This is a genomic window from Halobellus sp. Atlit-38R (assembly GCF_003665925.1).
GTDB lineage: Archaea > Halobacteriota > Halobacteria > Halobacteriales > Haloferacaceae > Haloquadratum > Haloquadratum inordinatus.
On sequence record NZ_QXIJ01000005.1, the window covers coordinates 57,672 to 115,342 of the forward strand.

The following is a 57,671-nucleotide window of genomic DNA, read 5'->3' on the forward strand; positions in this document are numbered from 1 at the left end:
GGGGATCGGCGGGCTGTTGAAACCAGTAGACGTCGTTGTGTGCGTACCCCTGACCCGCAAGGAGGTCCGTCCGACCGTCGCCGTCGATGTCGTAGAGCGTCGCCCCCACATCGAGATGGAGATTCGACTCCGAGGTGATGTCGTGGCGCTCCCATCCTGGGTTCTCGTACCAGAACGCGTACGTCTCTGTGCGCGCGTACAACTCACCGAGTACCGGCAGTTTCCGGACGTTGATCTCTTTGTCAGCGATAGATATGGTCGGAACCGCGCCCATTCCGGTCACGACCACGTCCGGACGACCGTTTCCTGTGAGATCTGTTACTTCACACGACCCCAGGCGGCCGCACGGCGGGTCGGCGTCGATCGTCTGATGGTGGAAGCCCATACCAGAGACGCCCTTCGAAAGCACTTCGTTATATCCGCGATACTATCTGTGAACGGTGACGAGGGGGACTGAGCTGTGCCCGTCCCGTCGCTGTCGACAGTAAGCGGATAACTACTTTACCCGACGGCCCACGTTGTCCGTCATAGGAGTCTATGAAAGGCTAGTATGGCCAAACGTGAACCCCCTGGGGGGCCGACCGCCGCGTCGGCCGCCCGTTCGAGTGCTGACACAGCTGCGCTCGCAGACGAGAATGGTTCCGAGTTGTCGGTGCTGATGTACCCCGATTCGACCGATTCGAACCCATATCAGCGAGAGTTACGTGACGGCCTCCAGTCTCACGGCGTCGCCGTGGAAATGTCGGGCTACGGACAATACGTCTCGCTTCTCCCTGCGGTACGCGAACACGGACGCCCTGACGTCGTTCATCTTCACTGGCTGAGCAAGTCGTTCGTGACGGAGCAGTCCTGGCTCACTGCGCTGTTGGGCGTTCGGCTCCTCGTCGAACTCCTCGTGCTCCGGCTGTCGGGCGTCCGGGTAGTGTGGACAGTTCACAACCTGGGCGAACACGCCCGACGCTCGCCCCGCGTCGAACTACTCACGAAACGACTTGCCACTCGGCTCATCGATGGAATTATCGTCCACTGTGACGGCGCCCGCGGGACAGTGATGGAATTGTTCGACCTCTCGGCCGACGACCGGCCGGACGTCCGGGCGGTCCCACACGGCAATTACCTCGACAGTTACCCGAACGAGATAGACCGCGCGGACGCGCGAGCAGATCTCGGCTATGGACCCGAGGATACGGTCTTCCTGTACTTCGGCCTCATCCGGCCGTACAAGAACGTCCCGGAACTCGTCGACACGTTCCGCGAACTCGACGCCCCGGACGCCCGGCTGTTAGTGGTCGGCAATCCCTGGAGTGACGAGCTGGCTGCCACGGTCCGCGACCGCGTCGCGGCCGACGACCGGGCACGTGCGGTTCTGGAATTCGTCCCCGACGACGAGATCCAGCGGTATATGAACGCGGCGGACGCCGTGGTTCTCCCCTACGAAGAGGTGCTCACCTCCGGGGCGGCCATCCTCGCGATGTCGTTCGGAAACCCGGTCGTCGCACCGAACCGCGGTTGCGTCGGCGAGCGACTCGACCCGCGGTGGAACGTCCGCTACGATCCCGACGAAACTGATGGGCTGCGGGCGGCGCTCGCTGACGCTCTGGATGCCGATCTCCGAACGATGGGCGAGGGGAATTACGAGGCGAGCACGCGGCTCGATTGGTCCGATCTGTCGTTGCGTACCCGGCGGCTCTACAGTAGCATTTGCAACTGATAGGGATTATCGTACGTCCGCATAGATGTCTCGCCGGACAGTACGGCGAGAATCTCCGAACAGTTACGATAATCCCTATGAGTGCACACTCGATCGTACGACGGCGTGTGATCGGGTGCGTGATGACTTGCAAATCTACTGTACAAGTCGACGATGGACCATCAGGTGTCGCGGTAACCGGTGGGCCAGATCCGGTCCTCGTACTCGAACGACCGTAGGCGACTCATAACGCACGGTACGGAGAGTATAGTATTGACGCGGCCAGCGAAATCCCATCTCGTATGGTACTCAACGCCGCCGTCATCGGGACCGGCGAGGACCCCGAACAGCGGGATCGGACCGGGTACGCGATGGCGTATCGACACGCGCCTGGATACGAGCGACGCGACGACGTCGACCTCGTGGCCTGTGCGGACATCGTCCCAGAAAATGCCCTGGCGTTCGCCAATCGATTCGACGTTCCGAAAGCCAACGTCTACGAGGACTACGAGACGATGCTGGAAGAACTCGACATCGACGTCGTGAGCGTCTGTACGCCCCCCTCAGTACATGCCGACATCGTCGTCGGCTGCGCCGAGAGCGGGACGCCGGACGCCGTCCACTGTGAGAAGCCGATGGCGACGACCTGGGGCGACTGCCAGCGGATGGTCGAGGCCTGTGACCGAAACGACGTTCAGTTCACGATCAATCACCAGCGTCGGTTCGGGGGGCCGTTCCTGAAAGCGAAGGCACTGCTCGACCGCAGTGAGATCGGCGACCTCGAACGGTTGGAGTGGGGCGAAGCGAACCTCCTCGACGCCGGCGTTCACCTGTTCGACCTCTGTGGTTTCTACACCGACGGGACGCCCGTGAAGTGGGTCCTAGCCAACGTCGATTACCGCGAGGAGAACCTGTGGTTCGGGACGCACAACGAGAACCAGGGGCTCGCGCAGTGGCAGTACGAGGACGGCGTCACCGGACTCGCTATCACGGGCGAAGCCGACGGGCTCGGTGCCGACGTCGTCGGGTGCTACCTCCGTCTCGTGGGGAGTGACGGCGTCATCGAACTCGGCGTCGAAGACGGGCCCGACTTGCGGTACCGGACCGGCGACTCGGCGTGGAAAACCGTCGACACCTCCGAGACGATCTACGGGCCCAAGACCGGGCTTGCGAGGGCTGGCGTGCAGAAACTCTTCGAGCGGGTACCGGTCGTCGACGAGAGTCGACTCGACAAACCCAGCTTTCACGAGCGCTCGATCGACGAGGTGATCGAGTCGCTTCTCGAAGGTAGGGAGCCGTCGATCCGAGGTGCCGTCTCGCTCAGAGCGACGGAACTGGCCTTCGCGTCGTGGGAGTCGGCCCGTCGACAGGGACGCGTCGATCTCCCGCTGGACATCGACGACAATCCGCTCGAAGCGATGGTCGAAGCGGGCGTGTACGACGTTGGGGTCGAGGCCGAGTAGTCGTTTTTCCTGTTCCGATCGCCCACGGCGCACTCAGAGCGTCGACATCAGTTCTCGCACGTTCTTATCGATGTCCCAGCCGAACTGCTGGGTGAAGATGAGCGTCACGACTCCGTAGATTACCGCGCCGAGACCGACGAGCACGACGAACTCGGCGATCGGCGGTATCTCGAGCACGAGATTCACGTACCAGACGATCGCACCCATTATCGCGCTGGCGGCCAGCGGGTAGACCAACTCCGAGAGGAGCGCGGAGTAGCTCGTTCCAACCGACCGGGTGATGATGTAGAGGTCGATCGGCATCATCGGGAAGACGAAGATGCCGGTGGTGAGAAGCGCCGTTCCGGTGATCCCCAGCGTCGACGTCGCCGGATAAATGAGAAGGGCGAGCAACGCGACGCGGAGCACCGAGAGTTTCGTGATGTAGTCGGGGCGCCCGATCGCCTTCCAGAAGGCGCCGAACACCTTCCCAAGCGAGCGAAACAGGCCGAACAGCGTGAGTATCTGCATCGCCGTTATCATACCCGTCCAGTCGCTGCCGAGGAAGCCCCGAACGAAGGTCGGAGTGACGACCGCGATCCCGATCGCCATCGGGAACGTCACGAGCGAGACCAGTTGCACCGTCTTGAGGAAACTGCTCCGCAAGCGTTCGGGATTGTCCTGATACTCCGAGAAAGCCGGAAACATCACCGAGGAGACGACCTGCGAGATCTCTGTGGCGGGTGCGTTCGAGAATCGGTAGGCGTACTGGTACCACCCGAGCGCGACGGGGCCGAGCAGCCAGCCGACGAACGCGTCGTCGCCCTCACTGTAGATGAAGTACAGAATCGACGATCCAGTTATCCACTTCCCGTAGTTGATGAGTTCGCCGGCGACCTCGCGGTCGAACTGCGGTCGCGGTCGGTAGTCGTGGATCACATACGAGACGACGAGTCGAATGACGTCTGCGGTCAGAAACCCCGCGACGTAGGCCCACGCGGTCGGCCAGACGAGTGCGTACCCGACGGCGACGATAAATGATCCGATCGAGCCGGAGATTCGGTAGACGAACTGCTTGTGAAACTCCAGGTTCTTCTGGAAGTAGACGACGCCCGGGTTCCGCAGTCCCAGAATGAGTGGCGAGAACCCGATCGCCTGTAGTAAGGGCTCTGCACGCGGCGTATCGAATAGCGACGCGATCAGCGGCGCGCTGGCGAACAGCACGACCGTGATGAGGGCGCCGCGTCCGATCTCGAGCAGCCAGTTCGTGTTGAGGTAGCCGTCGACGTTCGACTCCTTCCGCTGGACGATCGCCGCGTTCAGACCGATGTTCGTGAACTTCCGTGACGCGCTCAACGCCAACAGTGCGATTCCAACCAACCCGATCTCGCGGGGCCCGATCAGCCGGGCCAACACGAGTAACATTGCGAGCTGGATGAGGCGGCCGATCACGTTCTGGCCGGTCACCCAGATGACGCTCTTGACGATGCGCTCTGTCGTTCCGCCTGTCGGAGTTAACCGCTGAACCGCTCGTTTGAGTCTATCTAGATCCATCGTGCGCTATCGAGAGTGCGCCCAGTGTACGAAAACGGACACACGATCCGGTATGTCTCTCTTTGGTTTAGTTATGTGAGTACTACACGCGTGACTGCGTGACCGTAAGAACAGTCTACTTCGGGCTGGTGACAGTCGGCGACGGCGACCCGCCGGTTCGACCCGCTCCGGGTTGTGACCGTGGCCGAAGACGCTCGTACAACTCCTGGAGTTCGCGGCTGATCCGCGACCACGTGTACTGCTCGCGTACGAGCTCACGGTTCGTCTCGCCCATCTCCCGCCGCAACTGGCCGTCAGTGCGAAGCGTATCCAGCGCGTCGACGAGCGCATCGACGTCGACCGGCGGGATCAGGATGCCGTTCTCGGAGCCGACAACCTCCGGGATCGCCCCGACCTCCGTCGACACGACGGCGTTGCCGCCGGCCATCCCTTCCAAGAGCGAGATCGGTAACCCTTCAGCGTACGTGGGCAGCACGTAGATCGATCCGTTGGTCAACAGCCCGTACTTCCGACTCTCCGAGACGTACCCGTAGTACTCCACGAATTCGTACTCGGTCGCGAGTGCCCGTATCTGCTCGGATTTCGGGCCGTCCCCAGCGACACTCACTCGAAACTCGGGTCCGTCGCGTGCGCTTAAGCGTCGGATCGCGTCGGCGAACTCGGCGACCCCCTTCCGCTCTATGAGGTTGGAGACGTAGACGATGTGTGGATCTTCTGCACGCCCGTCCTCGGAGAACGACGACACGTCGATGGGATTTGGCAGCACCATCGCCTCGTCCAAGTCGGTCTCCGCACAGAGCACCTGCTCCCAGTACGAGGAGAGGACGATCACTTCCGCGGACAGATTCAGCACCCACCCGACGTACCACGAGCGGAGCAGACCAGACGTGCGGAGGAACTCGTCGAAGTCGGAGCCGTGAATGTGGACCACGACCGGTCGCCTCCAGACCAGCGCGCCGAAGACGACGAACACCGATTCTCGGTAAAACGAGAGGTACGATGACGCGTGTACGTGGACGACATCGGGCCGCTCGTAGAACGGAAACTCCAGTACCCTCCTGACGGCCGAAAGCACCGCGAGGAGCAGCCAGCGGTACTTGGCGACGCCACCCTCCGAGAGGACCGCCTTCCCTGGCGGCGAACTCGTGCTGTGCGTCGTGACGTCGACCGAGTCAGCGATGTGCTGGGACTGCCCCCGGATGTACTGAGCGATGCCGCCGGTATCCCGACTGCAGGCCCCGACGACGAGGAGATTAGTTGACACTGCGTCACTCATCGTGCGCTTCTATCTTTTGAGGACGCATTGTTAGCAGGGTCGTACCGGCGGACGCGTCTGCTGATGCTGCCTGCTCGCGCCACTGTCGCGCCGCTTTCACGACCGGCCGCCCGAGACCGACAAACCGGATTTCGACATTGTCTCGCTTTGCACTTCCCGGTAGTATATACCCCCATCGCCGTGAGAAGGCGCAGTATTACAATCACCGATGCTACTGATAAGACGACAACAAAATGACAGACGAGACGAAAGAGCGGGTGCGCCGTGCGGGGGCACAGTTGGAGCGGTCGCGCGGGACCATCTCTCGCCGCGCGCTTCTCACGACGGTCGCCGGGAGTTCGCTGCTCGGGGCTGCCGGGTGTGTCGGCCGCAAAGAGTCGCCCCAGGTAGAGCGCGGCGCGGACCACGACGGTGCCGACGCGTCGGACTCGACTCTGACGCCGGAACCTTCCCGCGTGGAACTCGGCTCCGACTCTTTCGAGCGGCTGTCCGACCTCGAGGTCACGGATGGCGAACTGTACGCCAACAGCGAGCGGCACGTTACGGGCACACAGTGTGCCGAACTCCACACTGGAGCGGACGGAGCCTGGCTCCACGTTCCACTGGACGAACCGATGGACTTTCGCAACGCTCGCCCCGCGTGCTACGTCGCGATCGACGGCAGCGCTCCGGGGACGTATCCGTACATCGACCTTCAGGACCGCGAGGGCAACCGCCTCCGGACGCGCGCCGTCTCTCGCAGTCGCGGCGCGTTGGTTCGGCTCGATTTCGGGCTGTTGGATCCGCAGGTCGACGACGCCCCCGTCGATCTGGCGCACATTACCCGTGTCTCGTTTCGAATGGCACCGGGCGATGAGTCCGGAACCGAGAAGCTCTTTCTCGACTGTCCTGTCCGCGTCTCCGCCCCGGAGACTCCAAAGGTCGCGTTTATGTTCGACGACGGCAACGAAACCGACTACACGAAAGCGCTTCCGTATCTCGCACAGCACGACTACCCGGCGATCACGTACGTCAATCCCAGCACGATCGGAACCGAAGGTAAACTGACCGAATCACAGCTACGAGAACTACAGGCAGAGGGGTGGCTCGTCGGTTCGCACACGACGGACCACCTGAACCTCCGTGAGCTATCCGATCCGGCAGAGGTCGAAGCGCAGGTCCGGAGCGCGAAGCAGTGGCTCCTCGAACGGGGGTTCACCGAAGGCGCTCGACACTTCGCGTACCCCTACGGCGGCGTCGACGAACAGGCGCTCGAAATAGTCTCTACGGTCCACGACAGCGGACGGGTCGGCGGGTGGCAGCCCATCGCGCGCCCGTCGAACCCGCAGTTGATCCCCGGTGAGGGTGAGCCGACTCCGACAGAAGCCCGGCAGCTCTTAGATCAGACGATCGCGTACGGTGGCGTTCTCTCGCTGTTTTTCCACGGGCTCTCGACTGACGCGGGGCTCGACGAGTTCCAGGGCGTCGTCGACGAGGTTCACCGGCGAGAGCAGGCCGGTGAGATCGAGGTGGTCCGCGTGGACGAACTCGTTGCGGCGGCCGAGAACGGGTGACGTCGCCGCTGGAAGCCGCACCGCACGATCACACTGCAACCGCTCTGTTCGCCGACTAACCACGGTTCTCCAACGTAGCCCACTCGCCGAGTAACTATGCCTCGCCGACTACTCACGCCTCGCCGACTTACCACGCTACTCCTGTGCGACCGGTGTCACGGTCGCGTCTGCCTGCTTCCCGCCGATTGAGAGCGTCAGATATCGGTACGCGTTGTCCATTCTCGGCTGTGCCGGTGGTTCGCCGCGGTAGATGAGGTAGACGACTCGCGTCCGCTCGCCGGCGTACCCTGGCGGCGGGGCGATCTCGTGTTCGTACTCCCACGTCTCGCCGTCGGACAGTTGCTCCTGTGCGGTCAGATGCTGCTCGCGAGCCAGGACGGACGGGTCGTCGCCGGCGGTGAGCCGCTGTAACTGCACGACGACGGAGTATTCCACAGTCGCCTGCTCGTCGTTGCTCACGGCGAGTACCAACTGCTCTCGCTGTCCTGGCTCGATCGTCGCCGGATAGCCGCTCGCGACTAACTCTCCCGACGGTGCCCGCGTGAGTAGCGACGCTTCCGTCGATTCGGACTCAGCACTCGGCGCCGTTACGGCCAGCGCGAAACTGCCCACTGCGGCAGCGACCACGATGACCAACGCCGCTGAGAGTGCAACGCTTCTCGTCGACTGTGTACCAGTGTTCCGTCCCCCGTCGACGAACGCCGCCACCGAGGGTATTGGCGGCTGGTATCGGACCGATTGTGGGTACTGCCACCGTCGTCCGATACCGGCACCGAGGGTAACCAATGTGAGGACGGCGACGGCACCGAGAGCCGTCACAGCAGTGATTTCGACCCCGAGTGACGACAGCAGCAGCCCGAGGAGGGGCAAGAGCGTCACGCTCACGCCGAACGACAACCCGGCCCGCTCCCAGTGTCCGATACCGCTGGTCCCGTCGTGCTCACCGGTGCTGTTGGCCGCCGAGAGTTGCGTTGTGGGGCCCGACGGCTGTTCGGAACGCGTCGGAAACAGCAGCGTCGTGAGCGCGTACCCCGGGAGCAGAAACAGCGTCGGCAACGCGATGAGCAGCCGGATTCGATCAGGGACGGGCGCGACGACACCCACGCCCGCGACGACGAGCAGCGCGAGCGCTACGTAGACATCGACGAGCTGTCGGGTGCCGGATCGTCGCTCCGCGTTCATCGCCGTTCCCCCTTCGTGTTCTGATACCGTCGGACGTACGTTCGGGCCTGATCTCGGCTCCCGTGAGCGCCGAATATCGGCACGGAGCGACGTCCGACAGTATGCCTCCCATCGGATCGAAGTAGATCGACCATCGACTCGCGGGCTCTTGCCCGCGTACGTGTATTGTTATAGCTCTCCTACGGTAGTCTCCCCACGTCGCACGCGGCGTCGCCGTCAGATCCTCTTGTGTCGTTATCGCCGTGTTCGCCGCCTTCGACTCCCGAAATACGATGTATAACAAAGACGGTTCTGGCCGAGAAGTCGACGATGGTCCTCGCTGAAACGACCCCGCTGGTGAGCGTCGTCATTCCGACGTACGGTCGCCCCGACTACCTCCCCGAGGCCGTTCGATGCGTCGCCGAACAGACGCACGAACGCGTCGAACTGGTGGTCGTCGACGATCACTCCCCGGAGCCGATCGAACCCGCCGTGGCCGATGTCGACGTCGACGGGCTCGCGCGTGCGGAGGTCGTTCGCCACGAGGAAAACAGGGGTGCGAACGCCGCCCGATGTACCGGAATCTCCCGGTCTGTGGGCGAGTTCGTCGCGTTCCTCGACGACGACGACCTCTGGGATCCGAGATACCTCGAACGGGTCGCAGACAGGTTCGAAGAGGGCGGCTCCGACGTCGGTGTCGTACTCGTCGGGGCCCGCGTCGTCGACGACGACGGTGAGCGTATTGGATCAGTCACGCCGGCCGCCGACGGTCGCGTGACCGAAGCGATCCTCCGGGGGACGGTTCAGGCGGGGTCGTTTTCGCGGTTCGTCGTCCGGCGCTCGATAGTCGATGCGGCCGGGGTCCCCGACGACCGGCTCCCGAGTTTACAGGACAAAGAGTGGCACATCCGGTTGTCGACGCAGTGCCGCTACGCGTCAGTCCCCGAGCCGCTCGTCACTCGTCGGTACACGTCACACGATCAGATCACGGACGACTACGAAGCCAAGCGTGACGTTTCGGTTCCACTCCTCCTCCGGAAACACCGTGATCTCGCAGCGGAGTACGGGCGCGATACCGAACGGCGGTTCGTCGCGTCGCTCACCCGTACCCTGGGCTTCTCTGCGCTCCGAAACGGCTACTACAGATCCGCTCTCAAACACTTCCTCGCGGCGCTCGGACGCGACCCGACCGATGCGACGTCGTATCTGTACCTGCTCGTCGCACTGGGTGGGCCGATGACGTACAAGCCAGCGCAACACGTCCGGCGAGCCGTTCGTAATTCCCGGACGTAGCCGCTATTCGAGGTGTTGCTGTAGCCAGGACTCCACAGTGCTCACAGCCGCGAGCGGGCCGAGGTTGTTGGCTTCTCCAGCGTCGTGGGCTCGTCGCAGCGTCTGGATAGTGTCGGCGTCGAAAACCGGCCGTGTCGCGGCGTCGTCTAAGAGTCCGTCGACGAGGGCCCGTAGCCGATCGTTGCTCTCGTACCAGCGGCTCTGCATCCGTCGCCCCCCGTAGGCCGTCTTACCGAGAAGCCGTTTTGACCCCGTGTCGGCGACGAATCCCACGGTGTGCAGCCAGTGTGGATACGACGGCGGGAACTTCGTCCGCTCGTAGGGGATGTCCGAAAGGCCGTCGTCAAGCGCCCGCGTGAACTCGAACTTCCCCTTCGCCGCCCCTGCCGGAATCTTCCCGCCGGTGAAGGGGATCGCCCGCTCCCGGTACGAGAGCGGGAGGTCCGTCGCTGCCGTCAGGAACTCACCATCGACCAGCGGGACGCGACTTCCCACTTGGCTCCGGGCGATGCGGTTGCTCGCGAATTCCCCACGAGCGACGTAGTTACGGTAGTACGCAGTGAGCGCTGTCTCGGCTGGGTCGGTCGACGGCGCGTCCGCGACGACCGTGCGGTAGGTCGCCATCGGATCGACGTCGGGTGCGAGCACCGACTGTACCGTCGCCCGATCCGTCTGATGCTTCGCGTGGTAGAGCACCTCCTCGGGCATCTCGTGCTGTCCGAGGAGCGTCTGGCCGATCCCGGCACCCATCAGCGTCCCCTGGCCGCAGCCTTCGAGGATCAGATCCGTCGGCTCGTCGATGTTGAACACGGCCGTCAGGTTGAGAAACGTCCGCCACGTGAGCATCCCGCCCGTCAGCGAGACGGCCGTCTCGAACACGTCGACGAATCGATCCGGAGTGAGCGGGACGAGCTCGTTCTCGGCGCCGACCCGATCGGCTATCCGTTTCGCGATCTCGATGTTGCCGCCGCCGGCGGGGTTCGCGTCGTAGGTGTAGGTGACCAGTGAACTGAGGTTCCGTGAGAGTTCGCTCGCCATCGTCCGACTGTCGAGTCCGCCTGACAACCAGAGCCCGACGGACCCGTCCATCGTGGCCGACGTGTCCGCCATCGCACGCCGGTAGGCGTTCACGATCGGCGTGAACGGGTCCTTCTTCGGGCTGACGTCGACGTCCAACTGCCAGTACGCTTCGGTGGAGACGATCCCCTCCTGGGACTCGAGGACCGTCGCCGGCGGGAGTGTTGAGACCTCCTCGACGAGCGTCTTCTCGCCCCAGACTTGGCCCAGCATCACCATATCGCTCACGCCTTGGACGTCTACTGTCGGATCTTCAACGCCAGCGAGCGGGGATGCGGCGTTCGATCCGAACGCGAAGCCGTCTTCGACTGCGTAATAGCAGGGCCGCGCCCCGAGTTTGTCGGTCGCGACGAGTAATCGCTCTGCTCTGTCGTCGACGGCGGCCAGCAGGAACGGCCCGTCGAGTCGACGGAGCGTTTCGGCGGGCGCCTCGAACACGCGCGCGAACAGGCGTTCGTACCGGCCGTCGAACGCGTCCAGGTTCGTGATCGCACCGTGGATCACGCCAGCGCGTCGACCGTCCTGCCAGCAGTGCCAGCCGCCGGGGTCCTTCGTGCCGTGATGGACGATCGCGAGCCCGTAGTCTCCGGCTTCCACTCGGTCCGTCTCGTACCACGGCTCCTGGTGAACCGGTGCGAGAAGCGCTGAGAGCGACGGGCCATCCGGACCGACCCCGACGATTCCGGTCATCGATCCCCCTCTGCGGGTACACACTGCAAACTGTCCGGCACGATACCCATAGCTGTGTCTCTAAAGCCGACCGACGTGGATTGTTATATCCTGGCTACATTCTGTCTCCTCCCACAGCGGTCTCCGCTACCGTGGGTATAACAATATCCAGCAGACACCACAAGCGGGTATGTACGGACTGCACCAGGTCCGCCAGGTGATTCGGGAGCCGTCGCTCGCCGTCCGTGAGGCAAACCGGCTGTATCACACTCGTTTGGGACGGCGGCGAGGACCGCCTGGAGGCGTCGATATCTTCGAGGAAGACTGGGATAGTCTCGTCATTCTCGACGCGTGCCGCTACGACATTTTCGCTCAGCGTTCACTCCCGGGTCGCCTCGAATCGCGGATCTCGAAGGGCTCTCACACGAGCGAGTTTCTGGCTGCCAACTTCGCCGGGCGGGACCTTCGAGACACGGTCTATGTGACCGCGAGCCCGATGTATTACCGCAAGCGGGACGCGCTCCAGACGAGGTTTCACGACGTGGTGAACGTCTGGCGCGACGTCGGCTGGCACGAGGACTTTCGAACGGTGCTCCCGGAGACGATGGCCGACTACACCGTCCAGGCCGCCGAGACGTACCCGAACAAACGAATCGTCGCGCATTTTCTCCAGCCGCACTATCCATTCATCGGGTCGACAGGACGCAAACACTTCGACCTCGATAAACTGAATTTCGCCTGGAGTGACGTCAAGCGCGGCACGTTCGGTGTCTCTGACGACGTCCTCTGGGAGGCGTTTCGAGAAAACCTAGACGTCGCCCTTCCGCACGTCCGACGACTCCTCGGGGATCTCTCCGGTCGAACGGTCGTGACCGCGGACCACGGACAGATGATCGGCGAGCGAGCCTCACCCCTGCCGATCCGCGAGTACGGGCACCCGCCGGGCATCTACACGGACGAACTCGTGCGCGTACCCTGGCTCGTCTCCGACAACGGCGAGCGGAAGACGATCGTTGACGGTGGCGCTACCGCAGCCGACGCAGACGTTAGCGAAGAGGTCGTCCGGGACCGACTGGAGAGTCTCGGATACGTTCATACTGTCGGACAGCAGTTCGTGAATCATTCTGGCCCCCACGGGGTGCCGACACTTTTCACATAGCTCTGTCCGACAGTATCAGTAGCGGGCGCGCACCGCGACCGTCGGACTATCCGTCGTTGTCCGAGATGGAGACCGACGCGTCGCCGTTGATCGATAGGCTAGTGATCTCCCCGGAGTACCGATAGCCGTCGACGCCCTGGGAGATGTATCCGTTGACCGTTCCATCGGAGGTCGAGTCGGTCAGCGAGTCGATCGTGGTCGAACCCGTTCCCGAACTCAGCTTGTCGCTCCGAACCACGTCGCCCGAGACGCTGAAACTGTAGGTGGTCGCCCCGGCGCCGTCCCCGTCGATCGTGATCGTGTTCGGGAGCTTCGTGGCGTCGTCGGTCGACTCGTCGGTTTGTTCGTCCGTCTCTTCGTCTGTCTGCTCGTCCGTTTCCTCGTCGGTCTGCTCGGTCGCCGGATCGTAGGTCGCCGGATCGATCTGCTTCCCGTTGAGGTACATCGAGCCGTCGCCTTCGAGCAGCTCGATCGATTCGACCGATCCAGAGAACTGGATGGCGTCCATCTCGTCTGTGGCCCACCCTTCGAGCGTCCCGTCGGAGACGGTGTCGTACTCGCTCAGCGACGTCCCGAGGGCGGGGTGGTCGGCGATTTCGCCGGTCACGCTGACCCGGTAGTTCTTCGTGCTCCCGTTGCCCGGAATCTGTAGGGTCGAGGGGAACTCGCCGCTCGTGCTCAGCGTCGCAGGATCGATCTGCTGACCGTTGACAGACACCTTTGCCTCTCCTTCGAGGAACTCGATGCGCTGGAGCGGCCCGGAGAACTGGTAGGTGTCTGCTACTCCTTCGGAGGTGATCCAGCCATTGACGGAGGACTCGGAGACTTCATCCCACGCTTCGACGTCGTCCGTCGCTTCGAGTTGGCCGCCGACGGCGAACTCGTAGTTCGTCTTCGTGCCGGTCCCGGTGACGGTCAGCTCGTTCGTCGGCGTCGTGGTGGTCGTGTCGCTCTCCGTTTCCTCTTCTTCGGTCGACTCCGCCGGTGCGTCGGTGTCGGGGATCGTACAGCTGTCCCGGGAGACGCTCTCGTCGACGTCGACGCCGGAGACGGGACTGGAGATACAGCCGCTTTGCATCGTGGCCGGCCGGTCGTTGACCGTAACCTCGCCGCTGCCGGAGAACTGGCTCTTCCGGATGTCGATCGACTGGTCGGGTGCGGCCTTCCACCAGCGGGGTTCGCCGCGTGCGAAGATGGGCTCGACTTCGCTATTCTCCGAGCGGAACCGGCTGTTGACGATTTCGATCGGTCCGGCGTTGCCGTCGGCAAACAGGAGCCGACCGCGGTCGGGGCCGGACTTGTACATAAACTCACAGTCCTCGATGCGAATCGGCCCGGGCGTCGTCTCGTTCGTCTCACAGACCACGCCGTGGGGGTTGATGAACTCGCCCCCGTTGTCCGGGTCCGCGTTCTCGGTGTCGACGACGAACGTACAGTTCTGAATGGTGTTTTGGTTCCCGTCGCCGCCGCCGATCCGGATCGACGTCTGATTGTTATTCCTGAACAGACAGTTCTCGTAGTGGACCGTCCCGGAAGTCCGGGAGGCGTATACGGCGTTCGTGCCGGTGTTTTCGATGTGGGAGTTCCGGATGACGAGCTCGCCTTCGTGACGGTCGCCGAGCCAGATACAGCTATCGTTGGAGTTGCCGTCGAGGTGGCCGTGCGAGACGATGTCCGTCGGGCCCGTTCGCACCAGACCATCGATGACCGCGCGGCCGTTCGGATCCAGCGCCATCGGCACGACGTTGATCTTCGAGCCATCCGCGTGAACGGGATTGAACCCGACGAACTCTACGTCCTGGACGCGGATCTTGTCCTCGCCACGGAGGACGATTCCGAGCCCCCCGTCGTCTTCAGCGCTGTAGTCGAAGGTGACGTTCTCGACGAGCTGTCCCGAGCCGCCGTTGGTCTTGGTCAGATACCGTCCCTCGCCAGGCGTCGTCACGAACCGCACGTCCGAGGGACTGCTTCCCAGACCACGGATGCCCCAGTTGTCCGGCGAGCCGAAGTCCAGCTGGCCGTCGAAGTAGTAGGTCCCAGCCGGGAACTCCACGAGCGTGTCCCCGCTTGCCAGCGCGTCTTCCAACGTCGAGTCGATCGGATCGTTGCCGTTCGGATCCAGGCCGAGGTCGTCGACTGCATCGACGACAGTACTGAATTGGATCCCGTACCGTTCCGTCGCCGCTGCCGCGCCGCCAACGAACGCCGACGACCCCGCGGCGAGCATCGCCGCCCCCGCTTTGAGGCAATTACGCCGATTAAGGAGTCCCTTACTGGAGGTTTCAGACCGCATACTCGGCGTTTCGTCATCTAAGCCGGCCGATTCTTCCTGCTCCGCAAATTCACTCGTAGATGCCACAGTAGGATCTGCCTTCTCACCACTAGTGTCGTCCATTGCTTCGTCGGGATCAGTAGGAGATATCTAATTAACCGTACCGACCAGTAGGATTCTCTTAGCAACCGTATGATTGTTCTTTACCTAGGTCTCACTTTGTTTGGTTGAGCTTTGAGCATACACCAAGAGATCTCAGCCAGAAAAGAGGCGTTTTGCTGGCCTGCGCGCCACTCTTAGCAGGTGTGGTAATAGTTACCTACTATGTCGGCTACGATTGTAGTACAATCCTGCTAGTAGTAGTGTAGTATTACTAACTGATGTGGGAGAAACCAGACGTTCCGACTGGATGTCGAGACCTGTCGGGCCGCTACGCCGCGGTACTTCCCCCGGTCGAACGGCTAGAAGTACCCGAGATCTTCCAGTTGCCGTCGCATCTGCGCTGAGAACTCTGCGCGGTCCGTACTCTCCTCACGCGCGTGTTCGGCGAGCCACTCGTCTGTTACCTGACGAAAGCGCTCGGTGATCGCCGGTTCGCTCTCCGCACGATCGACCGTCTCGTCAGGGAGGACGAACAGGTCTTCCTGACCGTTGCACCGCTGATATCGATAGTCGGCCGTCCGAACGCTCGTGAGGTTGCCCGGACAGAAGTGCGATCCACTCTCGGGATCGTGATCCCGGATCTGGTCGATCTTCTTTCGAGCCCGCTTCCCGCCGCGCTGGGTGACGGCGACGGCCCGTTCGCCAGCCGAAACGTCCTGTCCTGCCGGCACGGAAAGCGAGAGTTCACACCGATTCGAGATCGTCTTCAGAACGTCGGCGGGCTGTACGAGGCGGTCTCCTCCGTCGAGCCCCTCGAGGCCGGAAATTACCAGCGGGACGTTCGTCACGGCAGTGTTCGCGACGAGCATATGTGCGAGACACCCTTCTTCCCCGAGCAACTCTCCGTGGTCGGCCGTGACGACGACGATGGGATCGTCGAGGTACGATCGCGCGGTGTCGACGATCGTGCCAGCGAGGGAGTCTACGTACCGGATCGCGGTGTCGTAGAGGACTTCGATCGCGTTCCACTCGGCGTCGGAGAACGGCAGTCCGGCCGCCATCTGTTCGATCAGCCGGTCCGACATCTCCATCGCGACCGACAGGGACGCAGCGAGATCTAACTGGAGGTCGTCGACGAACGCTTCCCGCCACCCTTTCGGCGGATAGTAGGGATGGTGGCTGTCTCCGATGTGCACGTACAGAAAGAGGGGGTCATCCTCGTCAGCCCGCTGTCGTATGTGTCGGGTCGCGATCTCGGCGACGAGATACCCGATACTGTGCTTTTTGGTGTCCATCGTCAGGCCGGCGGAGTGGTGATGAATCTGTCGCAGATACCGGACCATCGACCGCAGCCCCGCTTCTTCGAGTAGCGTGCCCCGCGTGAGGTAGTGGAAGTCGTCGAACCCGCGGTCGAGGCCGGTCGCCTCGCTCACCTGCGCGATTGGCGACACAGCTGCCGTCCGGTACCCCCGGTCCGAAAGCTGTTCGGGGACGGTCTTGATGTCCGCTGGTAGCTTCGAGTCGAACGACAGCACGCCGTGGCTGGCGGGTGCGCTGCCAGTGAGCATCGATGCGCTGGACGTTCGCGTCCAGATCCCGTGAGCGAAGCAGTTCGAGAACGCCGCACTGTCGCTCCGCGCTGCGAGCCGGCGCACGTTCGGCGTCGTGTCGCGCTCGTGGCCGCTGAGGGAGGTGTGATCCTGACGGACACTCTCCAAGGTGATCCAGATGATATCCCGGCGCGGCATCGTGTGGGCGCACGCGATCTATACGGTTAATTCATTACCAATTACCCCCGACTGCGCCCGATTACAGAGGCTACTATTCGCCGGTATCGACCGCTGATTTGGCCGCTGCCGGGTAATCTCGGCATAACAAAGTCGATACGCTGGGCTGTATCGATTCACCTGTAATGAACACGATCAGTCGCCCCGAGAGCCTGGATCGAACGCGCGCCACGGTTCCCGTCTGGGTCGATCTGGTGAGCCCTTCGCACCCCTTCTTCTTCGCCGCGCTGATGGATCGCCTCGACGGCGTCGCTCTCGACGTCACCGTTCGTGAGAAGGGCGAGACGGTCCCGCTGGCCCGGGAGGTCGGATTCGACTTCCGGGTCGTCGGTCGAGACTTCGACCACGAGACCCTGCGAAAGGTCGGGATTCCGCTTCGAACGGGACAACTCGGCCTCGAAGCCCCTGACGCCGCCGTCGCGCTTTCGGCTCGGAACGCGATGTCCGTGCTCGCTGCCAGGGCCAACGGCATCCCGAGCATCCACTACACCGACAACGACATCACCGCCTACGTCGACGGCCTGTGGGCCGAACAGCTCTACAACCGCCTGGAGGCGCTGGCGACCCACAACGTCGTACCGGCCGCGTTCGAACGCGACGAACTCGAACAGTGGCCTGCGAGCGGGGCCGTACACACCTACGACGGGATCAAAGAGGACGTCTACGTCGCCGACTTCGAACCAGAGCCGGATTTCACTGACAGATTCCCGTTCGAGACGTTCGTCGTGATCAGGCCCGAGGCTCTCACGGCCGCGTACGTCGACGTCGAAGCGTCGATCGTTCCCGACCTGCTAGAGGGGTTCGTAGACCGTGACATCCCGGTCGTCTATCTCCCTCGCGGCCGCGGCGACGAGGAATTCGCGGACCCCTACGACCGAAGCGAGGTGTTCGTCCCCGAGAATCCGCTCAACGGCCTCGATCTGGCCTGGAACGCTCGGTGTATGCTGACCGGCTCCGGCACGATGGCCCGCGAGGCCGCCAGTCTCGGCACGCCGGCGGTCTCGTTCTTCCCGAACGAACTGCTCTCTGTCGACCGCCACCTCGTCGAAGAGGGCCGGATCTTCCACTCGCGGCACCCCGACGACATCGTCGCGTACGTCACCGGCCTCGACGCCGCCGACGCGGTGCCCGATACGAGCCGCGCCGAGCGCGTTCAAGAGGAGGTCGCTCGGCTCACGGCTCGGCTCATTAACTCGGAGGTCGACGCCTGATGAGCGAACCATTGCACGCGGACTCGCGAATCGAGGCTCGGCCGGCCGAAGGGGATCTCTCTGACCGGGACGCGTATCTCCAACAGGTGATGCTCGACGCACTCTCGTATGCCCGCCAGCGCAACTACACCGGCTACGACTACTTCGACGGGATGAGCAGCCGCCTTCTCCGGGCGCTTCCTGTCGAGAACAAGTGGCTCAACATCGCCGTCCAAGAGAGCATCAAACGCGCCCCAGTAAACGTTCGGCCGCTGTTCCTCGTCGAACAGCGTCGCAATTTCAAGGGGTCTGCGTTGTTTACGATGGCCAACGAGACCGCCTACCAGCTCACCGGAGACCGGACGTATCTCGATCAGGCCCGTCACCTCGCCGACTGGCTCGTCGACGAGCAAAGCGAGGACTTCGCCGGGTTCTGCGGCGGGCACCGCCACCAGATGCAACAGCTCCGGGAACTGCGTCCGGCGAACACGCCGAACGTAGTCCCTACCTCCTACGGCGTGAAGTCGTTGCTTCGGATGGCGACCTACGACGACGACTACGGTGAGACCGCACACACCGCCGAACGCTTTGTGGTAGACGAACTGGACTACACGGAACTCGACGGTGGGGCGCGGATCGTCTACCAGCCGCTGTTCGACGGCGACTTCTACACGCTCAACGGCGGGGCGGTCGGTGCTCGCCTGCTCGTGGACCTGTACGATCACTTCGGGGCGGACCGACACCTCAACCGGGCACGCCAGTTACTGGACTACATCGCGACAAAGCAGGCCGCTGTCGGCGGCTGGGCCTACCGCGACCCCCCGTCCGCGTCGCATCTCTCGATGGACAACCACCACAACGGCTTCATCGTCGAGTCTTACCAGCGGTATCACGAAGTCGCTGGCGACCAACGGTACGAGGAGACGCTCGACCGCGCACTGTCTTTCTACCGCGACCTGCTGTTCGAGGCTGACGGCGCGCCGAACTGGGACGAGCGGAGGTCCTATCCGCGGGACATTCACGCCGCGACACAGGGGATCATCGTCTTCTCGAAGGCGGGCGACTTCGAGTTCGTCCGCCGAATCGTCGACTGGGTGCTCGCGAACCTCTACGCCGGTGAGGGGCAGTTTTACTACCAGCAGCGGCGCTTCTACACCAAGCGCTTCACGCTGATGCGGTGGTGTCAAGCGTGGATGGCGTACGCGCTGTCTGTGTACTTCGAGGAGCGATACGGCGGAGGGGGGACGTAATATGGATCGCTCAGTACTCCTGCGGAACCTCCGAAAGCACTGGAACGACGCTGGCTGGTGGCGCGACGTTGCTGTCCCCTTTGCGGTGCGAACCGCCTTCGTTCAGCCATACTTCAGATACGTCGCCGACGACAGGGGAACCGACGTGATGGCCGAGGACTGGGACACGCTGGTCATCCTCGATGCCTGTCGGTACGATATGTTCGCAGCGACGAACCCGCTGGAGGGCGATCTGCAGACCCGCCGTTCCCGAGGCTCCAACACCGCGGAATTCCTCCGACGCAACTTCGAGGGCCACTCGTTCGAGGACACAGTCTACGTCACCGCGAACCCGCAGGTGAACGTCAACCTCGACGACCCCTTCTACGAGACGATTTCGGTGTGGCAACGCGCGTGGGACGACGACCTGAACACCGTGTTACCGGAGACGATGGTCGAGGCGACGATCGAGGCCCACGAGACGTACCCGAAAAAGCGCATCATCAGCCACTTCGTCCAACCACATTATCCGTTCGTCGGCGAACTGGGTCAGTCGCTCTTAGACGAGCAGGCCGGCATCGAGTTCTCGAAGCGGCAGGCGACGGGCGAGGCCGCCGAGAGCGACCACTACAACGTCTGGGATCTGCTGAAACGCGGCGTCGTCGACGAGACAGCGATCTGGGACGCGTATCGGGAGAACCTCGAACTCACCTTCCCACACGTCGAGCGCCTCCTCGCGGCGGTCTCGGGACGGACGGTCGTGACCGCCGACCACGGCAATCTCGTGGGCGAAGTCCCCGAACCCTTCCCGATTCCATTCCGGATGTACGGCCACCCGCCCGGGGTGTACGCCGACGCGCTCGTCACAGTGCCGTGGCTAGTCGTCGAAGCCGACGTGCGCCGAGACATCGTTGCCGGCGACGCGAGCGGGACTGCCGAGGATGCGCCTGAAACTGACGGAGACGACGAGGAAGCCGAAGATCGGCTTCGAGCCCTCGGGTATCTCTCGTAACCGCCGCTCGATCGGCCGTCTCATAATGATTACTCTCGTCTCTTACCGCCGACCATCGCCACCGGGAGTGGCGCTCGGCGGTACACAGTGAGAGTAATCACTATCAGAGTGTGACGAGATAGTACGGATCGTCCCGCAGTTTGTCTCCGATCACGTCTTCGACGTCCCCCAGAGTGAAGAACAGCACCTGGAGCCCGTTCAGATCGTAGGCGTCCAGTACGCCGGCTTCGGCCAGTTCCCGTTGTATCTTCGGTTTGTTCCACGAATAGTACTTCGAGACGTACTGCCCACAGGTCTGGCTGATCGGCTCGCACGCCGACTCGGGGCCGCACTGCACTCCTTCGTACGTTCTGTCGGTCATATAGGGGACGTCGAACTCGTGCTCGAAGTAGTGCAGATGCGAGCACGTGATCCAGGGCACGCCGACGTCCATCACGAGGACGTCGTCGTCGACGAGCTTCGCGAAGCACCCATCGGGATGATACGAGTCGTCGTGGACGCACTCCTCGAATCGGTACGGTCCGTCGACGAGGATCGACTTGATGGCGTCGTCCGTTCGGTACTCGGCGTCCCTCAAGAATAGCTTGCTGAACATCCCGTGCTTGGGCCGCGAGTGTTCCTTGTGATAGACCCCGGACATTTTGAAATAGTCGGTGAACCCCGGAGCGAGGACGCTCTCGAAATTCGCTTCGACCTTCGAGAGAAGGAACTCGTACGGATTCGTGTCGAACGCATTCTTGATGTCGCTCAATCCGACGTGGAGAAAGACCTGATTCTCACCGCTGGCGTGAGTCCGCAGAATCTCCTCGAACGTCCTCTCTGACACCGCCGAGACTGACCGGCGCTGATTCCGTTGTTTCAGCACCTGATGCTTGATGAGGTTCGCAGCCCAGCTTGTCGTTCGTAGCGGATCAGAGCGCATACTCTGTCACCTCCGTTTCGAACCACGACGGCGGGATGCTGAGAATCGTTCCGTGGTCTCGTGTCGTATTGAACGGATTGAGCAACAGTCCGAGATCGGGGTCCCAGCTGATGAACACGTAGGCGTTCGTCGTCGGGATCGACGACACGTATTCACCGATCGGCGTCGACCGCTCGAACTGCGCGATCCGGTGCCAACGTCCGTACCCCGTGCGATCGGACGCAGCGAGTACTTCGACGGTCTTCGGATTCTGCCGTCGCGCGCCCGGCGGTGCGGTGCTATCGAGCCCAGTCGTGGCTGCTGTCGAGAGCACGACCCAGGTCTCTTTACCCCGCTCGACGGTTTCAGCGTAGAACACCGGCGCGTCAACGGTCGCCACGACGTCTGGCTCCGGTGTGCCGTCCGATTCTGTGGCCCGTATTGCGTCACGATCCAAGCGCAGGATTTCGACGCGATCGGTGTAGGGACAGTCCATCCCCCAGAATACCGCGTCCGGAGTGAACGCGAGCTCGACGGCGCGCCACCGCTGACTCCCACGACCGACGGGCCGGAACTCCTCGCTCTCGAATCTCCCGATCGCGCTTTCGCCGTCCGTGTCGCCGGTCGTCCCCCACAGGTCGCCGGAATAGGGGTCACGAAACACGCCGTGGAAGTGTCGCACGTCGGTTCGGCTCACGAACGGCGACCATGTAGCCCCATCTTCGCTGACCAGCACGCGAGCAGGTTCCCCACCGAGTGGATACTCAGCGAGATATACGCGGCCGTTGTGTCGGCACACAGACGTCGGTAGCACTCCCATCGGCCCCGCAGAGGCCGGCAACGAGTGGACCCGACTCCAGGACTGTCCACGGTCGGTCGACAGATAGACGCCGTCGCTATTCGTGGCGAGCAACCGACCAGCGCCGATCGGCCACAGATTCGCGAGTGTCACGTGACCAGTGACGTGACTCAGGAGTCGCCTCGTCGGCCGCGCATTCAGCAGTACCTGCGCGGGAGAGTGACTTCCGGGGACACGTCCCCGACGGTCGAACCCACTCTGTGGACGCCACTGGCCGACGTCGAGTCCAGCAGTGACGTACACTCGACCGTCGTCTACGCCGCCGAGTTTCATCGCGCCACGATTGCGGACACGCCGTATTAAGTACCGACTGGATAACTGGCGCGCCGCTCACGTCCGGTCGCTGCTGCGGTCGTTTACGCGATTGCAGGTCGTCGGACAGTCGCGGACGACGAGGCGTAACCACTCCTCTACTAGCGTTCTGTCTCCGACGACGACGGAAGTACCCTGGTTATAACTAAACCCGTCGAACTGGAACGGAGGAAGCATATGGGTACGAGCGGAGGGCCAGACGCGGCAATACGTCGTAAGATCGCCTTACTGATCGGCTACCTTGGGCTCACGGGCGCACTCGTCGGTGTCTCTTTGGACCGCGCCACCCAGTACGAAGTGTCGATCTACGCGGCGACGACGCCGCTGTTCTGGGCCGGTGTCGCTGTCGCAACTGTCGTTGGCGTCGCCGTCTCGATCGTCTCCTACCGCGACCGGTACGGCGGCTTCGCCCTGTTCCTCGTGAGTCTCGCGATGGTGAGCGTCTTCGCGTTGCCGTCGCTCCGTGGGTACTACTTCTTCGGACACGGCGACTCACTGATCCATCTCGGGTGGGCGAAAGACATCGCCGACGGGCTGTTAGTCCCGACCGACCTGTTGTACCCCGCGTCGCACCTGATTTCGGTCCTGATCAGTGCGACGACGGGGATCGAGATCCGGCAGTCGATGCTGCTCGTAACGCTCGTGTTCAAGCTCCTGTTCGTCGTGTTCGTCCCGCTTAGTCTCTACGTCCTGTATCGTGACCGACGGATCGTGTTCTTCGGCGTCGTTTCGGCGCTGTTGCTCCTTCCAGTCAATCAGGTCAGTGTGCACGAACACTTCCATCCGTTCTCGATGACGGTGTTCTTCACACCGTTCTTCTACTACCTGGTCTTCGCTCACATCACGGGACACCACACCGACAGCGTCCTGCCCGATCGACTCTCTCCGACGGCGCTCGTCCTCCCGCTGGTCTCGACGACGCTCGTCCTCTTGCACCCCCAGGCCGCATTCGACGTGCTCTTGGTCTTGGCTACGATCGTCGGCGTTCGGTTCGTCTACCGACGATGGAAACCCGAACACTCGGTCAGTGAGTTCCGTGGGGTGTACGGACAACTGCTCGTGCTCGCTCTCGTGTTCGCCTTCTGGGCCAGTCAGTTCGAGAACACTGTCCGGGTTTTCGAGAGTATGGTGACCGGGATCCAAAATGCGATCGCCGGAACGGGGGAGACGGCCGAGATCGTTCAACAGCGGGGAGAGTCATCTTCGGCAGTCGGCGCGAGCCTCTTCGAGCTGTTCGTGAAACTGTTCGGCGTTTCGCTGGTGTACTCGCTTCTCACCGTCGGCCTCGTTTTGACCCGGTTCTGGGGAAACCTCACTGAACCAGTCCGCCGTGGCGACGGCGTCGTCGTCTACTTCGCGTACAGCGGCCTCGTCTTCTCGCCGTACCTCGCGGTCCACTTCCTCGGCGACATCGACGCGTATCTCTTCCGGCAGGTCGGGTTCGCGATGGCAGTCGTCACGCTCCTCGGTGCACTCGCGCTGTTCTTGCTATCGAACGACGACCTCGGCTCTGTCGTCCCGTTCGACCTTCGTCCCGTTCTCGGGACGGCGACCGTCATCGCGCTGGTCCTCTCGCTGTTAGTCGTCTTCTCGTCGCCGTACATCTTCCTCCCGAACAGCCAGGTCACCGAAACAGAGATGGAGGGGTATCAGACACTGATCGAACACCAAGACGACGACGTCCCGATTCTGGGCGTCCGCGTCGGCCCGTACCGGTTCGTCGAAGCGCTCCAGTACGAGGAGGGCGACGTCCCACTCGGTGATTCGCCCAACGGCACCGTGTTCGGCGGGCAGTTGGGAGGCTACTACGACGGTGACCGGTATCTCGCATACAGCGCGTACGACCGACAGAGCGAGACGGAGGTGTATCGCGGGCTCCGATACTCCAGCACGGAGTTCCGGCAGGTGGGAGCCGCCCCCACCACGCACCGGATCCAGACGAACGGTGACGTCACCGTGTACTACCTCGACTGACCAGATCACAGACCGATAGGACACTCATAACGTTAAGATCACAATGTGGAGGGAGTAGTACGGTGAACCGTCGTAACCTCATCAAACGGAGCGCGGCCCTGGCGGGTATCGGAGCGCTCGCCGGCTGTAACTTCGGGGCTGGCCAATCGGACAGGAAGCCAGCGGACGACGGATCAGAGACTCCTGGCGGGACTTCCACGACCCCAGAGGGGGCGGGGCGGTCACGCTATGGGATCTCGTTCGGGAACGTCGTCGATGCGGTCGCGGACCTCGGGATGGACCCCGAGGGAAACGAACCGATCGACGACGCGCTCGCGTCGACGCTCGATCGGGGTGACACGCTCGTCGAGTTCCCACCGGGGACCTACTACTTCGCCGAGGAGCACCGCGTCGACTCGGTGACGAACTGGGGCATCCGCGGCCTCGGAGACGAGCCCGGGGACGTGCGATTCGTCACGACGCCCGGCGAGGGCCGATATCTCGTCCGCACCGACGGGGGACTCGGCCAACTGGTCGAGAACATCACTCTCGACTACAGTGCCGAACGGAAGGGGAGCACGGGCCTCGTGCTCCGTGCGGACGACAAGATCCGCGTGCAAGACGTCGAATACGTTGGGTACAACCCGCAACACGGCGACGGATCGAAGATCAGCCTCGTACCGATGGCTCTCAAACCGGACGGGAGAGCCGTCGTGGACGGACTGGTCCGCACGGGCCCGACGGACATCGTCTCGCACGGCCACCTCGACGGCAACTCCAACGACAGTTGCATCTGGCTGGGGAACCGACATAAGGGAGAGCTCGTCATCCGGAACTCCCACATCGAAAACACCGGCACGAACGCCATCTACGCCTCTCGAACCCCCGGACCAGTGAAGATACTCGACAGCAGGTTCCGCAACAACAACCAGACATCGCTCCGTATCGGCGGCAGCGGGGCACTCGTTCGCAACTGTCAGTTCGTCATCGATATCGAGAACGCCCACCCCGACAGCAACGACTTCATCAATCCCCACTCGATCGTCTGGGAGACTGGTGAACTCGGCCAGGCTGGCGGTCGAATCGAACAGTGCTCGTTCACCTGCCGGAGCGCGCCACAGCAGACGATGGCGGCCGTGTGGGTCGACGGGTCTGCCGGCGCGTTCGAGATTCGCGATTGCGAGTTCGACATTCAGGCCGACGGCGTTCAGGCGATCCGTATCGACGACCCGCGGGATCCCCGACTCGGCGCAGTCCCCGAAAAACCGTGGCGGGCGACGCTTCGAAACGTCTCCGCGATCGGTTCTTCCTACGCCGAACCGGCTATCCAACTGACGGGCCGCCCTCAATCGCAGTTCGTGGGGCTCTACGTCGACTGGTCGCCGTACCCTCACGGAATCCTCCTCTTGAACACCGAGGAGGTCCTCTTCGAGAACAGTACGATCCAGACGATGGGTTCCGAAATCATCACGATGGACGCGACCTGTCACGCTCCCAAGGGGACGTCCCTGAGCACGTGTTCGGTCGCGAGTCGCAACTCCTCGTAGCGGCCGGACGGTGGTTTCTCACCCGACGGGTTCGTATAGAAGCCCCTTCCGGCCACAAGGAGTCAATAACGAAACCAGTTCACGGGTATCGTCGTCTATGGCACGGACGACCACGAGCGCGACGCAAACGATGACGCGGCGTGAGGTGGCGCGATGACCGACACGGAACTCGCGTTCGTTCTCGGGACCAGACCTGAGATCATCAAACTCGCCCCGGTTCTCAAAGAGTGTGACCGGCGTGGGCTGTCGACGCACGTCGTCCACACGGGACAGCACTACTCCGACTCTCTAGACGAGATCTTCTTCGAACAATTGGACCTTGACCCCCCGGACGTGAATTTGGCCGTCGGCTCCGGCACGCACGGCGAACAGACCGGTGAGATGCTTGCAGCCGTCGAAGCGGAACTGCTCGAACACGAACCTTCGGTCGTCCTGGTGCAAGGGGACACGAACTCGACGCTGGCGGGCGCACTCGCGGGCGCGAAGCTGAATATCGAGGTCGGCCACATCGAGGCCGGTCTCCGGAGCTTCGATCGAGGGATGCCCGAGGAGACGAATCGGGTCGTCGTCGATCACGTCTCGGATCACCTCTTTCCCCCAACGACGGAAATGGCCGCGTTGCTGCGGAAGGAGGGGCTCCCCGACAGTCGCATTACTGTCACCGGAAACACCGTCGTCGACGCGATCACGGCGTACGACGGCGTCGCAGCCGAGACGAGCGAGGTGCTCTCGGAACTCGATCTCCAACCGGGTGGGTTCGCGCTGCTGACTGCGCACCGCGCCGAGACGGTCGACGACCGCGAGAGTTTCGCGAACGTCCTCGACGGGGTCGCCCGTGCGGCCGATCGACTCGACTTAGAGGTCGTCTACCCGATTCACCCACGGGCCCGGGACCGACTCGAGACGTTCGGCATCACGGTCCCGAACGGCATTCGCACGGTCGATCCGCTCGGCTTCATCGATTTCCTCCGTCTGGAGAGCACCGCCGCCCTCGCTTTCACGGACTCCGGAGGCGTCCAGGAGGAGACGTGCGTCCTCGGGACGCCGTGCGTCACGCTTCGATACGGCACCGAGCGGCCCGAGACGGCGTTTGCGGGGGCCAACGTCATCGCGGGTCACGACCCCGCCGACATCGTCGACGCCGCGTCGCTGATGCACGGGAAAGTCGGCGCGTGGGACCCGCCCTTCGGCGACGGACAGGCGGCCGGGCGCATCGTCGACACGCTGTCGCTGACACGACCTGCTCGGGTCGCCGACGAGGCCGACTGATCTATCGTCGCATTTGCAACTGATATCTTCTGAGCGCGAGGCAGCCTTCGGTCAGGTGTATGAAGACTCGTTGCGATTCTATCCTCGCAGACGCGTCTATCAGTCAAATACTGGAGCAGTCTAGACCCGCTTGACGTGTTTGGCGCTCTATACTCACGTTCCCCGCGTCGATAGGAAGTAGCTATACGTTACCGCGGGTGTCTCGCGTGTTCCCAAGCAGCACACGCTCAACATAACAAAACCCGAACGGTGTGTGACTCCGTCTGCGATGGGACACTATTCCTCTCTCACGAGTGGTCGGCGGGCGCAATCCGCTGTGGATACCAGTCCTGACTCGAGGCTCGTCTGACGATGTACAAGCAACACACCGTCGGCGTCGTCGTGCCCGCCTACAACGAGGAAGGGCTCGTCGGCGACGTCCTTGAGACGATGCCAGCGATCGTCGACCGAGTCTACGTGTTCGACGACTGTTCGAGCGACGGCACGTGGGCGGAGATCCAGCGGGCGAGCGCTCGCCTGAACGCGTCGCGATCGAGCCACGTCGGCGACGGCCGCGAGGAGTTCGTGATCACCGAACGTCACGAGGAGAACCGGGGGCGCGGCAGGTGTGTCAAGGACGGCTACCGCCGCGCGCTGGCCGACGGTCTCGACGTCGTTGCCGTCGTCGACGGCGACGGGCAGATGGATCCTGACGAACTCCATCGCATCCTCGATCCCGTCGTCGACGGCCGCGCCGACTACGCGAAAGGGACCCGGCTGAAGAACCGCGGCGACACGAACGGAATGTCTCGCTGGCGCCTGTTCGGGAACGTGGTGCTGTCCTTCCTGACGAACCTCTCCAGCGGATACTGGGGTCTCGTCGACTCACAGAACGGCTATACGGCGATCTCCCAGCAGGTACTCCGCGAGCTTCCGATCGAGAAGCTCTACGACAGATACGGGTTCCTCAACGACATCCTCACCGAACTCAACGTCCACGGGTTCACGATCGCCGAGGTCCCGCACCCCGCCGTCTACGGTGACGAGGAGAGCAACATCCGGTATACGACGTTCGTGCCCTTCGTCTCGCTGCTGTTGCTCTGGAACTTCCTCTATCGGATCCAGAAACGGTATCTAGTCCGGAACTTCCACCCGGTCGTCCTCTGCTATACGGTCGGCATCACCGGACTTATGCTCGGTGCGGTTGGCGGAATCACGGGGTTGCTCACGCAGACTCCTGCCGTCTCTCCGGTTACTGTGCCTGCTGTCGGAGGGTTCGGTATCTTGCTGTTCCTGCTGGCTATCGTGCTGGACATCCAGCAGAACTCGCGGCTCACCTACCAGTCCGAGCCGCACCCGGAACCGAACCGCCAGCGTCAGTGAGATCCCGCTGGCGGGTGGTATCGTTCACGTCTCGCTTGCTAGTCCTGCCGTGTTGATGGTGGTCCAGGTCTGCTCACCTTTATCGGTGAGGTCGTACTGCCGATTCTTCCGTTGTTCTTCGGGCACGATCAACTCGACGAGCGATCGGCTCCGGAGACGACCGAGTGCCCGCGAGACGTGCGATGGCGAGAGCCCCTCGGCCTCGGCGATCTCGGTCGTCGTCGCCGGCCCCTCGCTGAGGACTGTGAAGACGGCGACGCGGTACTTCGAGGAGATTACGAATCCGATGGCGTCCCACTCTGACATTGCGAGGTGATTACTGCAGTGTGACCTTTGGTATACGCTTGCTATCCGCCCGTATGGTCACGATTGGAACCGACGCGGTAGGTACGTCCGCGCTTACCGAGTGAACGTTCGAAGAGTGGCGGGAAAGCCGTTCCGTTCTCTCCCTTCGACGACGTTGCTATCTATATTGCTACCGAACTCGCCGAGTGAATCCCGCGCTTGTGTCTCAGGCCGAATCCGATCGAACGCGACGCGCTACCCCCTGTTGTGACGAAAAGACGTAGCCGCATCCACCGTTCCACTGAGTGCCGATCAGTTGACTCTGCGGACCTGCGTCGTTATTGTAGTTGTTCTATCTCACAAACAGTCTTTACCGCGCAGGCCTCCCAAATCGCCCCCGAGAGCGTATTTCGCGCTCGGAGGCAGAGAGTTTTTACCTAGGTCACTCGGTGTCTTTGTCAGATATACGGGATTGCTACGAAATTTCTGTAGAGTGGATAACAATGTACTGACAATAGGGTAGGAGATAGTGGGTGCAGACCCGCAATGAAACGACATAGGTTAACACAGTTGATGGTCATTGTCGTCGTTCTCTCACTCACATTGAGTGGAATCGGCGCAGCACAGTCGTCGAACGCCTGTGCTGTCAACGAGGACAATGAAGGCACACAAGATCAAGCGTTCGAGCGCGAACAAGCACAATCGCAAACCGGCGAGGACAACTCGCAAAGTCAGAGCCAAATCGCGGTGATGGTCGCCGGCGGCGATCAGTGTGGTGAAGACAACACAGCCGATCAAGAGCAGTTCTTAGAACAGCTCCAAGAGCAGATTCAGGAGGGCCAAGAGAACGCCCAGTCCCAGAACCAAGATTCGGGACAGTCTGAGTCTGCCACTCAGGCTGGTGAAGACAACGAACAGAACCAGGGTCAAGAAGTTGCACAGGACCAGTACCACAGCCAGGTCGCTGAAGAAAGCGAACAGGAGAGCGACCAGGACGCGGGACAGTCCCAGATGCAGACCCAAGACGGAGCCGACAGCCGACAGTCCGTCTACCAGTACCTGACGCAGATCCAAACGCAGGTGCAACAGGCCATCGAGAACGGCTTCCAGAACATCTCCCAGGCTGGCGAGCAGACGCAGACCGCCAACCAGGACGGGGATGAGAGCACGCAAGACGTCACCCAGAGCCTCGATCAAGATCAGTACCAAGAGCAGTGGGCTGACGACAGCGATCAGACGGGCGACCAAGAAGCGGATCAGGACGATACCGTCCGCCAGAACGCAGACGAGAGTTCCCAGGACGTCCTCCAGGAGATCGACCAGGATCAAGAACAGTACCAGTACGGCACTAACGTGGTCCAGGACTACTACCAGTGGGCACGCCAGCAGGCGAACATCCACCAGCAGGGCCTGGACAACAGCCAGACCGTCGAAGAAGAGATCTCCCAGGATCAAGATCAGTTCCAGGACGCCGAAGATAGCGAGCAGTACCAAGAGCAGTGGGCGCGCCAGCAGGCGAACGTCCGTCAGCGCGGTGAGGACAACGACCAGGACCTCGGCGAAGAGATCGACCAAGGTCAGTCCCAGACGCAACTCGCCAACGACAGCGAGCAGGATCAAGAGCAGTGGACCCGTCAGCGACTGAACGTCCGCCAGCACGGCGAGGACAACGACCAAGACTACTACGTGACCAGTAGTCAGGGTCAAGAGCAGTCGCAGATGGGTGAAGAAAACGATCAGGAGCAGTCCCAGGAAGCACGGCAGTTCAACGGCAACCAGCGCCAGCACGGCGAAGACAACACCCAGTCGCGCGACCAGACTTCCGCTCAGGAACAAGGCCAAGCGCAGTCGGGTGAGATGAACGAGCAGGCGCAGGTCCAAGACAGTAGCCAGCGTGGCCGGCAGATGCAGGACGGCGAGGACAACACCCAGACTCGCACGCAGGACGCCACGCAAGACCAGGGACAGACCCAGGTCGGCGAGGACAACTCTCAGGACCAGGTCCAGTCCAACGACCAGGGTGAACGCACGCGGCAGTCCGGCGAGGACAGCACCCAGACGCAGGACCAGTCCAGCGACCAGACCGAGAGTCAAAACCAGGCCGGCGAGGACAACTCCCAGGAACAGACGCAGGATAACTACCAGCGTGCGGACGCCCGGCAGACCGGTGACGACAGCACGCAGTCGCAGGACCAGACCTCGACGCAGGGTCAGGGCGAAGACCAGGCTGGCGAGGACAACGATCAGGACCAAGACCAGGCGAGCAGTCAGGAGCAGACCTCCAGGCAGACTGGTGACGACAGTGACCAGTCCAGCACGCAGACCTCCGGTCAGGAGCAGGCACAGACTCAGGACGCCGAGGACAGCGACCAGGACAGCAGCCAGGACAGCAGTCAGACGCAGGACGCGACGCAGTCTGCAGACGACAGCAGTCAGTCTCAGGACCAGACTTCGACGCAGTCCGAAGGACAGGACCAGACTGGCGAAGACAACGAGCAGGAACAGACGCAGGACAGTGACCAGGACCAGAGCGCGACGCAGTCTGGTGAGGACAACACTCAGTCCCAGAGCCAGGCCTCCGGTCAGGGTCAGTCACAGTCGCAGTCCGGCGAGGACAACGACCAGACGCAGTCCCAAGAGAGCGACCAGGAGCAGTCCCAGACTCAGTCAGGTGAAGACAACGACCAGAGCCAGAGTCAAACGATCAGTCAGAACCAATCGCAGGACCAGTAACTGAACGAAGCGCTCGCCGCCTGACGGCGGCCAGTTTTTTCTTCGATAATGAATACACAGCTCAACCGTAGCTCGCTGGTAATTGTTGCCATAGCGATTGCTGTCGTTCTCGGAACGTCAGGAATGGCGGTCTCGCTACAGAGCTCAGGAAGTCCACTCCTGGATGGCAGCACTCAACAGTCGAGCATAGACATAGTTGGATCGGGCGCCGACGCCGGCGGAGGCTCCTCCGCAGCAGTCGGTGAGAACGACGGTGACACTGGGCCAAATTCGAATGGCGAGTCGGGTCCGTCGACGACCGAGGATTCCAGTGACTCGTCCGACGGTGCCTCCGACGCGGCAAGCGATAACGGAAGCACACAGACGCAGAACAGTTCGCTGATTGTCTCGGGCGACGACGAAGACGACGAGGAGAGTTCGGACGGAAGCGATAGCTCCGACGACAGCTCGGACGACAGCTCGGACGACAACGACGACAGCGATAGCGACAGCAACGACAACGACAGCGACAGCAACGATGGTGAGGACGGCGCTAACGACGAGAGTGACGGCAACGACGGTGACGACGACACCTCCAACGACCACCACTCCGACGACGACGATGTCGACGACGCGGACGGTGCCGATGGGAACGTCGACGCCGGTGACGACCCGGTGAGCGAGGACAACACCCAATCGAGTAGTCAATCCGCCGACCAATCACAGGACCAATCGCAGTCCGCCACGGACAGCGATCAGGGTCAGGATCAGGCCATCGCTCGCGGACAGACCCAAGAGCAGACCGGTCAGAACAACGACCAAGACCAGAGCCAAGACGCCGGCCAGAGACAGGCGCAGAACCAGGCTGGCGAGAACAACACCCAAGCACAGGGTCAGGAATCGACAGCCTCTCAGCAGCAGGATCAGGCCGGCGAAGACAACCGCCAGAACGAAGAACAGAGCAGCTCCGATCGGCAGGGCCAGGTCCAAGGCGGTGCGGAGAACGCCCAAGCACAGAACCAGACCTCAGAGCAGGCTGCAGAACAAGCCCAGTCCGGTTCGGATAGCCAGCAGAACCAGGGTCAGAACTCGGACCAGGACCAGCAGCAGGCCCAAACTGGGACCGACAACACCCAGGCGCAGTCGCAAGCGGACGGGCAGTCGCAGGACCAGACGCAGTCCGCAACGGACAGCGATCAGGAACAGCGGCAGTCCGACGCACAGTCGCAGAGCCAGACGCAGTCGGGAGCAGACAACGCCCAAGAGCAGAACGCAACGAGCGAGCAGACGCAAGACCAGACGCAGTCTGGTGACGGCGCTGATCAAGACCAGAGCCAGGACGTCGGCCAGGCCCAGGATCAGACGCAGTCCGGTGAAGACAACGAGGAGACGCAGGATCAGAACGCAGAGCAGAGCCAGAGTCAGAGCCAGTCGAGTGCGGACGGCCAGCAGGGCCAGTCCCAAGACACCGATCAGTCGCAGGACCAAGAGCAGACTGGCGAAGACAACGAGCAGGACCAGACGCAGAACAGCGATCAGTCACAGGCGCAATCGCAGTCCGGTGACGACGCTGATCAGGGTCAACAGCAGACGGTCGATCAGGACCAGGCACAGGCGCAGTCGGGTGACGACAACGACCAAGATCAGAGCCAGAGCGCAGACCAGGATCAGACACAGGATCAGAGCGACGGCGACGGCGAACAGCAACAGACCGTCGATCAGTCGCAGAACCAAGAGCAATCGGTGTCTGAAGGCTCCGGTCAAGGACAGGGTCAATCCCAGGGCACGACGACCTCCTCGGACGGTCAGATCACCACCAGTGTGCAGGTGACGATCGAGACGACCGTGAACGGGCAGTCGTTCCAGGACCAGACGCAGGTGTCCAGTCAGACCCAGACCCAGCAGACCGGTGAGGTGATGACCGACGGCGGGCAGTCCCAGAGCCAGGTCGTCATCCAGAATCAGGTTCAGGTCCAGGTCGGCGACAACAACGATCAGAGCCAGAGCCAGAGCGCAGACCAAGACCAGAGTCAGAGTAGCGGTGACTCCTCGAGCGACGGTGACGCCCAGCAGCAGGAGCAATCCACCGTCCAGAACCAGGGTCAGACGCAGGTCGGCGACGACAACGAGCAGAGTCAATCGCAAAGCACCTCCGGCAGCCAGCAGCAGAACACCGGATCTGACGGCGACGGTGCCGACAGTTCCAGCGACAGTAGCTCCGGAGACTCCGACGGCAGCGATGCCAGTACGTCCAGTGACAGTAGCTCCGGGGACTCCGACGGCGACGATGCCAGTACGTCCGGTGACAGTAGCTCCGGGGACTCCGACGGCGACGATGCCAGTACGTCCGGCGACAGCGATTCGAGCGGTTCGGGCGGCGACAGTTCCAGTGAGTCCAGCAGTAGCGACTCGACGCAGAGCAACGACGCGTAACGCCGAGACACCGACCATCCGGTCGGTCTTCGGACGCCCTTTTTTCGATCGGTCTCCGTCAGGAGCCTCTGCCGTCGCACCCACAGCGCCGCTCGTAATAGCCGCTCGTGAGGATGTCGAATGCTTCCGGGGAGCGACGAGGAACAGGGCCACTCGCAGTTTCCAGCTTCGAGTGCTCTCCTCTCAGGCCTCCCGCGGGTTTCGACTGTCTCCTCAGCGAGAACGTGACTGTGCTATTGGCCGAGATCGCCTTGACCTGACCCGTTTCGATTAGAATTTGGGCGTCGCGTCTCGGTCCTCGACTACCGACTCTCGGGGTGATCGAGGAGGTCCCTGCTCCTCCGCTGGCCGTTCGCTACTCTTCGGGTGCCTCGGTTGCATCGGATTCTTCGCCCGACTGGTCTCCGTCGGGTTCTGCCGGCGGCCGATACGTGTAGAGGTAGCCGTCGTGGACCACGTAGTAGGCCTCCCTGTCGGGATCTTCGACGACGCCGTTGTCGGTGTCGATTGCGAAGTCCACGAGCGCGCTCAGCGATTGCGCCTCCGCTCGCGGCAGGTCGAACGCGTCCGCGGGGAGTTGGATCTCGGAGATCCACTCGTCGAAGTCGTTGCGGTCGTCCTCGTAGGTGAGCCGTTCTCGCTCCGCCGGAGTGAGCTCGATTCGGTCCTGGCTTCGCACGTACGCTAGCCCGGCCAACGCGACCAGCGACCCGAGGAGAAGGGCGGGGCCGCCGAAGCTCCGCAGTGGCCCGTAGGTTCGGTCGACCGCCACCGTCTGCGTCGACTCGTACTGGTCGGTCATACTCCCCATCTCGGTGGGTCTGTAGGTGCCTCCCTGAAGCCCGACGGCGAGCGTGTGATTCCGAACGTCCGCGACCTGCTGGCCGTTCACCGATCCCTCGAAGTCGACGACTGCGCGGACGAGCACCTGGGTCTCGCCGGGCGGGTTTCCGAGCCGTTCGGTGATCTGTTCGGTCCGGTTCGCGGTCGCGTTCATATCCAACTCGAACGGCACGCGCATTCGTTCACCCGGCGCGAGCGACTCCGTCGACGTCGTCTCCAAGTCTCTGGAGGTCTGCCAGACGACGGTCGCGTTCTCCTGGCCTTCTTCGATCCCCCGCTGGATGAGTTCGAGCGAGACAGTTCCATCCAGGTCTCCGCTCTCGCTCGCCTCGTAGGTGAAGACGTACTCGCCCGAGAGCACGGGCGTGACTTCGGTGAAGTAGATCGACCGATCGCGGAGCGTCGTGCCCACGGGATACACCGGGTTGTCCGCAGTAACTGTCGCGGAGTGGTTGAACCACGCGGTCGTTCGCCAGGATGGCCCCGGGTGCTCTTCGGTGGTCGTCCCGGGATCGACGTGCGTCGTGTAGGTGACCCAACCGCCGAGTCCGGCGAGCAGCACGAGCACGACGACGACCACGAGAAACTGCCGGTCGAGAAACGCCCGCACCCGAAGCGATCGTTCACTCATTAGACATTTCTCTCGGTGTCTCCTCCTTCGTTATGGCGCTCGTGAACGCCCCAAACGGTCTTTACTGGCTAATTAGCGGACCCACAGAGCGCGACGAAATGTCGTGCCTCTCGTTAGCACGACGCTATCCGAATCGCCCGGTGTCTTTACCGAACAGCCTCGAACCGCCGTTTCGAGCGACGCCGTGCTTACTTCGAGCGGCCCTCTCTCGCGGGCGTATTCGCTGTTCATAACCTTATCCCTGGATCCCGAACCCGTCGCACGGAGGCGAATTGATGAAACCGATTACGAAACTTCCGAGTCGGCCCCTTCGACCCCCGGACCTCGCGGTGCTGGAAGACGAACAGATCGAGGTCGTGCCCTACGGCGGCGTCCCCGCGAAGAACGATATGGGCATCTACGCGCTGAAACTGCTCGTCGGGGAGACGGCGCACGCGCTCGGATACGACGACGAAAAGGCGGAGTGGCAACACCTCGCGATCAGCGACGGCACGAAGCTCGCCGCCGCGGACCGCCGACTGGACGCGGTCCTCGACGACTGGGTGCAGGACATCTACGGCGACCAGTTCCAGGTGCTGAAGAAAACGTGAGCGACGCAGTGGGACAGTTTCCTTTTGGCTAGTAGAGATTCCTGATCGCGCGCCGGATGCGAGTGAGCGTCGAGAGATCGCGGCTGCGCGAGCGGTTCCGGATTCGTCCGGTGCCGAGGAGCGTGATGCCGAAGATGTAGAATGGAATCCCGATGAGGGCGTCGATGGCGACGATCGGTGCCCAGGGATGGATGCGGTACAGCGAGTCGATGACGCTGGTCGGGAGGATCGCGAGATAGCGGTGTTCGGTAACGAAGCGGCGGTAGTAGCCCGTTTCGTCGGGTGCGTGGAGAGTGACGGTAGCGTTTACTACAGTTCTTCCCCGGACGTACGTCTGGTGCGGTTGAATCTTAACGCCATTGCTTGCCGACACCAGATAGACGGTCACGGGGACAAGACCGCCGTTACTGACCGGGTAGATCACATCGTTTGACTCTCCGGCTGGTATAACGGTTGGTCTGTTGGACTCGAACTCTGAGCTTACAATTTCGTGTTTTTGTGTTTCGGACGGTCCGACCATCGCAGCAGTTGCGCCTAATAAAAGCAACAGAGCTAACGCACCGACCACGAGTCGGACGTTGGCTCCTGTCATTCGGGACCCTTCTCTATCTGCACGTTGAGTGTTGCTGCTCCGCCATTCGCCGAGGATATACCATATGAGTGTAACAAAGAAGAATACATAGGCGAATCCTTGGGCTCCGAGAAGAGAGCGCGTTCCCAGTAATCCAGCGAGGTGTCGTTGAGTTGTTGTGAGTACCATTTGAGTTCCTTCAACAACCTTGCCGAGGTGTGGAATAGCTACCACCTCACCATTCATTTGTAAGGCCTGAGCGACAATTTGTGCCCGTCTGACGGGAGGTTCACTGCTGTCTTGATCAGTGAATGGATTGGCGTCACCTTTCGTTATGTAACTATTTTCTGTCCTCTCAACAACGCGATGGGTCGTGAGGCCACCACCTTGAATTTCCTCAGCTTTGAAAATGATGACGTCACCCTCTCTTATAGAGTTATCAAACTGAGTTGGGATAGCGACGAAACCCTCACCGGGCTCAAGGGTAGGAGACATACTACCTGTTTCAACGTAGCTTAACAGAATCGGTTGACCGAGAACGGAGCCAGATACGAGCGAGAGAGCGAGAATAATTGCAGCTATGACAACAAGATTTTGTGCTATCTTTCGAACCGACATTGGTGGGTGTTTGTTTCTTCTCCAATCTGTTATTTACTACGCACTCTTGATTACTAAATATAGCTAGTACTTATATAGTTAATTACATCTTTCAGTCATAGATCTATTCGAAAAAGTAGATTATGACGACTGTGTTATAGCCCGTCGGTATCAGGAGTTGCGTCAGCGTAGAGCCCAATATCGTCGGGAACATCTCCAAGACTGGTTGACGCGTTACTCCCTAGCGATTGGAGGTCGTGATTCAGATAGAACCCGAAGTGGATATACAAGTCGTCACCTGGCCCAAGATCTTGAGTAGAATAATTTGGACTTGGATGATAGCTCGGAGCTGGACTAGCATTAAATGGAATCATATTGGTAACACCCGGGTTATCAAGTTCCGAAGAGGAATAGTACACTGCCATTGGTCCTCCAGGATCCTCATTCGGGTAAAGATCACCAATAGCAGGCGAGCCATCATCGTTGCCGAGTTCGAGCCGAATCGTATTCGTCCCCTGATTTTCTACTCGAAGTACGTTTGCAAAGACCGTGTCCGCTCTCGCGTTTAAGCCATCACCATTTTGACCCCCGTTGCTTCCGTCAAACTGAAGTTCAACTGTATTACCAGTCTGAGCGGCGTAAACGCTACCGGATGCATCGATAGCTAAATAGGCACTGGCATCGCCTGCCGTATCAACATTTATGGTTCTTTCTGCTCGCACACTCGCGAACGCACCTGTACCCATTGCAGCCGCCCCGCCGGCGGCGAGCGATCCGAGTCCGACCACGAATTTGCGTCGTTGCATTGGTTTTCGACCTCGTTTACACGCGCCCACCTGCAGATGTCGACGACGTCGGCACCGCCCGTCACACTGTCGTCCACTGCGGCGCGTATCCAATCCATCAGGTGCGACCCACTTTGGAATATACGACCAGTGGATCCAGGAAAGAGACCCCGCGGATTTCGAGGGGACTGTTTGACACTTTCTGGGGGTCTCTTTGTGGGCTGTTCAGCCGTGATTTCGACGCTAAACGCGATCGAGTGTGTAATCACCCAATTATGTCAATTTAGTATCTACTATAATTTGCTCGATTATGGTCGGTGTACGGGGGACGCATCCGCGACTCCGGGATTTGTCCCGCAATTAAATATCGAATATATGATTGGTTTAGTAGACAGTGCATAGAGCCTTTGGGATAGTATGTAGAGTCTATACTAAAGTGAAAGTCAGTTGACCCGAAGGATGGATCGGCAATGGGAGGATACGTGTTGCGGCTCGGGACGGAAGGATGAGTAAGGCACAACGGAGCAACGGACAAGTGTCGTCGGTTGGGGGCCCGGAGTTCTCGAACGACGAACTGCTCGAAGTGCTCAGCAATCAACGCCGTCGATTCACGATTCACTATCTCAAACAACGGAAGGGAGAACACGTCTCAGTTTCCGAACTCACCGACTGGGTCGCGAGCTGGGAGAACGACACGGAGATCGAGGCGCTCACACATCAGGAACGAAAGCGCGTCCGCAACGCGCTGCGGCAGTTCCACCTGCCGAAGATGGACGACCACGGGTTCATCGAGTACGATGCGCGGCGCGGGACGGTCACGCTCACAGACGAGGCCGCCGACGCGAATTTCTACGTCGACTCGCTCACCGGCGGCGACATCCCCTGGGGGATCTACTATCTGGGCCTCTCGGCTTTCTGTGGGCTCTGTCTGCTCGGCTACTGGGCCGGACTGTTCCCGTTCACGTTAGTCGAACCGTTCACCTGGAGCGTGTTCGTCCTGACCGCGTTGACTATCTCGTCGGTCGGCCACTTCTACGACAACTACTACCGGATGCGACTGGGCGCGCGCGAGAAGCCGCCGGAGGTGGACGAGGGATGATCGACCGTCGTCAAGTGGTGCTCGTGGCCGCGCTGCTCGCCTCGCTCGCGCTCGTTTCCAACACCGCGGCGTACAGCTCGGTACACGCAGACCGGGGCGTGCAGGTCCAGGTCGTCGGCGACGAGGATGCCTACCTCGGCCTCCAGCGCACGACCACGAACGCGAGCAACGGCACCGCCGATCTCGACGTGACGGTCTCGAATCAGTTCGCTGCGGGGACTGATCTCACGGAGATCGAGACCTCCGTCGATGGCACCGCGGTCGACCTCGCCAGCGGCGGCTCGCTCGCCCCGGGCGAAACCAGCTCACACACGTTCGCGAACGTCTCCTGCGGCGACGCCGTCGCGATCGACGCCTCCGGGAGCGGCGTGCGCGTGTCCCTGAAGCGAAGCGTCCCCTGCGGTAATACGAGCTTAACGACTGAAGAGACGACGAACGAAACGACGTAAACTCAGTAATATGACCTTACCAACCGCAGGCGCGTCCGGATCCGATGCGATCCGGAAACGCTATCATCAGGCGTTGAAAACCCAGAATATTCGGATTGTAGCCAACTGAGAACGGACCTGATGTGGTCTCTTATTCGACAGGCAGACAGTATTACAAGTATACTACTGTAAAGGAAACCAAAACGGAGCAGGCTGTCACCACGCTCCGACGAGTAGCCGTTCCCGTATGAGAGTATTCGACATATTACAAGGTCCTGTCATCCCGGATGAACCGACGAGATGTCATCGAAAGGGGACCTCGACGAGGGGCTCACTCCTCTCCGTGCGACGGTGGTCGAATACGAACACAAGCCGAGCGAGTGCACGATCCACCCGGTCGACCCCCCGGAAGGTGGCCAGACCACGGCCTGGATCACGGCCGAGGAAGGGTCCTACGTCGCGTTGGCGACCACGCGGTGAGCGCGCCGCCCGACGCTCCTACCGCGGAGCTGAGACGGCGACTCACCTGAGCTGTTCCGAGAGCACTTTTTGTATCCCTCGCCGCAGGCGCTGGGAGGCGGCCGTATCTGAGATGCCCAGTCGGTCCGCGAGCGTCTGAAGCGTCGCGCCCCGCGGGACGTCGAAGTACCCGCAGGCGAGCGCCTCGTTCAGGGCCTCGCGCTGTGGCTCGGTGAGCATCGATTCGACGCCGTAGTCGGCGATCCCGGCGGAACTCCGGACGCTCTCGACGGAGAACTCGATGTCTTCGTCGCTACAGCGGTGATACGAGGCGGTGAACGCCTCGTGAGTCGGGTAGCGGAGCGTCAGCGACCAGCCGTCTGCGGTGCCGATCCCCTTGAGACACGTCGCATCCGCCTCGGCGATCACGTCGAGAAACGGTGTCGAAGTCGCGGCCCAGTCCACTTGGAGTACTAACCCCCCGTCGACTGCATCGAGGACTTCGACTTCGTCAACGGTCTCGTCGCCGCCGACGGCCTGCGTTACCCACGGCGCGTCCTGGCTAGCGATCCAAAGCGTGGGCGTCGTCCGTTCGCGAAACGGCACCACTCGTTCGAGTTCGATTCGGACGCCGGGCCGTTCGCTCAGTGCGTCGGCGAGGAGGAACTCGTCGGCCGGGATCCGCACTCTCGTACAGACGACCATACTGATAGGTGAACCTTCGTACACTCCTCGTCTTGTTATAATTCCAGTTCTCTCGGTAGTCGCCCGTTACGCCACTCTGATGTCCCCCGGTCAACCGGACGCGTGGCGAACCGGACGGCTCCGGCAACTGTCGGAGGCTCTCGAAATACGTCCGATTTGGGAGTCATACAGTAGCGTCTGCACGTCTTCACGTCCTCGTATCAACGCCGTCGTACGAGGAGCGTTATCAGTTACAAACGCCGCTCCGTCTCGACGCTGATTCATATACTGTTCCGCCCATTCGGTCAGATAATATTGTATTCTAGTATATATCAAATATATTGTCTGAGTCTACTCGTCCGCCTCGTTGACGTAGAGTCCGTATCGGAACAGCGCCTCGTCGTACCACAACAACTGTCCGTTCGCGGCGCGGTCTACGGCCCCGAGTCCGAGGGCATCCAGCAGCGTCTCGAAGTCCGCCGAGAGCGGAGTCGTCTCTTCGTGTCTACCCCGTTCAATTGCCTGATCGAGCAGGTTTCGGACGCCTGCAGCGAGCGCGTCTTCCGTCACCTCGGCGTCGATTCGGGAGCCGAACACGACGTCACGAAACGCCGCCCGTGAATCGGCTACGTCGATTGCCAGCGCCGTGTATGCGGTCTCCATAATGCGCTCACGGCTCACGTGCACGCGGTAGGCCCACGTCCCGCTCTCGGTCATCGTGACGACCTGGCCGTCCAACGCTCCCGTCGCGAGCCGGCTCTCCAGTTCGGCTGGTCGGCGAAGTACGTAGGCGTCGTCGCGCAGTAACTCCGCCGTGCTGGTCTCGCCGCCGGTCTGTGTGTAACTGTGGAGGATCTTGAGCACCCGCGCGCTGGGCTGTTCGAGCGAGTCGATCAGGATTGCGCTATCGGGGACGTCTTCGGACGGTACGGACTCGACGCGCACGAGCGGGCGGGACAGTTCTTTGCGCCCGGTCACGACCTGTTCCGTCTGATAGTACGATCCGTCGTACTCCACGTAGGCGTCGTCCGGGAGCGGTTCGTACCCGTAGGTCGTATAGCGGCCGTCCGGGAGAATACGATCCAGCGCGGCCCGTGCCGGATCGCCGAACAACGCCCCGTCGTCGGGTTCGTAGAGCGCATATTCCGTGGGGGTGGCTTCGACGCGGTCGACGTCGAGCGTGTACGTGCGTGCCGGGTCGTCGGCGCCGATTGAGTCTGCCGTCGAACAGCCAGCGAGCGCGCTCACTGCAACTGCACCGGCGGTCTGGAGGAGCGTCCGTCGGGTAGGGACCATAGGGAACGCACGTGGTGCAACGGAGTTGAGTCCATCGAATTTGCGATCTACTGATGCTAGTCGCGAATAGTCTGCGTAGTTATGTTATTCTGAAGCACTCGCTTGAATTATAAGATAGATCGGCTGGCAGTCTACGAGGAGTGCCGCCTCGGCAACAGAGAAAGCGGAGACACGGAACGCGTCGTTACAGTCGCGAAGGCAGTCCCTCAGAGAGACGTCGGCACGTGGGCCGATCGCCCCGCAGTCGGTGAGTCGACGCCACCGACGTGAGGCGTGCGTCCGTGTCGACCGACCCACGGTGAGAGGATCGACCGCGTCGAGAAGGCCGTGGCCGTGGGGCCCAGAGAGCCTAACGGATCGAGTCGACGAGGACCGACGTGGCGTACGCACCGCGTTCGGGGGCGTCGAACGTCGGGATACCGAGGTCTTCCATCCGCTTGCGGTCCGGTTCGAGCGCGTCGTACGGTCCAGCGACCGTGAAGACGATCGGCTTGTCGAGGTCTTCTCTGAGCTGTTCGAGTTCTTCGACCGGATAGCCGAGCGAGTGCTCGAAGATCTCGTAGACGAGGACGATGTCGACGTTGTCGTCGCGGGCCACCGCGTCGATGACCTCGCCGAACTGCGGCATCGGACGCCCCGTGTCGACGGGGTTCTGATCGTAGGTGAATCCGAGGAGCAGATCGTCGAGTTTCTCGTGGGTCTCGTCGGTCAGTTCGGGGAAGTTGACGCCCTGGTCAGCGAGGTAGTCGGCCATCATAATCCCGGGGCCGGCTTGCGCCGTGACGATCCCGACGTTCGGGCCGTCCGGAACGGGCGACTTTCCGAGGACGCGGCTCGCGTCGAGCAGTTCGGTCACGGAGTCGGCCATCACGCCGCCGTTGTTGGTGAGGATCTCTTCGTAGCGCTCGTAGTCCTGGTTCGGTGCCGCCGTGTGCGACTGGACGAACTCGTGCATCCGGTTGCCCGACTTGAGCGCGACGATCGGCGTGTCGGCGTCTTCCACGACGGTCTCGAACTGATCGATCTCGGAGGTCCCCTCGATGTGGAGGCCGATCGCCTTCGTCTGGGGGTCTTCGTCGAGCATCGGAATGACGTCGTCGAAGTCGGTGTTCACGCGGTTCCCGAGACCGTACATCCCGGAGATGCCGTAGCCCTCCCGTTCGAGCTGGAACGTCGAGGTGACACCCACGCCGCCACTCTGGGCGACGATGGCGACCTCGCCCGTCTCGATCTCGTCGAAGCCGGGGACGAACGAACTGAAGATGTTCTTGTGCGGAATGATGTGGCCGGCCGTGTTGGGGCCGAGAACCGCGATGTCGTACTCCTCGGCGATCTGTCGGATCTCCGCTTGTCGCTGCTTGCCGTCCTCGTCTGCTTCGGCGAACCCACCGGCGAAGACGACGGCGGCACCGACGCCTGCCTTTCCACAGTCCTCGATGACGCCGGGTGTGGCGGGCGCGGGGACACAGCAGAGCGCCAGATCTGCATCAGTATCTGCGACCGAGTCCACGAACTCGTACCCGTAGACCTCGCCCTCGCCTTTCGGATTGACCGGGTAGACCGGGCCGTCGAACTCTTTCGCGTTCGCCATCGCGTCGTTACCCAGTTTGCCTGGCGTCGCAGACGCGCCGATGACCGCGATGCCGGACGGATCGAGTAAGTCTGAGATTCCCATACCTACACACGAGTCTAAGATTGAGATATAAATTTCGAAAAGACCGTAATTGATTTTTAGTGATTATTCGATGGAGTTTCACGTCGGCGCTGTCTGCCGACTTTTCGATTGGACGTCGTCGAGAGCCCAATAACAAGCTCGCGTCGGTCGGCCACCATACGTTTTTTATCCAGAGGCTACTGAGGTTAGGTATCTCTTATTTGTGAAATGAACTCCTCGAAGGCTTCCGGGCTCCACACGACGCTGACTGCCCTCCTCGCTGCGGCACTGGTCGCTTCTCTTATAGTCGGACCCGTAGGTGCTACGGCACCCGAGGAAGACGTGACGTTCGTCGAATCGGCGATCACGACGGACACGACGTGGACTTCCGAGGGGGGTCCCTACCGAATCATCCAGGACATTCGCGTCGAACCCGGCGCGACGTTGACGCTGGAACCGGGGACGCGGGTTCAGCTCGCTGAACAGATTACACTCACCGTGAGCGGGTCGCTCGACGCGACCGGAACGGAAGCGCGTCCCGTGACCATCTCCAGAAGTGAAGGGGCGTCTCCCGACCGCCGGTGGGAGAGCATCCGGTACAACGGCAGCGACGACTCCCGAGTCGTGGTCCGCAACGCGACGCTCACTGGCGGGGTGCACGGCGTCACCGTCGCGAGCAGTGCGGGATCGATCGAAATCGTGGATTCGACGATGCGGGACTTCGAGACGGCGGCCGTTTCGGTCGGTGAGATAGGGGCAACACCGGAGGTCACGATCCACCGTTCGACCTTCGCGGACGTAGAGGGCCACGCGATCAGTGCCAGTCCGTCGTTCGGCGCGACCGACCGCGCCTCGCTCACTGCCGTTCCGGACGAGCGGACGGAACAGTCGGATCACACGCTGTCGCTCCACCCGGGAGTCGGCGTCGCGTTCGATACCATCCGACTCGAGTATTCGTCCGCCGACACCGTTGCGGGAGTCGAGCGAGAGACGCTCGACCGAATCGGCCTCGACCGTAACCGAAACGGGACGATCGATCGATCGTACATCGACTACGTCCAGAACGTCTCGACGACCGGCGGCGACGTTCGGATCGCGCTCAACCGCACGTTCCGAATCCCGAGTGATGGACGTCTCACGGTCGAATACGGCGGCGCCGTGAATCCGCAGACGCGTGGTATCTATCCCGTCGACGTCCGGCTCTTTCACGATGGCGTCTCTCAGCTCTCGGACGGCGTGCAGGCTGCTTACGTCGTTGGTGGGGTGACGTCGCCCGTCCGATCCTCGGGGTCGGCGACGACGCACGTTCGCCGCCTCACCGTTCGACAGTCGCAGTTTCGCGACATCGCGGGCACGGGTCTGTTCGTCGCCGCCGATCGCGTCACGGGACTGCGCGCCGTCGACAACGACGTCGCACAGGTAGGCGGCGACGGGATCGCCGTCCGGGCGAAAGACAGCGAGGGTGCCTTCTGGTACAACGACGTTGCGGCGTCTGCCGACGGGATCTACGTCGAAACGTTATCGCGAGCGAAGGTTACGGGCTATGAGAACCACATCAGCGGCAGCGAAACCGCCATCAAAATCCGGCAGTCGGGCACGCGAATCCGCAGAGAGGCGAACGTCACGCTTCGACGCAACCACCTCACGGACAACGACCGCCACGGCATCGACGTCACGACGCGAACGCTCGAAGTGCGGCTTCACCTCGCGAACAACACCGTCCGCGGGAACGGTCGTGACGGGATCCACCTCTCGAATTGGATCGTCCGACGGGGGGACATCTTAGACAATCGGATGGCGGCCAACGGCGACGACGGACTGGCGCTCGATGGCACGCTCGCCGCAGATCTGCGCATCGCCCGCAACGACGTTAGATCGAGCGGCGGCGACGGCGTCACGCTTCGGACCCAGGCCGCCGTCCGCGACCTCACGGTCCGCAACAACACGCTCGCCGACGGTGATGGCCACGGGCTCGCGGTCCAGAGTAACCTCCTCGTACACGACGTCGACGTCGACGGGAATCGGCTCGCGAACAACGGCGGTGCCGGTCTCCTCGTATCGAGTCCGATCACCCACCGGGGCGCTCTCACGCTCACGGACAACGTCGTGGGGGCCAACACGTACGGCATCGTGGTCCGGGGACTGGTCCGGACGACCATCCGAGACAACGATGTCGTCTTCAACACGAATGCGTTCACCGACGCCGTCCCTCTCCGAGGAGTCACCCCGGGGACGGGAGTGTACGTCGCCGAAGGCGCCAGCGGCGTCGTCGTGAATCAGGCGAACGCGGAGATATCGCTCTCGGACCTCGTCGCGAACCCGACGTTGAATCAGGAACTCACGATCGCTCGGCTCTGGGACGACACTGTCGTCGTCCTGCGGAGCGACGGCGAGAGCGAAGCGCGCGCTGCGGAAGCAAGCGCGGTGACAATCCGGCGGGTCGGTGACTCGCTCCCCACCGGCATCGCGGTCCCGAAGACGGGGGCGGCGAACGAAACGTTTCGGGTCGTTGGAAACGACGTGTACGGGCAGCGGCGCGGGCTGACCGTCGACGTCGCGCCGCTGATCGCCGCGAACACGACGGCACGCATCGTCACCGAACCGGTCCGAACCGTGCACGCGGAATCCAACTACTGGGGCTCCGACCGTGGGCCGTATCACTCCTCGATTCTCCCCGAAGGCGAGGGGAACGCCGTCGTGACCGAACGGGGCTGGGCCGACTTCGTGCCGTTCCGAACCGAGCCCACTGGGACACGATATGCTCGGCCGACGCCCCGGATCGACGCCCCCGTAGGTGCCATCCCGGACCAGCGGGTCCGGATCTCTGGTACGGGATCGACGAGCGGCACCGACCGCCTCGCTGTGGACCGCTATCACTTCGTCGTCAACGGGACTGAACGAGCTGCCCAGTCGGCACCGAATTGGAGTCTCGTGATGCCCACAGAGCGGCTCCGCATCGAACTGGCTGTCGAAGACGCTCTCGGCATCGACAGCGCCAACGCGACAGCCGTCACGGTCGACCCGCAGTCGGAGACGACACCGACAGCAACGTCGACAGCGGTCGGCGGGACGCCGTCGCCGACGCCGTCCGACGTGACGCTCCTCGGCAGTCTCGGGTCGCTCTGGGGACTGCTCGGATCGCTGCTGTACCTGTCTGCGCTGCTCCTCGGCGGCGTCGGGATGGCGTATACGTTCCGGAATCAGTCGCCGCCGGTCGGTGGACTGCAGGTCCAGGGTCTCGCCGCCACCGGCGTTCTCGTCTGGCTCGTCAGCGGCCTGCTGGGTCCTGGACCGCTTGTCAGTGTCGGGCTCGCTGCCGGCCTCGTGTGGAGTCTCCTAACTGGTGTCGCATACGTGTTAGCGGTTCGGTGATCCTTCAGGCGGTCCCTTCTCGTTGGATGAGGATCACGCCGGCGACGACGAGAGTACCACCGACGAGTGTCACGACGGAAACCGACTCGCCCAGAACGAGCGCTCCGAGAGCCACAGTCACGCCTGGTTCGGCAGTGCTGATGATGCTCGCTCGACTCGCTCCAATCTTTGCGATGCCGGCGAAGAAGGTGAGGACTGGTACGACTGTCGCGAGGATCGCGATCGCCAACACGGACCCCCAGGCCGTGGCTCCGACCGGCATCGCAAATCGCCCCGTTCCGATGCCGAATACAAAGAAGCTCGTGGCGGCCGCAGGTAACACGAACGCCGTCAGCGTCTCGGCGTCGACCGTCGTGAGTGCTCGCTGGCTCACGATGATGTACAGCGAATACGCGAACGCGGCTCCGAGAACAACGAGGACGCCACGCGGATCGACGCCGACTGGATCGACTCCGGTAACGAGGGCGACCCCGCCGATCGAGAGTCCCAGTGCACCCACCAGTGTCGGTGTCACCCGTTCAGGGTGGAGAAGCGCAGTCAAACAGACGACGAACGCCGGATAGGTGTAGAGGACGATCGCGACCATCCCTGCGCTCATAAATTCGAGGCCGAAGAAATACAGGGCGCTCTGCGTCGCGTATCCGCCGGCTCCGAGAGCGAACGCGATCGCGAGAATTCGGCCGCTGGGCAGTCGGAACGTGCCACGGTGCCAAAGCACCGCCCAGACGACGACCGATGCGAGACCGAACCGGAGCGCGAGAACGGTCGGGATCGTGAGACCCGCATCGGCGGCGATGACGCCGAATATCCCGAGTGTTCCGAAACCGACGGCAGAGGCGACCACCAGTGTGATGCCGACTGTCTCGTCGTTCATACACCTCTGCTGAGTCAGTCTCTCAAAATACTATTGGATAGGATATATTACGCTCCGTTTCTGGGCCGAACAAAAAATCATCACAATGAGTGTAGAAAATATCGATTTAATGAATTGTACTAGGATAATACTATTTTATATCTAATTTTATTTTACTACAGATTTAGTGTGTATTCATACACAGAATATACATATTAGATAATAGAAATATAAATAAACTATTTTATATTTAGAAGTTATTATTAGATTGTATTATATTTAAGATTGATTACGATATTCGAATACGAATATGAATGCTCGCTGTATTCTCCCATCTCGCTTGTTTGGTTGCAAAAGTGTTATTTTGTTATGATAGTGATTACGGGATGCAATGCTACGGATTGGTTCCCCGCACGCGACCTCCAACGATAGAGGCGACCCAGGCCATCAACCGAGACACGTCCCGATAGACCGACCGACGCCGACGCACGAACGGCACAAACCAGGACAAACGTCCGAGCCGGATGCGCTCTTGGCGCGGAGGCAGCGACGATGACGCTCTACGCTGTCGAAGCGATCGACGACGCGATCAAAGCGACGCGAGCCTTTCTCTGGCCGTTCGACCGAGGCCGGTGGCTGCGGTTGGCAGTGGTCATCTTCTTCGTCGGCGGTACCGGCGGGTTCGCACCGTTTCAGTTCACTGGTAGCGCGCCGACCGGCCCCGGTCCCGGTTCCGAAGCCCCGCTCCCCTCGGGGGCACCGTCGCCGGAGTTCGCTGCTCCCGGCGGCGTCGAACTGCTCGTGATCGCGGTCATCTTCGCGCTTATCGCTTCGATCCTCCTCGGATTCCTGTTCGTGGGATCAGTGATGGAGTTCGTCTTCGTCGAATCTCTCCGCCGAGAGGCAGTGTCGATTCGAAGTTACTGGCGCGACCGCTGGCGGTTGGGCGCCCGACTGTTCGGATTCCGACTTTTATTCGGCCTACTCACGCTGATCGTCATTGTCGCCATCCTCGCGGCGATCCTGTGGCCGCTTCTCGTCGGAGACGGCGGCTTCGCACTCGGGTTGGTGTTTCTCGCGATTCCGGTTTTCGTCGTCGTTGGAATCGTCAGCGGTCTCGTCGGTGGGTTCACGACGAATTTCGTCGTCCCGATTATGCTCCTCGAGGACCGAGCGTTGCTCGCTTCGTGGCGGCGATTCTGGCCGACGCTGACCGGTCAGTGGAAGCAGTATCTCGCTTACGCGGTCGTCTCGTTCATCCTCCAGATCGCGGCAGGTATTCTCGCGAGCATCGCGACAGTTCTGGGCGCCCTTGTGGCCGCGATCCCGCTCGGAATCGTGGGTCTCGTGGGCGTCGCGCTCCTCTCCGTGGCCGAAATTGTCGGGTGGATTCTGATCGCCGTTGCGGCCCTGATCTTCCTCCTCGCGATCTTCGTCCTCGGTCTGCTCGTCGCCGTCCCCGTGCAAACGTATCTCCGGTACTACGCGCTGTTCGTTCTGGGCGATACCGAGGGCGACTTCGATCTGATCGCCGAGCGCCGGGAGGCAGTCAGAGAGTAGCTCTCCCCGCTCGGGCGACGCACGCTGCGGTGTGTTGGACGTTCCGTGTCCGAAGACGAGACGAGTGGACTGTACCGCGATCAGCCTGATTCATATGGCATTCGTTGCCAAAGATATAATTCTCTCCGGGTTGAGACCCGGATGAATGAGCGACGTATACGATTCCATAGAGACCGAACCGTGGGCAGAGATCCAAGAGCGTCACAGCGAACTCCTCGATCAGCAAGTCGACTACCTCGCCGCGGAGTCCGAATACTACCAGCGGAAATTCGACGAGTGGGGCATCGATCCGGACGACATCGACTCGATCGAAGCGCTTCGTGCTGTGCCGTTCACGACGAAGGACGACGAACGGGCCTGTCAGGTCGAAACCGACCCTGAGAGACCGCTCGGCGAGCACCAAGCCGTGGCGACAGAGCGACTGAACCGGACGATCTCTTCGTCTGGGACGACGGGTAAGCCGACGTACTTCGGCCTCACCGAGCAAGACCGAAAGAAGTGGAACCAGGTCCTCAAGCGGTGTTTCTACGCTGCGGGCATCCGACCGGACGACACCCTCATCTTCGGCGTCGGCCAGACGATGGTCCCCGGCGGCACGCCCTACTTCGAGGGGCTGACGAAACTCGGCAGCAACGTCGTCCCAGCGGGCGGTGGGACGACGGAGCGACTCCTTTCTGCCACGACCGACCTCGACGGCGACGTCCTCTTCACGACGACGTCGCATCTCCGATACCTCTCCGAGCGCGCCCCCGAACTGCTCGATCACGACGTCGACGAACTCCCTGTCACGAAGCTCATCGGCGGTGGCGGCCCCGGTATCGCGAACCCCGAGATTCGCGAGGAACTGTACGACGTCTGGGACGCCACAGACGTCCGTGAAATAATGGGTCTGGGGGACGTCGTGGCGTGTCTGTGGTCCGAGTGCGAGGCCGAGAACGGGATGCACTTCCACGGACAGGAACACGCCCACGTGGAACTCGTCGATCCCGAGACCGAGGAGGTGGTCCCCTTCGAGGACGGTGCCGAGGGCGAACTCGTCTACACGCCGCTCCAGCGCGAAGCGACGCCGCTGCTCCGGTTCCGCTCCGGCGACGTCGCCCGGGTCACCGGAACCGAATGCGAGTGCGGGCGGACCTCCCCGAAGATCCAGTGCATCGGTCGCACCGACGATATGCTGATCTACAAGGGGATGAACGTCTTCCCCTCCGCGATCCGCGACGTCGTCTCCGACGTCGACGGCGCCCAGCCGCACGTCCGCGTGATCGTCCCCGACGCCGACCAGGTCCACTTCGAGAAGCCGATCCCGCTTGAGGTCGTCGTCGACCCGGACACTGCACGGAGCGAAGACGAGATCGCCGGCGACGTCGTCGATGCCGTCCGATCGCACCTGAAAGTCCGCGTCGAACCGCGACTGGTCGACCTCGACGACATCGAACTCTCGGAGTACAAAGCCGACCTGGTGGTGGTCGAAGACTAACGGCGACAGAAAGTAGAAAACCACAGAGGAAAAGAGAAAGCCAGAGGCGCGGCGTTACTGCCGCAGCACGGGCGCTTCCTTCTCGCCGTCCGGCCAGGAGCCGTAGTGGTCGAGAATCTCCTCGGGCGGTTTCTTCTCCTCCCACTCGTCGATGAATGCGTCGAACGACTGCGCCTCCTCGAGGCGTTGCTTGCGGAACGCCTCGCGCCGCTGATCGGTCGCGTCTTCGTCGACGGTTAGCGTGTCCTCGTCGTACTCGATCTGGTAGAGTTCGTCGGCCGAACGGTGCGTCACGCGGTTGTCTTCGATGTCTTTCATCACGTCCTCGGGATCGCGTTCGAGGACGTCACCGTAGCCACACCCGCCGCCGGAGTGCCCGATGAACAGGTCCCCGTTCTCGTAGGGCTGGGACTCCCGCACGTGGCTGGTGATGTTGTAGTCAGCGTCAAGCGTCCGTTCCTGGAGCAGTTCGATGAGGTCGTCGGGGACGTACTCCCCGTTTTTCATCCGGTCTTTCAGGTCAGAGTTGGTGATGGTGATGCCGGGAATCGTCCGGGGTGCGTACCCGCCGAAGAGCCCCTGCCCCGTCACGAGTTTCGAGTTGTGACAGATCGAGAGCCACTCGACGACGGGGACGTGATGCATCATATAGCCGATCTGCATCCCGATCCCGCCCCGGTGCTTGCCGTGCCCGCAGGAGTCGGTGCCGTGCCGGAAGAACTGATGCGTGAACGGGTACTCGTTCTCGACAAACTCCATATTCGAGGCGTGGCCGAAGGGACACCACGGGAAGATCGCCTCGTCCTCGCCGTCGCGGCGGGCCTGTCCGCCCGTCCCGTCGGTATTAAGCCCGTGTGACATCAGGTCCGCGACCGGTTCGCCGTGCTGGCTCACACCGCCGAAGGCGTACCCCGGGCCGGTGTTGGCCATCGGCGCAGTGACGTGTTCGTTCTCGGTCTCGTCGTCGTACATCGATCGCGAGAACATCGTCGTCGTCGAGTCCATAATCACCTGATTCACCATCACGGCTTGGACCGTCGACGCCTCGGCGTCCGGGTAGAGAATCGTCCCTTTCGGAATCTCGAAGTCGATCAGGTCGTAGGTCCCGTTGCTCTTCGGGAGGTCGTGGAAGGGGACACTGAACAGGTAATTTGCGGTGTGTGCGATCGACGCGACCGGCTGTGAGTTGTACGCCCCGTCGTTCTCCGGCGACGTGCCGGTGTAGTCGATGAGGATTTCGGGGCCGTCTTTTTCCATCTCGGCGTTGAGGCGCCAGAGGCCGTCCTCGTATCCGACCGAGTCAGCGAAGTGAACGGTCCGGAAGGTGCCATCGTTCCACTCGTCGACGCGCTTTTTCGCGCCCTCCCGAGACTCCTTGATGTTTCGACGGAGCAGTCCTTTGAAGAAGTCCGGACCCTGTTTGTCGATGATAAGTTCCTTAATGCGCCGACGGACCCGGTCGCAGGTCGTGACGCGGGCCCGCAGGTCGATCTCGTGCATCCGGGGCGCACGGGAGATGAAGTTCTTCTGCATCTCCACCATATCGCTCTTTAGCTGGTAGTTCTCTCCGATCTTGATCGGCGAGAGCTTCATTCCCTCGTCGTGGCGGGTCCGCGCGGAGATCGGCATCCCGCCCGGTTCGATCGCGCCGGTTTCTGTGGTGTGGGCTGCAGCCGACACCCACGCCATAATCTCGCCGTCGTCGAAGACGGGCATAAACGCGATCTGGTCGGGGTTGTGAATCCCCCCGTACAGGGCGTCGTTCGCGTAGAAGACGTCACCGGGTTCGACGCCGACGGTCTCGTCGTCGGCGAAGTTGTTGATGACGTACTTCAGCGGCGGGATGCCCGTGACGACGTGGAGGTACGCCCCTGCCGCCGAGTCGACGAGGTCCCCCTCCGGAGTGTAGATCGCGACCGCGAGGTCGCGGGCGGCGATGAACTGCGAGACGCCCGAGCGGACGAAGACGTCCATCCCCTCGTCGAGGATGAGCCGCAGTCGCTCGGAGTAGATCTCGTAGTCGCCGTGCTCCAGTTCGTCCATACAGGCCAGTTCCTCCGCGGACGGTTCTTCGAGGTCGAGCCAGTCGATCAGCTGATCGCGATTGACAGTCATTGGGTGCCTCCGTTTTCGAGGATGCCGTTCCGATATTCGTCGAGTCGGTACTCCCAGCCCTCCGGCACTGCCGTCGTGGTGTAATCGGCGTCGACGACGGCGGGCCCGTCGATCTCCATCCCGGCGCGCAGGTCCTCGTACTCGAAGACCGGCGTCGAGACGAAGCCGTCGGCACCACTCCAGCGGATGTCGCGGGACCCCGCCCGCGCGGGCGACGGATCGGGCTGCTGCATCGACGCAGTCGGCAGTTGGATGTCGGGACTCTCGACCCGGGCGCGGAGCGCGAAGTTCTCCACGGTGATGCCGTGACTCGGCGTGACCGAGTACGGGGAGAATCGATCTTTGTACTGGTCAATGAAGTGATCACAGACGGCTTCGACGTCTGATTCGTCCGTGAGTTCGATCCGCGGCGACCGGATGCGGGCCACGTGGATCTGCCCGCCGAACCGCATATCGAGTTCGAGATCGTAGACGATCTCGTCGGGGTCGTAACCCTCACTCTTGATGTCGCGACGACCCTTTGCCTTCAGTTCTGCGACGACCTCGTTGAACGTCTCGTAGTCCGTGCCGTACTCCGCTTCCTCGCCGGAGTCGCGGAGGTACATCGATTCGGACTGCTCGTAGATGTGAAGCGTGTCCATCGTCGCCGACCCCATCGCGCAGAACACCGGCGAGTACGGCGTCGTGACGACGGTGTCGATGTCGAGATACGAGGAGTACGAGGCGGCGTGCAGCGGGCCAGCCCCGCCGAAACTGTAGAGGGCGAACTCGCGGGGGTCGTGCCCCCGGAGCATCGTCTCCTTCCGTACGGTGTTCCCCATATTCCCGTCGGTGATCCGGCGGATGTTCGAGGCCGCTTCGGCGATGTCCATTCCGGCCGGGTCGGCGACGTGGGTCTCGATCGCTTCCTCGGCTCTATCGACCGCCAGGCGCTGATTGCCCGCGTAGAACTTCTCGGGATCGATGAATCCGAGCACGACGTCCGCGTCGGTCACCGTCGGCTGCGTCCCGCCGCGGTTGTAGCAGGCCGGGCCGGGGTCGGCGCCCGCGCTTTCGGGGCCGACTTCGATACGACCGCCCAGCTCGTCGTTGACGGAGGCGATCGATCCGCCACCGGCCCCGATCGACTTCGACTCGATCATCGTGCCAGAGACGCGCCAGCGGTCGATGACTGGCTCGAACTCGTAGGACTGCACGCCGCCGCGGGTGAGGATGCCGATGTCGAAGCTCGTCCCGCCCATATCGGTCACGACGGCTTTGTCGTAATCGAGCACGTCACAGAGGTACTCGCCGCCCTTCAGGCCGGCCACCGGGCCGCCGTTGAACGTCTCGACGGCGGTCGTCTTGTAAGATTCGGCCATTCCGCCGGTGTTGTGGAGCATCTGGATGTCGCCTTCGTAGCCGTGGGCCTCCAGACGGTCTTTGATGTCCGCGATGTGCTCCTGCATCAGCTCGGAGAGGTACGCGTCGAGCAGCGTCGTGTTCGTGCGCTCGTACTCCTGTTTCGTCGGCATCACCTCCGAGGAGAGGAACACAGGGATGCTCCCGAGATACGACGGTGGGTACTCCTCGCGGACGAGTTCGCGGAGGCGCTGCTCGTGGTCGGGATAGGCGTACGACCACAGCAAATTCACCACGATAGCGCGTGCCCCCTTGTCGACGAGGTCGCGGATCTGCTCGCGTGCGTGTTCTTCGTCTAACGGCCGGAGGACGTTGCCCTCGCTGTCGACGCGCTCGCGGATCCCGTTCGTGCGGGAGTCGGGCACGAGGTACTCCGGCTTCTTCGCGTCCGAGATGTTCCGCTGTTCGCTGTCAGTCAGCCCGTCTGCCCAGCGCGGTCCGCGGCCGATCTGTGGGTAGTCCTGCACGCCGGCGGTCGTGAGCAATCCGAGTTTCGGTCCCTTGCGCTCGATAAGACGGTTCATCGCCGTCGTCGTGGAGTACCGAATCGAGTCCACATCGCCGATGAGGTCCTCGAGCGACAGATCGAGCTGGCGGGCGCACTTGTCGATCCCCTGGAAGAAGCACTCCGACATATCGTGCTCCGTCGTCGGCGTCTTCGCGGAGACGACGTCACCGTCGTGGAGCGTGAAGCAGTCGGTGAACGTGCCGCCCGCGTCGATGTTGATTCGCGTCGTCATTTGACGTCCTCCTTCAGGCTCTCTAAGTCCAGTTCGGTATCGTGCGTGATCGGGTGTCCCGGCGGGAGATACTCGTTCTCGATCATTGTGCCACATCCGGGGCAGTAGAACTCCACGATCCGGACCCAGTCGGGATCGGGCGCGAACGTATACTCTTCGCCCTCGATCAGCGGCGGGTGGACCTCGCGCGGATCGCGTTCGTTCACGAGACAGTGCCGCTTGTAATTCTCCGCTGCCGGCCCCAACGCCTCACCGCAGTTGTGACACTGCCACTGTTCGGCGTCGAGGTCGACTGCGAGGTACTCTGCGACTCGTTTGGTCGTTCCGGTACCGGTGTCTGATTCTACCATTGTCGTTCCTGTCGTGTGTTCGATCGCTGTCGCGTCGTCGTTCGACTGTCGTACGCACCCGTGTGAGGGGGCACGTGTTGGTTTCGCGAGCTATGCATCCGCGTATCCCTCCCGAACCGCGTGGACCGCAGTCGGATGGACGTCGGCTGGGAGTTCCCGACCGCTGGCGAGGAACGCAGACTCCGGCAGCGCTCGACAGCGGGCTTCGACCTGGGCAGTGATCTCTGCGGGCCCCGAAGAAAGCAGATCGGCTGTGATGCCGCCCCCGACGCGGACGTCCGGGTGCGCGTCGGCCGTCGCGGTTGGGTCGTCAGTGTCCAAGAGCAGCGCGGCTGGCTCAGCACGGTCGAGTACGGCGTCCACCATCGCTTCGGAGTACCCGTTCGGGGCCAACGCGAGCGGCGTATCGTAGAAGCCGGTGATGTTCCCCAGCACTTCGAGCGTCTCGGCAGTCACGGCTGCCGCCGTCTCGCCGTCGAACGCCGCAGCCTCCTCGTATACGAGGAGGGCGTCGACTCCGGACTTGCCGAATTCGCGACCGAGTTCGCCGATAGCCGTACGGACTGGCTTGGCGTACGTCTGATCGAGCGCGGCGGCGTCGCCGAACGTCGCTTCGAGCGTCGTGAGTGGTCCGGGGACGACGCCCACGACCGCCGCCTCGTCGAGGCCCGACACGAGCCGTTCACCGACATCGACCACGGTCGGGAGCCGACCGCGGTCGGTGGCCGTCGTCGGATCGACAACGTCTTTGGGCGAGTCAAGCGCCCGTTCGATCTCGAAGCGCGTGTCGGCGTCGTCCCACGCGACGTCCGCGCCGAGCGCTTCGGCGACGAGTGTCGTGTCGATACCCGTGCAGACCGCGTCGGTCTCGAACAGCCGATAGGCGGACTGGATCGCGTTCGCCTGCTGGGTCGCGTTCGAGAGGAAGATATCGGCCGGGACCTGGTTGACCGCCGCGGCCAACCGCCCGACGAGCGGGACGTACGGCTTCGGCTCCGCGCGGCGTCCGCTGAGGTACTCGACAGCCGATGGGGGCCCGAAGCTCATCGTTCGATGATTCCGTGACCGTACTCGTCTACCTCGAACGTCCAAGACGCCGGAATCACGTACGTCGTGTCCTCGGCCTCGATGATGGCACGTCCGGGGACGACGTTTCCGGGCTCCAGCGACTCACGCTGGTAGACGTCCGTCGATACCCAGCCGTCTTCGGGCCAGTACGCGTCGCGTTCGCCCTTGCGCGCGTGGCTCGGGTCCTCGACTTGGAGTTCTTGCTCGCTGAACCCCTCGGTAGCGACCGGTCCGACGGCCGTGAGAACCATCGTGTCCAGGTCGATCCGCTCTTCCGGATCCGTCGCGACAGCTTCGAGCGTGTCCGTGAGATCTGCCGCCTCGTCGAGGCGTGTCGGAACGGAAACTTCCTCGACGCCGGTGTCCGAGCGGACGAGCATCGTGAGGTCGAACGCGATTTCGTCGGCCTCGAAGCCCTCACCGCGCATATCTTGCGTGGCCTCTGCCTCTAAGTCTTCAACGAGGTTGTTGTACTGTCGGACGTCTACGTCGGGTTGATCGACCGACGCTCGCCCGCCGAACGCAGCGGTGTATCGGTGCTCGACGTCGAGTGTCGCACCGCCGAACGCACTGAACTCCGCAGCGGCCGGCGCCGTGATGACGCGCTCGATTCCCGCTTTCTCCGCGAAGTCACAGCAGTGCATCGGACCAGCACCGCCGTAGGCGACGAGCGTGGCGTCGCTGGGTTCGGTGTCACCGAGTTGGTCGGTGATCGAATCTGCGATGTTCTGATCGACCCGCTCTCGAATGCGAAGGGCAGCATCGGCGACCGATGTGTCCAGGGGATCGGCGACAGCCCGCTCGATGGCGTCGTCGGCGCGGTCGGCGTTCAACTGCTGGTCGCCGCCGAGGAAGTACTCGGGGTCGATGTATCCGAGTGCGACGTCGGCGTCGGTCGTCGTCGGCTCGAAGCCACCGAGGTCGTAGCAGGCCGGTCCCGGTTCTGCACCCGCGCTTTCGGGGCCGACCGTGAGTTCCCCCCCGTCGACGGAGGCGATC

At 62.2% G+C, this 57,671-nt stretch carries 43 protein-coding genes (2 of these 43 cut by a window edge); 21 read left to right on the forward strand and 22 right to left on the reverse strand.

Going from position 1 to position 57,671, the window contains the following annotated elements:
- Positions 1-409, reverse strand: partial view of a VCBS repeat-containing protein gene (locus tag D3D02_RS08670; RefSeq protein ID WP_342764609.1) — the beginning only. 815 nt of this gene lie to the left of the window's left edge; only the first 409 of its 1,224 coding nucleotides appear in the window; the start codon lies at positions 407-409; its stop codon lies off the left edge, out of view.
- 141 nt (positions 410-550) lie between these two features.
- On the opposite strand from D3D02_RS08670, the gene D3D02_RS08675 reads away from it, so the two are divergent.
- Positions 551-1,711 (forward strand): glycosyltransferase, encoded by a 1,161-nt coding sequence (locus D3D02_RS08675; protein ID WP_121569587.1) that lies wholly within the window; start codon positions 551-553, stop codon positions 1,709-1,711.
- Positions 1,712-1,992: 281 nt separating this feature from the next.
- Positions 1,993-3,153, forward strand: a complete 1,161-nt coding sequence (locus D3D02_RS08680) for a Gfo/Idh/MocA family protein (RefSeq protein ID WP_233560622.1) — start codon at positions 1,993-1,995, stop codon at positions 3,151-3,153.
- A gap of 33 nt (positions 3,154-3,186) precedes the next feature.
- Here D3D02_RS08680 and D3D02_RS08685 read toward each other — a convergent pair whose 3' ends face one another.
- The gene (locus D3D02_RS08685; RefSeq protein WP_121569588.1) at positions 3,187-4,686 is read right to left on the reverse strand and encodes a lipopolysaccharide biosynthesis protein; all 1,500 of its coding nucleotides are present in this window, start codon (positions 4,684-4,686) and stop codon (positions 3,187-3,189) included.
- Positions 4,687-4,801: 115 nt separating this feature from the next.
- On the reverse strand, positions 4,802-5,962 hold the full coding sequence (locus D3D02_RS08690; protein WP_121569589.1) for a glycosyltransferase family 4 protein: 1,161 nt from the start codon (positions 5,960-5,962) through the stop codon (positions 4,802-4,804).
- Between the two features lie 233 nt (positions 5,963-6,195).
- Between D3D02_RS08690 and D3D02_RS08695 the strand changes: the two genes are divergently transcribed.
- The gene (locus D3D02_RS08695) at positions 6,196-7,515 is read left to right on the forward strand and encodes a polysaccharide deacetylase family protein (RefSeq protein ID WP_121569590.1); all 1,320 of its coding nucleotides are present in this window, start codon (positions 6,196-6,198) and stop codon (positions 7,513-7,515) included.
- A 135-nt stretch (positions 7,516-7,650) separates the two neighbouring features.
- Here D3D02_RS08695 and D3D02_RS08700 read toward each other — a convergent pair whose 3' ends face one another.
- Positions 7,651-8,697 carry a DUF1616 domain-containing protein gene (locus tag D3D02_RS08700; protein ID WP_121569591.1) on the reverse strand — a complete coding sequence of 349 codons (1,047 nt, stop codon included), beginning with the start codon at positions 8,695-8,697 and terminating at the stop codon, positions 7,651-7,653.
- Positions 8,698-9,006: 309 nt separating this feature from the next.
- Between D3D02_RS08700 and D3D02_RS08705 the strand changes: the two genes are divergently transcribed.
- Positions 9,007-9,969 carry a glycosyltransferase family 2 protein gene (locus D3D02_RS08705; RefSeq protein ID WP_121569592.1) on the forward strand — a complete coding sequence of 321 codons (963 nt, stop codon included), beginning with the start codon at positions 9,007-9,009 and terminating at the stop codon, positions 9,967-9,969.
- 3 nt (positions 9,970-9,972) lie between these two features.
- Here the strand turns inward: D3D02_RS08705 and D3D02_RS08710 are convergent, their stop codons facing one another.
- Entirely contained in the window at positions 9,973-11,736 is a 1,764-nt protein-coding gene (locus D3D02_RS08710) for an asparagine synthase-related protein (RefSeq protein WP_121569593.1), read from the reverse strand.
- Between the two features lie 169 nt (positions 11,737-11,905).
- Here D3D02_RS08710 and D3D02_RS08715 point away from each other — a divergent pair, with 169 nt between their 5' ends.
- Entirely contained in the window at positions 11,906-12,874 is a 969-nt protein-coding gene (locus D3D02_RS08715) for a hypothetical protein (protein ID WP_199723045.1), read from the forward strand.
- Between the two features lie 46 nt (positions 12,875-12,920).
- Here D3D02_RS08715 and D3D02_RS08720 read toward each other — a convergent pair whose 3' ends face one another.
- Both D3D02_RS08720 and D3D02_RS08725 read right to left on the reverse strand, forming a co-directional pair.
- Positions 12,921-15,269 (reverse strand): right-handed parallel beta-helix repeat-containing protein, encoded by a 2,349-nt coding sequence (locus tag D3D02_RS08720; RefSeq protein ID WP_147435591.1) that lies wholly within the window; start codon positions 15,267-15,269, stop codon positions 12,921-12,923.
- 338 nt (positions 15,270-15,607) lie between these two features.
- Positions 15,608-16,996 carry a sulfatase gene (locus D3D02_RS08725; protein ID WP_121569595.1) on the reverse strand — a complete coding sequence of 463 codons (1,389 nt, stop codon included), beginning with the start codon at positions 16,994-16,996 and terminating at the stop codon, positions 15,608-15,610.
- Between the two features lie 164 nt (positions 16,997-17,160).
- Between D3D02_RS08725 and D3D02_RS08730 the strand changes: the two genes are divergently transcribed.
- Genes D3D02_RS08730 through D3D02_RS08740 form a run of 3 tightly spaced genes read left to right on the forward strand, consistent with a single transcriptional unit; the run spans position 17,161 to position 20,466 of the window.
- Complete coding sequence (locus D3D02_RS08730) at positions 17,161-18,246, forward strand: DUF354 domain-containing protein (RefSeq protein WP_121569596.1); 1,086 nt, start codon at positions 17,161-17,163, stop codon at positions 18,244-18,246.
- Complete coding sequence (locus D3D02_RS08735; protein ID WP_233560623.1) at positions 18,246-19,475, forward strand: antibiotic ABC transporter permease; 1,230 nt, start codon at positions 18,246-18,248, stop codon at positions 19,473-19,475. The genes D3D02_RS08730 and D3D02_RS08735 overlap by 1 nt, the downstream gene beginning before the upstream one ends.
- 1 nt (position 19,476) lies before the next feature.
- Positions 19,477-20,466, forward strand: a complete 990-nt coding sequence (locus D3D02_RS08740) for a hypothetical protein (protein WP_121569597.1) — start codon at positions 19,477-19,479, stop codon at positions 20,464-20,466.
- A gap of 103 nt (positions 20,467-20,569) precedes the next feature.
- Here D3D02_RS08740 and D3D02_RS08745 read toward each other — a convergent pair whose 3' ends face one another.
- Positions 20,570-21,388: an AAC(3) family N-acetyltransferase gene (locus D3D02_RS08745; RefSeq protein WP_121569598.1), complete on the reverse strand. Its 819-nt coding sequence runs from the start codon at positions 21,386-21,388 to the stop codon at positions 20,570-20,572.
- A complete protein-coding gene (locus D3D02_RS21165; RefSeq protein WP_233560624.1) occupies positions 21,378-22,103 on the reverse strand; it encodes a hypothetical protein in 726 nt (241 codons plus the stop codon). The genes D3D02_RS08745 and D3D02_RS21165 overlap by 11 nt, the downstream gene beginning before the upstream one ends.
- A gap of 612 nt (positions 22,104-22,715) precedes the next feature.
- On the opposite strand from D3D02_RS21165, the gene D3D02_RS08755 reads away from it, so the two are divergent.
- From D3D02_RS08755 to D3D02_RS08770, 4 genes are all read left to right on the forward strand, one after another.
- On the forward strand, positions 22,716-24,512 hold the full coding sequence (locus tag D3D02_RS08755; RefSeq protein WP_121569600.1) for a hypothetical protein: 1,797 nt from the start codon (positions 22,716-22,718) through the stop codon (positions 24,510-24,512).
- Between the two features lie 62 nt (positions 24,513-24,574).
- Entirely contained in the window at positions 24,575-26,038 is a 1,464-nt protein-coding gene (locus D3D02_RS08760; RefSeq protein WP_147435592.1) for a right-handed parallel beta-helix repeat-containing protein, read from the forward strand.
- 153 nt (positions 26,039-26,191) lie between these two features.
- A complete protein-coding gene (gene wecB, locus D3D02_RS08765; protein WP_121569602.1) occupies positions 26,192-27,307 on the forward strand; it encodes a non-hydrolyzing UDP-N-acetylglucosamine 2-epimerase in 1,116 nt (371 codons plus the stop codon).
- 351 nt (positions 27,308-27,658) lie between these two features.
- On the forward strand, positions 27,659-28,669 hold the full coding sequence (locus tag D3D02_RS08770) for a glycosyltransferase family 2 protein (RefSeq protein ID WP_121569603.1): 1,011 nt from the start codon (positions 27,659-27,661) through the stop codon (positions 28,667-28,669).
- Positions 28,670-28,693: 24 nt separating this feature from the next.
- On the opposite strand, the gene D3D02_RS08775 is transcribed toward D3D02_RS08770, so the two are convergent.
- Positions 28,694-28,975: a winged helix-turn-helix domain-containing protein gene (locus tag D3D02_RS08775; protein WP_121569604.1), complete on the reverse strand. Its 282-nt coding sequence runs from the start codon at positions 28,973-28,975 to the stop codon at positions 28,694-28,696.
- Between the two features lie 552 nt (positions 28,976-29,527).
- Between D3D02_RS08775 and D3D02_RS08780 the strand changes: the two genes are divergently transcribed.
- Both D3D02_RS08780 and D3D02_RS20275 read left to right on the forward strand, forming a co-directional pair.
- The gene (locus D3D02_RS08780) at positions 29,528-31,687 is read left to right on the forward strand and encodes a hypothetical protein (protein WP_121569605.1); all 2,160 of its coding nucleotides are present in this window, start codon (positions 29,528-29,530) and stop codon (positions 31,685-31,687) included.
- A gap of 123 nt (positions 31,688-31,810) precedes the next feature.
- A complete protein-coding gene (locus D3D02_RS20275; protein ID WP_158599336.1) occupies positions 31,811-34,099 on the forward strand; it encodes a hypothetical protein in 2,289 nt (762 codons plus the stop codon).
- A gap of 355 nt (positions 34,100-34,454) precedes the next feature.
- On the opposite strand, the gene D3D02_RS08790 is transcribed toward D3D02_RS20275, so the two are convergent.
- Positions 34,455-35,573: a DUF5305 domain-containing protein gene (locus D3D02_RS08790; protein ID WP_121569606.1), complete on the reverse strand. Its 1,119-nt coding sequence runs from the start codon at positions 35,571-35,573 to the stop codon at positions 34,455-34,457.
- A 275-nt stretch (positions 35,574-35,848) separates the two neighbouring features.
- Here D3D02_RS08790 and D3D02_RS08795 point away from each other — a divergent pair, with 275 nt between their 5' ends.
- A complete protein-coding gene (locus D3D02_RS08795; protein ID WP_121569607.1) occupies positions 35,849-36,163 on the forward strand; it encodes a hypothetical protein in 315 nt (104 codons plus the stop codon).
- Between the two features lie 28 nt (positions 36,164-36,191).
- Here D3D02_RS08795 and D3D02_RS08800 read toward each other — a convergent pair whose 3' ends face one another.
- Positions 36,192-37,352: a signal peptidase I gene (locus D3D02_RS08800; protein ID WP_121569608.1), complete on the reverse strand. Its 1,161-nt coding sequence runs from the start codon at positions 37,350-37,352 to the stop codon at positions 36,192-36,194.
- A gap of 134 nt (positions 37,353-37,486) precedes the next feature.
- Positions 37,487-38,137 carry a hypothetical protein gene (locus tag D3D02_RS20280; RefSeq protein ID WP_147435594.1) on the reverse strand — a complete coding sequence of 217 codons (651 nt, stop codon included), beginning with the start codon at positions 38,135-38,137 and terminating at the stop codon, positions 37,487-37,489.
- A 484-nt stretch (positions 38,138-38,621) separates the two neighbouring features.
- Between D3D02_RS20280 and D3D02_RS08805 the strand changes: the two genes are divergently transcribed.
- The 3 genes from D3D02_RS08805 (at position 38,622) to D3D02_RS08815 (ending at position 40,123) form a co-directional block, all read left to right on the forward strand.
- The gene (locus D3D02_RS08805) at positions 38,622-39,215 is read left to right on the forward strand and encodes a hypothetical protein (protein ID WP_147435595.1); all 594 of its coding nucleotides are present in this window, start codon (positions 38,622-38,624) and stop codon (positions 39,213-39,215) included.
- The gene (locus D3D02_RS08810) at positions 39,212-39,664 is read left to right on the forward strand and encodes a hypothetical protein (protein WP_121569610.1); all 453 of its coding nucleotides are present in this window, start codon (positions 39,212-39,214) and stop codon (positions 39,662-39,664) included. The genes D3D02_RS08805 and D3D02_RS08810 overlap by 4 nt, the downstream gene beginning before the upstream one ends.
- 279 nt (positions 39,665-39,943) lie before the next feature.
- Positions 39,944-40,123, forward strand: coding sequence for a hypothetical protein (locus D3D02_RS08815; protein ID WP_121569611.1), 180 nt, complete (start codon positions 39,944-39,946; stop codon positions 40,121-40,123).
- Between the two features lie 42 nt (positions 40,124-40,165).
- Here the strand turns inward: D3D02_RS08815 and D3D02_RS08820 are convergent, their stop codons facing one another.
- The 3 genes from D3D02_RS08820 to D3D02_RS08830 form a co-directional block, all read right to left on the reverse strand.
- On the reverse strand, positions 40,166-40,789 hold the full coding sequence (locus tag D3D02_RS08820; RefSeq protein WP_233560625.1) for a helix-turn-helix domain-containing protein: 624 nt from the start codon (positions 40,787-40,789) through the stop codon (positions 40,166-40,168).
- A gap of 348 nt (positions 40,790-41,137) precedes the next feature.
- Positions 41,138-42,082: a hypothetical protein gene (locus D3D02_RS08825; RefSeq protein WP_121569613.1), complete on the reverse strand. Its 945-nt coding sequence runs from the start codon at positions 42,080-42,082 to the stop codon at positions 41,138-41,140.
- Positions 42,083-42,431: 349 nt separating this feature from the next.
- On the reverse strand, positions 42,432-43,757 hold the full coding sequence (locus D3D02_RS08830) for a CoA-binding protein (protein ID WP_121569614.1): 1,326 nt from the start codon (positions 43,755-43,757) through the stop codon (positions 42,432-42,434).
- Positions 43,758-43,964: 207 nt separating this feature from the next.
- On the opposite strand from D3D02_RS08830, the gene D3D02_RS08835 reads away from it, so the two are divergent.
- A complete protein-coding gene (locus D3D02_RS08835) occupies positions 43,965-47,108 on the forward strand; it encodes a right-handed parallel beta-helix repeat-containing protein (RefSeq protein WP_121569615.1) in 3,144 nt (1,047 codons plus the stop codon).
- Between the two features lie 4 nt (positions 47,109-47,112).
- Here D3D02_RS08835 and D3D02_RS08840 read toward each other — a convergent pair whose 3' ends face one another.
- The gene (locus D3D02_RS08840) at positions 47,113-47,982 is read right to left on the reverse strand and encodes a DMT family transporter (RefSeq protein ID WP_121569616.1); all 870 of its coding nucleotides are present in this window, start codon (positions 47,980-47,982) and stop codon (positions 47,113-47,115) included.
- A 531-nt stretch (positions 47,983-48,513) separates the two neighbouring features.
- On the opposite strand from D3D02_RS08840, the gene D3D02_RS08845 reads away from it, so the two are divergent.
- A complete protein-coding gene (locus tag D3D02_RS08845; RefSeq protein ID WP_121569617.1) occupies positions 48,514-49,521 on the forward strand; it encodes a hypothetical protein in 1,008 nt (335 codons plus the stop codon).
- Positions 49,522-49,666: 145 nt separating this feature from the next.
- Positions 49,667-50,998: a phenylacetate--CoA ligase family protein gene (locus tag D3D02_RS08850; protein WP_121569618.1), complete on the forward strand. Its 1,332-nt coding sequence runs from the start codon at positions 49,667-49,669 to the stop codon at positions 50,996-50,998.
- A 54-nt stretch (positions 50,999-51,052) separates the two neighbouring features.
- On the opposite strand, the gene D3D02_RS08855 is transcribed toward D3D02_RS08850, so the two are convergent.
- The 5 genes from D3D02_RS08855 to D3D02_RS08875 all read right to left on the reverse strand — a co-directional run.
- Positions 51,053-53,113 (reverse strand): hydantoinase B/oxoprolinase family protein, encoded by a 2,061-nt coding sequence (locus D3D02_RS08855; RefSeq protein ID WP_121569619.1) that lies wholly within the window; start codon positions 53,111-53,113, stop codon positions 51,053-51,055.
- The gene (locus tag D3D02_RS08860) at positions 53,110-55,254 is read right to left on the reverse strand and encodes a hydantoinase/oxoprolinase family protein (RefSeq protein ID WP_158599337.1); all 2,145 of its coding nucleotides are present in this window, start codon (positions 55,252-55,254) and stop codon (positions 53,110-53,112) included. Before D3D02_RS08860 ends, D3D02_RS08855 begins: the two co-directional genes overlap by 4 nt.
- A complete protein-coding gene (locus tag D3D02_RS08865; RefSeq protein WP_121569621.1) occupies positions 55,251-55,604 on the reverse strand; it encodes an acetone carboxylase subunit gamma in 354 nt (117 codons plus the stop codon). Before D3D02_RS08865 ends, D3D02_RS08860 begins: the two co-directional genes overlap by 4 nt.
- Before the next feature lie 90 nt (positions 55,605-55,694).
- Positions 55,695-56,651: a uroporphyrinogen decarboxylase family protein gene (locus D3D02_RS08870; RefSeq protein ID WP_121569622.1), complete on the reverse strand. Its 957-nt coding sequence runs from the start codon at positions 56,649-56,651 to the stop codon at positions 55,695-55,697.
- On the reverse strand, positions 56,648-57,671 hold the 3' portion of the coding sequence (locus D3D02_RS08875) for a hydantoinase/oxoprolinase family protein (RefSeq protein ID WP_121569623.1). 1,001 nt of this gene lie beyond the right edge of the window; the window shows 1,024 of its 2,025 coding nt (coding positions 1,002-2,025); the start codon falls outside the window, past its right edge; the stop codon is at positions 56,648-56,650. Before D3D02_RS08875 ends, D3D02_RS08870 begins: the two co-directional genes overlap by 4 nt.

What these genes read in the sequence shown, in the direction of transcription:
- D3D02_RS08675 (WP_121569587.1), top strand. Translation starts at nt 551, where the DNA reads ATGGCCAAACGTGAACCCCCTGGGGGGCCGACCGCCGCGTCGGCCGCC.
- D3D02_RS08680 (WP_233560622.1), top strand. Translation starts at nt 1,993, where the DNA reads ATGGTACTCAACGCCGCCGTCATCGGGACCGGCGAGGACCCCGAACAG.
- D3D02_RS08685 (WP_121569588.1), bottom strand. Translation starts at nt 4,686, where the DNA reads ATGGATCTAGATAGACTCAAACGAGCGGTTCAGCGGTTAACTCCGACA.
- D3D02_RS08690 (WP_121569589.1), bottom strand. Translation starts at nt 5,962, where the DNA reads ATGAGTGACGCAGTGTCAACTAATCTCCTCGTCGTCGGGGCCTGCAGT.
- D3D02_RS08695 (WP_121569590.1), top strand. Translation starts at nt 6,196, where the DNA reads ATGACAGACGAGACGAAAGAGCGGGTGCGCCGTGCGGGGGCACAGTTG.
- D3D02_RS08700 (WP_121569591.1), bottom strand. Translation starts at nt 8,697, where the DNA reads ATGAACGCGGAGCGACGATCCGGCACCCGACAGCTCGTCGATGTCTAC.
- D3D02_RS08705 (WP_121569592.1), top strand. Translation starts at nt 9,007, where the DNA reads ATGGTCCTCGCTGAAACGACCCCGCTGGTGAGCGTCGTCATTCCGACG.
- D3D02_RS08710 (WP_121569593.1), bottom strand. Translation starts at nt 11,736, where the DNA reads ATGACCGGAATCGTCGGGGTCGGTCCGGATGGCCCGTCGCTCTCAGCG.
- D3D02_RS08715 (WP_199723045.1), top strand. Translation starts at nt 11,906, where the DNA reads ATGTACGGACTGCACCAGGTCCGCCAGGTGATTCGGGAGCCGTCGCTC.
- D3D02_RS08720 (WP_147435591.1), bottom strand. Translation starts at nt 15,269, where the DNA reads ATGGACGACACTAGTGGTGAGAAGGCAGATCCTACTGTGGCATCTACG.
- D3D02_RS08725 (WP_121569595.1), bottom strand. Translation starts at nt 16,996, where the DNA reads ATGCCGCGCCGGGATATCATCTGGATCACCTTGGAGAGTGTCCGTCAG.
- D3D02_RS08730 (WP_121569596.1), top strand. Translation starts at nt 17,161, where the DNA reads ATGAACACGATCAGTCGCCCCGAGAGCCTGGATCGAACGCGCGCCACG.
- D3D02_RS08735 (WP_233560623.1), top strand. Translation starts at nt 18,246, where the DNA reads ATGAGCGAACCATTGCACGCGGACTCGCGAATCGAGGCTCGGCCGGCC.
- D3D02_RS08740 (WP_121569597.1), top strand. Translation starts at nt 19,477, where the DNA reads ATGGATCGCTCAGTACTCCTGCGGAACCTCCGAAAGCACTGGAACGAC.
- D3D02_RS08745 (WP_121569598.1), bottom strand. Translation starts at nt 21,388, where the DNA reads ATGCGCTCTGATCCGCTACGAACGACAAGCTGGGCTGCGAACCTCATC.
- D3D02_RS08755 (WP_121569600.1), top strand. Translation starts at nt 22,716, where the DNA reads ATGGGTACGAGCGGAGGGCCAGACGCGGCAATACGTCGTAAGATCGCC.
- wecB (WP_121569602.1), top strand. Translation starts at nt 26,192, where the DNA reads ATGACCGACACGGAACTCGCGTTCGTTCTCGGGACCAGACCTGAGATC.
- D3D02_RS08770 (WP_121569603.1), top strand. Translation starts at nt 27,659, where the DNA reads ATGTACAAGCAACACACCGTCGGCGTCGTCGTGCCCGCCTACAACGAG.
- D3D02_RS08775 (WP_121569604.1), bottom strand. Translation starts at nt 28,975, where the DNA reads ATGTCAGAGTGGGACGCCATCGGATTCGTAATCTCCTCGAAGTACCGC.
- D3D02_RS08780 (WP_121569605.1), top strand. Translation starts at nt 29,528, where the DNA reads ATGGTCATTGTCGTCGTTCTCTCACTCACATTGAGTGGAATCGGCGCA.
- D3D02_RS20275 (WP_158599336.1), top strand. Translation starts at nt 31,811, where the DNA reads ATGGCGGTCTCGCTACAGAGCTCAGGAAGTCCACTCCTGGATGGCAGC.
- D3D02_RS08790 (WP_121569606.1), bottom strand. Translation starts at nt 35,573, where the DNA reads ATGAGTGAACGATCGCTTCGGGTGCGGGCGTTTCTCGACCGGCAGTTT.
- D3D02_RS08795 (WP_121569607.1), top strand. Translation starts at nt 35,849, where the DNA reads ATGAAACCGATTACGAAACTTCCGAGTCGGCCCCTTCGACCCCCGGAC.
- D3D02_RS08800 (WP_121569608.1), bottom strand. Translation starts at nt 37,352, where the DNA reads ATGTCGGTTCGAAAGATAGCACAAAATCTTGTTGTCATAGCTGCAATT.
- D3D02_RS20280 (WP_147435594.1), bottom strand. Translation starts at nt 38,137, where the DNA reads ATGCAACGACGCAAATTCGTGGTCGGACTCGGATCGCTCGCCGCCGGC.
- D3D02_RS08805 (WP_147435595.1), top strand. Translation starts at nt 38,622, where the DNA reads ATGAGTAAGGCACAACGGAGCAACGGACAAGTGTCGTCGGTTGGGGGC.
- D3D02_RS08810 (WP_121569610.1), top strand. Translation starts at nt 39,212, where the DNA reads ATGATCGACCGTCGTCAAGTGGTGCTCGTGGCCGCGCTGCTCGCCTCG.
- D3D02_RS08815 (WP_121569611.1), top strand. Translation starts at nt 39,944, where the DNA reads ATGTCATCGAAAGGGGACCTCGACGAGGGGCTCACTCCTCTCCGTGCG.
- D3D02_RS08825 (WP_121569613.1), bottom strand. Translation starts at nt 42,082, where the DNA reads ATGGTCCCTACCCGACGGACGCTCCTCCAGACCGCCGGTGCAGTTGCA.
- D3D02_RS08830 (WP_121569614.1), bottom strand. Translation starts at nt 43,757, where the DNA reads ATGGGAATCTCAGACTTACTCGATCCGTCCGGCATCGCGGTCATCGGC.
- D3D02_RS08835 (WP_121569615.1), top strand. Translation starts at nt 43,965, where the DNA reads ATGAACTCCTCGAAGGCTTCCGGGCTCCACACGACGCTGACTGCCCTC.
- D3D02_RS08840 (WP_121569616.1), bottom strand. Translation starts at nt 47,982, where the DNA reads ATGAACGACGAGACAGTCGGCATCACACTGGTGGTCGCCTCTGCCGTC.
- D3D02_RS08845 (WP_121569617.1), top strand. Translation starts at nt 48,514, where the DNA reads ATGACGCTCTACGCTGTCGAAGCGATCGACGACGCGATCAAAGCGACG.
- D3D02_RS08850 (WP_121569618.1), top strand. Translation starts at nt 49,667, where the DNA reads ATGAGCGACGTATACGATTCCATAGAGACCGAACCGTGGGCAGAGATC.
- D3D02_RS08855 (WP_121569619.1), bottom strand. Translation starts at nt 53,113, where the DNA reads ATGACTGTCAATCGCGATCAGCTGATCGACTGGCTCGACCTCGAAGAA.
- D3D02_RS08860 (WP_158599337.1), bottom strand. Translation starts at nt 55,254, where the DNA reads ATGACGACGCGAATCAACATCGACGCGGGCGGCACGTTCACCGACTGC.
- D3D02_RS08865 (WP_121569621.1), bottom strand. Translation starts at nt 55,604, where the DNA reads ATGGTAGAATCAGACACCGGTACCGGAACGACCAAACGAGTCGCAGAG.
- D3D02_RS08870 (WP_121569622.1), bottom strand. Translation starts at nt 56,651, where the DNA reads ATGAGCTTCGGGCCCCCATCGGCTGTCGAGTACCTCAGCGGACGCCGC.